Consider the following 55,044-nt stretch of genomic DNA (forward strand, 5'->3'; position numbering starts at 1 on the left):
AATAGGTGTTTAACCACAATGCCTAAAATAATATTAGGCGAAAACATCGTTTAACATACAACTTCCAGTTTATCGGGTAAAGGCATAGGCCAAGCCGCTTTTGGAATAAAGGACAGGCCTCTCCGTTAAAAGGCTTTATGAGGTTGAGAGGAGGCAGCTGCTATGGATGAGCTGATAAAGAAGTATGTGCATCAAAATTGGGATGATATATCCGAGTACCGGGATGAAAAATACTATTTTGTGCAAGCTTCTGATGATGTAGAAAAGATTTTTTCAGAAGTGCAGTACCAATTAGAGGCAGAAATCCCCGAAGAGCTGAAATCGTTTTATAAAAGCTGTGGATGTGGCTTTCTTTGGTTTAACCTGAAACAAAAGAAGGGACTTTACAGAGTCCTCTCGCCGGAAGAAATCTTGGATTTATATTTTGAGCCGGATCAGGAAGAAATTCCGGATGATTTTATCACCTACCGCCAAAATGCCTGGGAGAATCTGGAGAATAACAAGCTTTTGGCCTTTTGCCTCTTTGGGGAAGAGGACAGCCTGCTCTATATCGGCGTTGAAGATGGCGCCATATATTACCTTTCGCCTGCCCGCAAAATAGCAGATTCTCTTTCCAATTTTTTAGAGTTATTAGATCAAGAGGTTGACTATTTTATAAAATGATAGTTACAGGTTAAAAGTGCGGACGAAGTATACTTAAAAAAATTTGAGGTGTTGGACATGAAAAGAACAACTATTAACCATTTTTTAGGTAAAAACACGTGTGAAACGATAGATGATGTGCAGAGAACACTTGACCAATCTGTCGATGGAGTGAATGAGTTTTTTATTAGACAGGAACATACTATGTATCCACATTTAATAGTTTTGATAAATGGATTATACGCATATGTGACCTGTGTTCCAACTGAGGAGGCCGCCGGTACACAAGCCTTTTCAGATGAGTCGGAAACAGATTTAGACCCGGACGGTATCAGTATTTTTTATACAAACACCCCTTCTGAGGAGATAGAGATTTATAACGATTATGTGATTTCTAAAGATTTGGCAGTACAGGTTGTGAAAGAGTTTGTGGAAACTGGAAGGCTGTCAAGCTGCGTTGAGTGGGAGGAGCTGTAAGTAGCTCCTGATGGGGCATAGGCCAAGCCCGCTTTAGAATATCCTTACCTTATAATAGGGGGTGAGGATATGGGGCCATGGCGGCGGGAGCTTGTCCGGTGTATGCGCGGGCCGATGAGACGCCGGAGGCCGGTTTGGACGGGCCCCGGACCTGCGTTGAGAATCCCTCCGGCTGTCCTCACCCTGGCTGTGGCGCTGGTGGTAGCGGGAACTGTGATTGCCCTGTTGGAGGCCAAGCTGCGCCCGGTGGTGGCGGAGCTGGCCGCCGCCCAGGCTCAGAACACCATGACCGCGGTGGTGGAAAACACTGTCTCCGCCGACCTGGCCGCCCGGCAGGTCAGCTATGGCGACTTTGTCGCCATCCAGCGGGATGGGGGAGGGGCCATCACCGCCCTGACCACCGATATGGCAAAAATGAACCTGCTCCGGGCGGAGCTCACTGCCTCCATTCTGGATGCCCTGGAAGAGGTGGACGTATCCATCATTCAGGTTCCTCTGGGAAGCCTCTTCGACCTGGAGCCTCTGTGGGCCAAGGGCCCCACGCTGAAGGTTCAGGCTATGACGGTGGGGACAGTACGGGCGGAGTTCGACAGCCAGCTCACTTCCGCAGGGGTCAATCAGACCCTGCACCGCATCTGGATGGAGGTGGACGTGCCCATAACCCTGCTGCTTCCCGGCGGGGCGGTGGAGACTTCTCTCCACACCCGGCTGTGTGTGGCCGAGACAGTGATCGTGGGGCAGGTGCCCGACACCTATTTACAGGTAGGGGACGGGGCCGTCAAATCATAGAAAAGGACTTATACTAATGAGCTTGACCGAGACACTGTGGTGGTATTTGGAAAATATTTTGGAATATTTTTTCCAGATGCTGCCCTGTATGAGCATCTCCCTGGCGCTTTTTTTCCTGCTGCGGCCCTGGCGGCGCAGACGGCTGGACCGGCTGCGCCTGCACAGCGGCCCGCTGCGGGAAGGGGGACTGCTGCTGTTCGCCATGTTTGCCGCGGGGCTGGCCGCTCTGACCCTCTTCCCGGCCTATTTCTGGACAGCCAGGCACTGGCGGGGGGTGCTGGACGGAACTCTGCCCCTGTTCCCGCCGGTGGACTTCCACATCCAACTTCAAACACTCCAGATGGAGCCCTTTCGAGAGATTTTCCGGGCGGTTCGAGGCCCCTGGGTCATGTTTCTTGTGCTGGCCAACATTGGTATTTTCTCCCCGGTCGGTTTTTTCACGGCCCTGCTCTGGCGGAGGCCCCGGTGGTGGAAGTCCCTGCTGGTGGGCCTCTGCACCTCGTCTGCCATCGAGTTTATCCAGTTTTTCATCGGCCGCAGCACCGACATTGACGACGTAATTCTGAACACCACCGGGGCCCTGGCGGGCTACTGGGTTTTTTGGCTGATGCGGGCATTCTTCCCAAATTTCACCGGAAAATTCCAATGTCAACCAAAAGGAGGGTATTATTATGGATGATTTTGCTGAAATTGAGGCCCTGCGCCGGGAGCTGATCCAGGCGGGCCACGAGTACTACGTGCTGGACAACCCCACCATGTCCGACTACGACTACGACCACAAGCTCCGCCGGCTGGAGGAACTGGAGGCGGCCCACCCGGAGACGGTCACCCCCGATTCCCCCACCCAGCGGGTGGGTGGACAGGCCCTGGAGTCCTTTTCCCAGGTCACCCACCGGGTGCCCCTGGAGTCCCTCCAGGACGTTTTTGACTTTGAAGAGCTGGAGGCCTTCGACCAGCGGGTTCGGAGCGTGGTCCCCAACGCGGAGTATGTGGTGGAGCCGAAGGTAGACGGTCTTTCAGTAGCGCTGGAATATGAGGACGGCCTCTTTGTCCGGGGGGCCACCCGGGGAGACGGACTGGTGGGGGAGGATGTCACCGAGAATCTGCGCACCGTCCGGTCCATCCCTCTGAAAATACCGGACGCCCCGGCCCAACTGATTGTCCGGGGAGAGGTGTACATGCCGAAGAAGGTATTTCATGCCCTGAACGAGGAGCGTGAGCGCAGGGGAGAGGCTCTGTTCGCCAATCCCCGGAATGCTGCCGCCGGCTCCCTGCGTCAGCTGGACTCCAAGATCGCCGCCGCCCGAAAGCTGGATATCGCGGTGTTTAACGTCCAGTATGCTGGGGGAGTGGAGTTTTCCACCCACCTGGAGACACTGGATTTCCTGCGGGACAAGGGATTTAAAGTAATTCCGCATTACAGCTGTTCCCTGGTTGAGGAGACCACCGGGCGCATTACAGAGATCGGAGAAAACCGGGAGAGCTTCCCCTTTGACATTGACGGCGCTGTTGTAAAGCTAAATAACCTGTCAGACCGTGCAGTGCTTGGCTCTACGGCAAAATTCCCCCGCTGGGCGGCCGCCTATAAGTACCCCCCGGAGGTCAAGCCGGCCCAAGTAGTGGACATTGTGGTCCAGGTGGGCCGCACGGGGGTGCTGACCCCCAAGGCAGTGCTCACCCCTGTCCGTCTGGCGGGCACAACCGTTACCAACGCCACTCTCCACAACCAGGATTTTATCTCCGAGAAGGACATCCGCATCGGGGATACCGTGCTGGTGCGCAAGGCTGGGGAGATCATCCCCGAGGTGCTGTCTGTAGTGGAGGAGAGGCGCCCGGAGGGAACAGAGCCCTACTTCCTTCCCAAGACCTGCCCTGTCTGCGGCGCGCCTGTGGAACGGGACGAGGACGGTGCTCATATCCGCTGCATCGGGTCAGAGTGTCCCGCCCAACTGCTGCGCAACCTGGCCCACTTTGCCAGCCGTGACGCTATGGATATTGACGGCCTGGGCGCCGCTGTAGTGGAAAATTTGGTGGGGGCCCAGCTGGTTAAGACTCCTGGGGACCTGTACTTTTTAAAGGAGGAGGATGTGGCCCAGCTGGATCGGATGGGCAAGCGGTCGGCCAAAAAGCTGATAGACGCCCTGGAGAAGTCCAAGGGGCAGGACCTGTCCCGGCTGATTTACGCCTTCGGCATCCGGCAGGTGGGGCAGAAGGCGGGCAAAATCCTGGCGGCCCGGTTCCACACCATGGAGGCCCTCCAGAGCGCCACGCTGGAGGAGCTCACCGCGGTGGACGACATTGGAGAGATCACCGCCCGGAGCATCCTGGACTGGATGGCCAGCCCCCAGAGCCAGCACCTCGTCCAGCGCCTGAGGGAGGCCGGCGTCAACATGACGGCGGCAGAGCAGGGGAGCGACCAGCGCTTCGCCGGCATGACCTTTGTGCTCACCGGCACGCTGGAAAAGTTTACCCGGGACGAGGCCAGCGGGATGATTGAGGCCCGGGGGGGCAAGTCGTCGGGCTCCGTGTCTAAAAAGACCACCTATGTGGTGGCGGGGGAGGCGGCGGGCTCCAAGCTGAGGAAGGCTCAGGAGCTGGGAGTCCCCGTTCTCACAGAGGATGAGTTTCTGGAGCTGCTGAAATAAAAGAGAGAAGGGGAGAGGCGCCATGAAAAAGGGCTATCTCTATATTGCCGTGGCGGTGGTGATGTTCACCTCCTTCGAGGTGGCGCTGAAGTTTATCGCCGGGCAGATCAACCCAATCCAGCTGACTCTGTGCCGGTTTACTATCGGCTTTGGGTTCCTGCTGCCGGTGGCTCTGCGCAGTCTGAAAAAGCGGGGGGAATTTCTGGACGCCGGAAGCATGGCCTATTTCGCTCTGCTGGGGCTGACGGGCATCGCACTGTGTATGCCCATTCTTCAGATGGCGGTGAACTACACCGGCTCCTCGGTGTCGGCGCTGATGTTCAGCTGTAACCCGGTTTTTGTGGCGTTTTTGGCCTTCTTTCTGCTAAAGGAGCCCATTAAACCCCGGCATATCGCCGCTCTGTCCCTGGAGATTATTGGCACAGTGGTGATTATCAGCCCCTGGAACACGAAGCTGAACATGACGGGTGTGCTGCTGGCCCTGCTGTCCACCGTGATGTTTTCTATGTATGGGGTTATGGGCAAGAAAAAGGTGGCCCAGTTTGGCGGGGCGGTGGTCACCTGCTTCAGCTTTCTGTTTGGAAGCCTGATTGTGCTGGCGTTTATCCTGATTTCCCATATCCCGGCGGTGGCGCAGATGTTCCAGGGCATTGGGCTGGACAGCTTCGCCAACATCCCCGTTTTCGCCGGCTACACCCTGGAAAATCTGCCCTATGTCCTCTTTGTGTCAGTGGGCGTGGCAGGAATCGGCTTCTGCGCTTACTTTTTGGCTATGGAGTACCAGCCCGCCAGTGTGGTCTCCCTGGTCTATTTCTTCAAGCCAGCCCTGTCGCCGGTGCTGGCCTGGGCGGTCCACGGGGAGGAGATTTCCCTCAATATGCTCGCCGGCGTGCTGCTCATCGTGGCCGGCTCCCTGTGTGCCATCATCCCGGGAATTATTGAGGCAAAGGGGATAAAAGCTTAATAATTCTCTTGACTTAAAGTACCCTTTATGTGGTATAGTTCCAATACATTACTTAAAAGGAGAGAAATCTATGGAGCGCGCAAAGGTTTATTTCACTGACTTTCACACCCAGGCTTTTGGAGACGGCCTGCCCACCAAGCTGAAAAAGCTGATTAAAAAGGCGGGCATCCAGAATCTGGACCTGGACGGCAAGTTTGTAGCCATTAAGATGCACTTCGGCGAGCTGGGCAACATCAGCTACCTTCGGCCTAACTACGCCCGGGCGGTAGTGGATGTAGTCAAGGAGCTGGGGGGCAAGCCCTTTCTCACCGACTGCAACACCATGTATCCCGGCTCCCGAAAAAATGCCCTGGAGCACCTGGAGTGTGCATGGCAGAATGGCTTTACACCCCTTACAGTGGGCTGTCCCATCCTGATTGGCGATGGCCTGAAGGGCACCGACGACGTGGAGGTCCCGGTGGCGGGCGGCGAGTATGTGAAGCAGGCCAAAATTGGCCGGGCGATTATGGACGCCGACGTATTTATCAGCCTGACCCACTTTAAAGGCCATGAGATGACCGGCTTCGGGGGCACCATCAAGAACATCGGTATGGGCTGCGGCTCTCGGGCGGGGAAAAAGGAGCAGCACGCCAGCGGCAAGCCCAAAATCAGCGCTGACGCCTGCCGGGGCTGCCGGCGCTGCCAGAAGGAGTGCGCCAACAGCGGTTTGGTCTTTGATGAGCAGACCCTAAAAATGCACGTGGATGAGGCCCACTGTGTAGGCTGCGGCCGCTGCCTGGGGGCCTGCAACTTTGACGCCATTTATTTTACCAATGACAATGCCCAGGCGGCTCTGAACTGCCGCATGGCGGAGTACACCAAGGCGGTGGTGGACGGCCGGCCCCAGTTCCACATCTCCCTGATTGTGGACGTGTCCCCCAACTGCGACTGCCACGGGGAGAACGACGTGCCCATTCTGCCCAACATCGGCATGTTCGTCTCCACCGACCCGCTGGCCCTGGACCAGGCCTGCGCGGACGCCTGCCTGGCCGCCGACCCTATCCCAGGCAGTCAGCTGGCCCGGCATCTGGCCGACCCGGAGTTCCACGACCACCACGACCACTTTATCAACTCCACCCCGGAGTCGGAGTGGCGCAGCTGTCTGGAGCACGCCGAGAAGATTGGCCTGGGCTCCCGGGAGTATGAGTTAATTGAGATGTAAAGGGGTGTCCCCCGATGGAATCGTTGGAGGAGAAGGTAAAGCAGGCCCTTGCCCAATGCGGCTGGAACGGTTCCAAGCGCCAGGAGGGGGTTGAAGCTTTGGAGCTGATGGATTTGTTCGGCCTCTACCTGTTTCCCGCCGCCCGTATCTTCGTGGAGCAGTTCGGCGGAATGTGGATGAAGGGTGGGTTTTTGCCGCCAAGGTCAGATAGGAAAAAAACATTGACCTTGATTGGATGGCGAACGCCGGACCATGAGCTTGCATACTGTGAGTCCTGGTTTCTCCCAACCGTGGAAGTGATCCAGCTCCAGCGGAAGGAACTGCTTTTAGCGATTGGCAACGTAGATCACGGAGACCGGTATTGGAGCTCTGAGATTATCTACTGGAGCGAAAACGGGAAGGTCTATGGGGAAACAGAAGGCCAGTTTGAGGAGATCGCCCCCAATTTGTTCGATTTTTTTGCACAGTTCTTCGGATTAAAAGAGGAATACCGGCCCTACTTGGACTGGAATCCGGACAAAAATTATGAGGATTACAACCTGTCTGACAAAATTGAGGCGGAGATGAATCAAGGAACCTATGTCTCTTACGCCCAGAAGCGCTTTGCCAAAAACGGCGGCGTGCCGAATCCTGCCCAGTCCAAGGATGCCTTTACTCAGTGGATGCTCTCCATGGGATAACAGCAAGCCCCTCCGGCCAAGCCGGAGGGGCTGCTCATTTCACTCATCTTTTCCGCTGTTTTCATCAGAAAACGTATTTTTCAGCAGCAGGTCGATCATAAAGACCGACACACAGAACAGCATCATCTGTCCAACGATGAGCCACATCCAGAAGGTGGAATAGTTCTCCTTAAAAAGTACCATCAAAAAGGCGCTGGCCCCGCCGCTGATGATCCCGGTGCGGGCCCACAGCCTGGCGCAGTGGCGGTGGGCCGCCGCCCAGGCCTCAGGGTCCTTCCGGGTCAGCTCTGTGCTGTAGGCCAGGCCCTTGGACTGGTAGGGGGGAGGGGAAATTTTCCACATCAGCCCCACAATCACCATGGCCGCCGGGGCCAGCATGACGACGGCAAAATAAAATGGATACATGATAAAACCTCGCTTTTACTCGGATTTTTCCTCTTTTTTCGGCTTTTTTCGGGCGCCTCCCAGCGGGTTGGCCCTGGCGGCGGCTCGCAGATCGTCGTTGTCCACATGGGTGTAGATCTGGGTGGTATTCAGATGGTCGTGGCCCAGCACCTCCTGGAGGGTGCGCACATCCACGCCGTTTTGCAACATCAGGGTGGCGGCGGTGTGGCGCAGCTTGTGGGAGGAGTACTGGCTGCTGTCCAGCCCAGCGGCGGCCAAGTGCTTCTTCACCAGCTTGTGGACCGCCGCTGTGGAGATGCGCCGGCGGTTTTGCAGGGTGACAAACAGGGCGTTTTGATCTACCAGGGTCAAGGTGTCCCGTTCTGTCATCCAGTCCTCCAGCGCCTGCTGGCAGGCGTCGTTAAGGTACAGCACGCGCTCCTTATTGCCCTTGCCCAGCACCCGCAGCTGGTCTCCTCGAACATCTGTCTTATTTAGTCCCACCAGCTCAGAGATACGCAGGCCGCAGTTGAGAAACAGGGTCAGGATACAGTAATCCCGGCTGGCATTTTTGCCGTCCACATTGTCCAAAAGGTCGATGCTTTCTTCCAGATTCAAGTATTTTGGCAGGGATTTCTTCAAATGAGGAGAGTCCAGGTCCTGGACCGGGTTTGTCTCCAACAGCTTGGCCTTGTTGGTCAGGTACTTGTAAAAAGACCGGATGGTAGCGACCTTGCGGGCCCGGGACGTGTTGTTCAGACCTCGGTCCCGGGACAGATAGTTCATATAGGAATAGATGTCTGTCAGGGTGACATCCCGGACCAGTGAAATGTCCGCATCGGCGATAGAGATATCGTCCAGCGGGGCATCCTTGGAGACCAGATTTTTGCTCTGCTTGAGGAAACGGAAAAAGTTCCGCAGGTCTAAATAGTATTCATCAACCGTTTTCCGGGAGTGTCCCTGGATGGTCTCGTGGTAGACCAGGAAATCCCGCAAAATGGGCGGGGCTTCGGTGTGGTAGTCCATAAACGGCTTGCAGTCCTCAAAATAGGGATTCAGCCTCCACTAAGGTCAACAAAATTTTTATTTTGTTGACCTAATAATGTGAATCATTTTGAGGTACTGCCGTCCCTCCTTTCCTGTCCCTGTTTTGAAGCAGTATAACACGATTCCCAGGCCCGGTCAACAGAGCTGAGAATTGAAAAAGCAATCCGCTTCTGTTCTCGACTTAAAGATCACAATTCTTTTGCTGTCTTGATATTTTTCCAGAAGCTCATGAATCTGCGGCAGCTTCTTTTCGGGAAACTCCATAATCCACTGCTTAAATTCCGGGTCAAATTCTGTTTCAATCCAAGGCATGTCCTCCCGGACCTGACCAACGCGGCTCGCCACACTGGTCAGGCAGACCTCCAGAGGCAGATCCAGCAGAAACACGGTGTCGCAGGCGTTCAGCCTGGCCTCCAGCGTGCGCGGGAAGTTCCCGTCGAGAATCCATTTATCCTGTTTGAGAAGCTCCGCTATCCGTGTGTCGAACGCTTCCCTCGTGACGGTTGTCCGGTCCGGCTTGTGCCACAGTAAATCCAGATGATAGAGCGGAAGTCCGGTTTTGTCCCGCAGTCTTCTCGCAAAGGTGCTCTTCCCCGCCCCGGGGCTGCCAATAATAATGACTTTTTGCATAGTACCTCGCACAATTACATCAGAGTACATTTAAAGTCCTCGTACATCTCAAATACAATTTTTAAAATCTCTTCCAAATCCTCATATGTTCCAAAAACCGGATTTTTGATGCGGTAGTTCACATCAATCAAACGTCTGGAATACGTACTCCAGGGAGCGCCAAGAAGCAGGACGCCGTCCTCTTCCACCACCCAGACCAGTTCAACAATGCCATCCCGCAGGATGATGTGGATATTAAACGTGTATTTTCCGATGTGCTCCTCTTTAATTCTGTAAAATTTTTCTTTGGTGTCAAACCGGGGCAAATATCCTGCCGCCCGGATCATCGCCATCACTTCTTCCCCATCCATATAAATTAAGCGGTCATCCGGCGGTGTTTTGGCAGCGCTGAAGCGGGCGGATAATTTTTCATACCGCTCAACAAAGTTGATTTTCAGCAAGGCAGCTTTTATTTTGGGGTTCAATTCAGCCATTATATTTCACATCCCCAATAGTTTACGGGGCCCAAACCTGGGCCCCGTTTCGTCCCTTACACTAAGCAGTCCAGATATGCACTACCGGCTTTCCGGTCTGCCCTGCATACTGACATAGCTCAATTAAATCCTTCACTGCGGCCACCGCCTCCGGCGGCGGGGATTTGACCTCCGGATCGTATGCTCTCATCGCCTGGAACCACGCCTCTGTCAGCGCATTGGCCTTTTGGAGATCAATGGCGGCTATATACTGCTCCCACTCCTCGGAGACGATGAAAAATCCCCGGTCCTCCGCATCGAAGTAGCAGGTCAGTCCCTCACGAAACGGGACTGCCTTATGGGAGGAAAAGGCGGTCGCACATTCCGACAGAGTTTGCAAATCTCTGGGAATCAGATGCAGGGAAAAATCTGCTTTTCGGGCCATCCGCTGATTTAATGTCTGATAATCCGCCGCTTCCAGAGCATCCAGCATATTTTTTGTGTCATCCGTCTGACTGCCCGCACAGAAAATGAAAGAAAGTCCCATAAAAGCTCCTCCTTATTCCATTACATATGGGCTCGATGGTATACCTTTTTACCCTTTTTCACCATCAGGCCGTCCCCGGACAGGTCGGCGGCGGTATAGCTGACGGTTGCGGCATCCACCTTCTCGCCGTTGACCTCTACCCCGCCCTGCTCCACCAGGCGGCGGGCCTCCTTCTTGGAGGGCGCCAGCTTGCACTTGACCATCAGGTCCAGCACGCCGATGGCGCCGTCGGTGAGGTCGGCCTCGGTGAAAACGGTGGCGGGCACATTGGACATGTCGCCGCCCCCCACGAACAGGGCCTTGGCGGCCTCCTGTGCCTTGACGGCCTCCTCCTCCCCGTGGACCAGCTTGGTCAGCTCAAAGGCCAGGATTTCCTTGGCGGTGTTCAGCTGGCTGCCCTCCCAGCGGTCCATCTCGTCGATCTGCTCCAGAGGCAGGAAGGTTAGCATCCGCAGGCACTTGAGCACGTCCCCGTCGCCCACGTTGCGCCAGTACTGGTAGAACTCGTAGGGAGAGGTCTTGTTGGGGTCCAGCCACACCGCACCCTTGGCGGTCTTGCCCATTTTCTTGCCCTCGGAGTTGAGCAGGAGGGTGATGGTCATGGCGTGGGCGTCCTTGCCCAGCTTGCGGCGGATGAGCTCAGTGCCCCCCAGCATGTTGGACCACTGGTCATCGCCGCCGAACTGCATATTGCAGCCGTAGTGCTGGAACAGGTAGTAGAAGTCGTAGGACTGCATGATCATATAGTTGAACTCCAGGAAGGACAGCCCCTTCTCCATCCGCTGCTTATAGCACTCCGCCCGGAGCATGTTGTTCACCGAGAAGCAGGCGCCCACATCCCGCAGGACCTCAATATAGTTCAGCTTCATCAGCCAATCTGCGTTGTTGATCATCATGGCCTTGCCATCGCCGAACTCAATAAACCGCTCCATCTGCTTCTTGAAGCAGTCGCAGTTGTGGCAGATGGTCTCCTCGGTCATCATGGAGCGCATGTCGGTGCGGCCGGAGGGGTCGCCGATCATGCCGGTGCCCCCGCCGATGAGAGCGATAGGCCGGTTGCCCGCCATCTGAAGACGCTTCATCAGGCACAGGGCCATGAAGTGGCCCACATGGAGGGAGTCGGCAGTGGGATCGAAGCCGATGTAAAACACCGCCTTTCCCTCGTTAATCATTTTGGAAATTTCCTCTTCGTTGGTCACTTGAGCAATGAGTCCGCGGGCCTTCAATTCTTCATAACAGGTCATAATAATTCTCCTTTATTTCGTTTCAGTTGAGACGGCCGACTGCCGGGCCAGAAGCACATTATAAACAACCACACTTACCACCACGATCACCGCACCGATCAGGGCCATCAGGGTGATATCCTCCCCGTAGAAGAGGGATACCAGGACGGGGCTGAGCACCGGCTCAATGCCGGAGACCAGGCTGGCGGTGACGGGCGGGGTGGTTTTCAGGCCCTCGGTCATCAGGATGTAGGCGATAGCCACCTGAAATACGCCCAGAATCACCAGGCTGGTCACAGCGGTGGATGTGAACTCCGTCTCCCGGAGCAGGAAGGGCAGCCCTACCGCCGCGCTGATGACGTCTCCCCAGAATACGGAGGAGATGGCGTCGCTGTTGGGCATGGCCCGGAGAAGGAACACTCCGGCGTAAGCCACACCGGAGAGCAGAGCAATCCAGTTGCCCAGCATCTCCCCTGCCGATATCTTGTCCACAAAGAAAAACAGGATACCCCCCAGCACCGCCACACAGGCGATCAGGTCCAATCTGCCAGGTTTTTTATGAAAGCAGAAAATGGAAAACAGAATTACGAAAATGGGCGCGGTGAACTGGAGCACGATGGCATTGGTGGCGGTGGTCATCTTGTTGGCAATGGCAAACAGGGTGTGGGCGAAGAAAACACACATCGCCCCCAGCAGAATCCAGCGGTTCATCCGGGGCCTGTGGCGGGTAATGATCAGATAACTCCCCACAACCACCGCCGCGATGGCGGTGCGCCCGCCGTTAATGGCAAGTCCACTCCAGGGGATGAACTTGATGCACAGCCCACCGATGCTGTACAGAACAGCGGCAATGAAGACAAACAGTGTCCCCCGTTGACGCGCTGACATGACAATCACTTCCTCATAAAAGGCCCTCCGCCCGAGGCTCGGACAGAGGGCCGCTGTATTGACACACTTTACCACAGTTTTTATAGGTTGTCAACCGGAAATCAACGCAGTCTCAGGTTAAAATCCACATCTGACCGTCCGGCATCGTCATGGAGCTCCCCGGGAAACGGTCGATAATCTCCCCTGTCTCCAGCTTTCGCACAATAATCTCCTCCCGATGCTCCGGGTCCTCTTCCCAGTCGGAAAAATACAGCTTATCTCCGTTTCGGAACCAGAAGGACTCTCTCTCGCCGATTTCAAAGGATATGTTTTCCGGCCACAGGATTTGAAAGGTATCCTCACTCCCCTGCCGCGTCACCATCAGCGGCGCGGCCTTCAGCATCAGGTTGTAGCAGTCCTTCACTGCGGAGAGGGGGATGTCCGTCTGTTCCAAGACGTGCTCCAGAGAGCTGTCAAACTGTAGGACCGAAATCCGTCCGGCGGGAAAATCTGCCATTAAAATCGCGATTCTGCCGTTATGGCAGATGGGACAACGGCCCAAATACTGCCCCCTCTGAGCAATCACCGGCTGGACTGCCCTTCCGTCCGGGTAGTGGACAAAAAGCAGCTTATTCCGGTCTACAGGATGCCCCATCTGGAACAGCTCCTCCGCCTCATACAGGTCGCCGTTTGTATAATCCATCCCCCAATACCACTCATTACTGCCGGCCAGAGGCTCCAAATATGTGATTCCCTGTGTCTCGATCTGTTTCATAAATGGTTCCATTCAAACTGCCTCACATTTCGTTTCGACGGTAAATCAGCTCTGCAAACTGTCCATACTGCTTTACTTCCTCCAGCCGAAAGCGTTTTAATCCCTCCTTCTGGGTAAACAGAGGTATCCCCTCCCCTAACAGCACAGGGGCGACCTGAATAACCAAATGATGCACCATATCCCGCTCCAGCAGCGGGGCCAGAATAGTGTTTCCGCCGATAATCCAGATGTTCTTATCCGGACTTAGTCCCGCCACAAATTCCGCCACATCCCCGCTCACCGGGATAAATCCCTTCTGCGGCAGGCTGGCGGCGTGGGTAAAGACATAGTTTTCCGTGGTGGGGTAGACACTGGCGGCATCCTCCAGCTGGGCGATCTCCTCAAAGGTCCGTTTACCCATGATAGTGACGTCCATTTCGCTGTAAAAACGGTCGCAGTCTGTCTCCTCTGGACTGCCCGTCTCGTGAAGCCAGTTCAGTCCGTGATTTTTGTCGGCCAGATATCCGTCCAGGGTGACGCAGCCGTAGAAAAATACGCTCATTTCTTCTCCTCTCCTTTATTCAAATCCGTGCCACACCGGACTTTCGGGCGGCCTCGGCCACGGCCTGGGCCACGGCGGGACCCACCTGGGGGTCGAAGGCCTGGGGGATGATGTAGTCCTCGGACAGTTCCCCATCAGAGATCAGCCCGGCCAGGGCCTGAGCGGCGGCCAGCTTCATCTCCTCGTTGATGTCGCTGGCCCGGACGTCCAGTGCCCCCCGAAACACGCCGGGGAAGGCCAGCACGTTGTTGATCTGGTTGGGGTAGTCGCTGCGCCCGGTGGACACCACCTTCGCACCACCCGCCTTGGCGTCGCCGGGGAAAATCTCGGGGGTGGGGTTGGCGCAGGCAAAGACGATGGCGTCCTGATTCATGGTTTTGACCATCTCGGTGGTGACGGTGCCCGGAGCGGAGACGCCGATAAACACGTCGGCCCCCACCAGGGCGTCGGCCAGGGAGCCGGCCTTCTTCTCCAGGTTGGTGACCTGTGCCATCTCCTCCTTGATCCAGTTGAGACCCTCCCGGCCGGCGTAGATGGCCCCCTTCCGGTCGCACATGGTGACATTTTTGAACCCGGCGGACAGCAACAGACGGACAATAGAGATGGCGGCGGCTCCCGCCCCGGAGGTGACCACCTTTACCTCCTCCTTCTTTTTGCCCACCACCTTCAGGGCGTTGGTCAGGCCGGCCAGGGTGATAATGGCGGTGCCGTGCTGGTCGTCGTGGAAGATAGGGATGTCGCATTTCTCCTTCAGCTTCCGCTCAATCTCGAAACACCGGGGGGCGGCGATATCCTCCAGGTTGATACCGCCGAAGGAGCCGGAGATGTTGTAGACCGTCTGAACAAACTCGTCCACGTCCTTGGTCTTTACACACAGGGGGAAGGCGTCCACCCCGCCGAAGGTCTTGAACAGCACGCACTTGCCCTCCATCACGGGCATGCCGGCTTCGGGCCCGATGTCCCCCAGGCCCAGGACGGCGGTGCCGTCGGTGATGACGGCCACCAGGTTGTGCCGCCGGGTGAGCTCGTAGCTTTTTGTGATGTCCTCCTGGATGGCCAGACAGGGCTGGGCCACCCCGGGGGTGTAGGCCAGGGACAGGGAGTCCTTGTCGTTGGCGGGTACTGTGGCCACTACCTCAATCTTTCCCTTCCACTCACCATGCAGGCGCAGGCTTTCCTTCGCGTAATCCATAAATATTCTCCCCTTTTTTGAAATCAGTATAGTTTAGGCTGATCTTATTATACTAAACTCTGGAAAAAGCGCAATGGGCACTTTGATTTTCTTCTCTTTCTCGGCTTTTTCCTCACAAATCTACACATTTTTGTCCCGTTTTTATCAGTTTCACCGTTGACGATAACGGGTATTTCTGGTAAAATGACATTTATCTGGCCTTTCAATGTGAATAATTTGTAAACAGGAGGAATTTATGGAACATCATCACAGAGGAGAATGGGGGAGCAATCTGGGCTTCCTTATGGCCGCCGTGGGTTCTGCGGTTGGTCTGGGCAATATCTGGGCCTTCCCCTATAAAATGGGCGCCAGCGGCGGCTTCGCCTTTCTGGTCATCTATCTGATTCTGGCCGCTACCATCGGCTTCAGCATCATGCTGTGCGAGCTGGCCATCGGCCGGCGGGCGGGCCGGAGCGTCCTAGTGAGCTATCAGCAGGCAGGCGGCAAAATGGGCACCTTCCTGGGCTTTTTGGCCATGCTCTCCCCCTTCCTGATCCTCAGCTTCTACACCGTTCTGGGCGCCTACTGCATGGAGTATATGTCCCTGAATCTGGCTGACCTGGCCTTCGGTGTGGCGGCTATGGCGGGTATGTCCGGCGGCGACACCTTCGGCTCTATGCTCACCAATCAGTTCGGCTCCGTGGCCTTCACCTTCCTCTTTATCTGCATCTGCCTCCTCATTATCCGAGGCGGCATTAAAGACGGCATTGAGAAGTTCAACAAGATCGGCATGCCTGCCCTGTTTGTCATGCTGGTCATTGTGATTGTCCGGGCTGTCACCCTGCCCGGGGCCAGCGAGGGCCTGGCCTTCATGTTTGCCCCCAACTTCGCCCCGCTGAAGGAGAACTTCCTCAAGGTACTCTCCACTGCCGGCGGACAGATGTTCTTCTCCCTCTCCCTGGCTATGGGCATCACCGTCACCTACGGCTCCTACCTGAGCAAGAAGGAGAGCTTGGTGAAGAACTCCCTCATTATTATCATCTCTGATACTATTGTGGCTATTATGGCTGGTATGGCCGTTCTGCCCGCTGCGTTCGCCCTGGGCGGCGAAAACGCGGAGAAGGCCGGCCCCAAGCTGCTGTTCATCACCCTCCAGGACGTGTTTAACGCCATGGGCCCCACCGGCCCCATCTTCGGCGTGCTGTTCTATCTGCTGGTCATCCTGGCCGCCATTACCTCCGCTATCGCTCTGCTGGAGGTGCTGGCCACCTTCCTGTCTGACCGAATTGCTCTGAAGGGCCACACGCCCAACCGCGCCAAGCTGGTCACCATCGTCTGCCTTGTGGTCTTTGCCGAGGCTGCTCTGGTAGCCGCCGACGGCCTGGGCTCCAACGGCCTGTGGATTCCCTTCCATGAGACGGGCCGGAATCTGGGCGGCTCCTGGCTGGACTTCATGGACTTCATCTCTGAGGGTGTGGCCATGCCTCTGGGCGCCCTGCTTATGTCCGTCTGGATCGGCTGGTTTGTGGGTCCCAAGCTGGTCCGGGACGAGGTGGAGCTGGAGGGCCACAAGATGGGCTCCGGCCTGTATGCCTTCTTCAACTTCTGCATCAAGTTCATTGTCCCCATTGCCATGGCCTTTGTCCTGTATGGTCAGGTGATGGAGTTTATGAGGATTCCATCCTGAACCCCAAAACTTCGGGGCGCACAGCTGAATTGCTGTGCGCCCCGTTTTTACTTTTTGTGATAGGCCTCCGCCTGTTCCAGCAGCTCCGCCGCACTCTTGCGCAGAACGTCGGTAACGGCTGCCCCGCCGATGAGGCGGGCCAGCTCCTCCACCCTGCCCTGGCGTTCCAGCCAGCCCACCCGGGTATAGGTGCGGCCTGCCTCCTCCCCCTTCTCCACCATGAAGTGTACGTCCGCCATGGCGGCAATCTGGGGCAGGTGGGTGACGCACAGCACCTGCTTGCGCCGGGCCACGTCGGCCATCTTCTCGGCCACTTTCTGGGCCGCCCGGCCGGACACGCCGGTGTCTACCTCGTCGAAGACCAGACTGCCCACGCCGTCGTCCTCGGCCAGCACGTTCTTTAGAGCCAGCATAATCCGGGCCAGCTCGCCGCCGGAGGCCACCTTCTGAATGGGCTTGAGGGCCTCGCCCAGGTTGGCGGACATGAGGAACTGCACCTGGTCCATCCCGGTGTCATCCATGCTGTCCTGGCCCGGGCCAGGGGCAAACTCGGTGACAAACTGCACCTTGGGCATGTCCAGCTGGCGCAGCTCCTCCTGGACCCGCCTCTGGAGACTGTCCGCCGCCTTCCTCCGGGCCTCGGTGAGGGCCTCTCCCCTCTTCCGGGCCACTTTTTTGGCCTTCTCCAGCTCCCTCTCCAGCCGCTGAATGGTGTCGTCGGCGTCCTGGATCTGCTCCAGCTCCCCTTTGCTCTTTTCCAGATAGTCCAGCATATCGGCCACCGTAGGGCCGTATTTCTTTTTCAGCCGGTAGATAACATCCAGCCGGCTCTCCAGCCGGTCTAACTCCTCCGGTGAGAAATCAAACTCGTCGGCGAAATCCCGGAGAATTTCCGCCGCGTCATCGGCGGCGCTGCTCAGGGCGGACAGCTTCTCCGACAGCTCCCCCAGCTGGGGGCTCAGCCTGGCAACCGAGCGGACCGCCCCCTCCGCCTCACTGATGAGGTCGCAGGCCCCCTGGCTGTCATCCCCCCCGGACAGGGCAAAGCGGGCCTCCTGGACCGCCTCCATCAGCTTGCCGGAGCTGCGCAGCAGTGTCTTTCTGGCATCCAGCTCCTCGTCCTCCCCAGGGCGCAACTCCGCCCGCTCCAGCTCCCTGATCTGATACTCCAGGGTGTCCACCCGGCGGGAGCGCTCCGCCTCGTCCATCTCCAGCGCCCCGATCTGTCTGCGCAGTTCGGCCATGGAGCGGTAAGCGGTCTGATATTCCTCCAGCAGAGGGGCCGTCCTGCCAAAGCTGTCCAGATACCCCAGATGACACTCCGGGTCCAGCAGCATCTGGCCGTCGTGCTGGCCGTGGATATTGAGCAGCTGCCTGCCCAGCTCCCGCAGCTGGGCCACCGTCACCAGCCGGCCGTTGACCCGGCACAGGTTCTTCCCGTCCCCGCGAATCTCCCGCTGGAGGAGCAGCTCCTCCTCCTGGGGCCCCAGGCCGTTGTCCTCCAGCCAGGGCAGCGGGGGCAGGTCAGCAAAGACGGCGGTGACAAGAGCCGACTTGGCTCCGGTGCGGATCAGCTCCCGGCTGGTCCGCTCCCCCAAAACAGCGCTGATAGCGTCAATGACAATGGACTTGCCCGCGCCGGTCTCGCCGGTGAGGACGTTGAATCCCCCGCCAAATTGGATGTCCACCGACTCAATAATCGCGATATTTTCGATGTGAAGCAAGGAGAGCATAGCCCCTCCCTCCCGTTCTTTCTATTTCAGAAGTTTATGGACCTCGCTGCAAAATTGCTGGGCAAGGCTGTTATCGTGCATGATCAAAATGCCCGTGTCGTCTCCGGCCAGGGTGCCCACCATGCCGTCAATCTCCATATTGTCCAGGGCGGAGCAGGCAGCGGAGGCCAGGCCGGGCATGGTGCGGACAACCACAATATTCTGGGCCACATCCACCGAGACGACACCTTCCTTAAAAATATTCCGCAACCGGGTATCGGAGGCGGAGGAGAGCTTGCGGTCGGACAGGGTATAGCGATAGCCGCCAGAACCGGTAAGCTCCTTCACCAGCCGCAGCTCCTTGATGTCCCGGGAAATGGTGGCCTGGGTGGTGGTAAAGCCCCGGGCCCGCAGCTCCTCCAGGAGCTGATCCTGCGTGTCGATATCCTTGGCCTGTATGATTTTCAATATCTCGCCTTGCCGGACATTTTTCATGAGCTCAGCCCTCCCAGCTTTTGATTAATAATCTGGTAAAAGCTGCGGTCCGCCAGCCGGACCAGCTGGGTGGCGCGCTCCGCGCGGCAGATCTCCACCCGGTCTCCTCCGGCAAGACGGACGGCCTTTCCGCCATCCACGGACAGGTATAAATATTTGTGGTTGCCTCTGGGAAGCTGGACCGTGACCATCCGCTCCGGCGCCAGCACCATAGCCCGGGCGGCCAGCTGGTGGGCGCAGACCGGAGTGACGATGATGCCCCTGGAGGTGGGCTCCACAATGGGCCCTCCCGCCGACATGGAGTAGGCGGTGGAGCCGGTGGGGGTGGCGATGATAACGCCATCTCCTATAATGGACATGACCTTTACACGGTCTGCCAGCACCTCTACCTCAGCCACACGGGCCATGGAACCCTTGGAAATGACCGCATCGTTGAGGGCGGTGTCCTGGAAGAGGACCTTGTCTCCCCGGAGCACCTTCACATCCAGCATCATCCGCTCCTCCACGGTGTACATCCCATGGGCCAGCGGGGCCAGCAGGGGCAGCTCGCTGCGCTCCAGCTCGGCCATAAAGCCTACGCTGCCCGTGTTCACCCCCAGAATAGGCACTCCGTGAAGGGTGGCGTCCCGGGCCGCGTGGAGGATGGTTCCGTCACCACCGAAGCAGATCAGCAGGTCGGCGGTGGGCAGCTCCTTATCCAGCATGGACAGGGCAAGCTGACGAGGCAGATCCAGCCTGTCCCCTTTTTTGGGCTGAAAGGGCAGGCACAGGGTAGTCTGTGCCCCGGCGTGCTCCAGCACCCGCCTGGCCTCCAGAGCCACTCGCAGTCCTCTGTCCCGGTAAGGGTTGGAGCTGAGAACAATTTTCACGGCTGTTCCTCCTTCTATGCGCTGTGAGACTGCGCCACCAGAGCGCTCAGGTCTCCTTGCCAGGCAGGGCCCGCCCCCGCCTGGAGATGGCCCAGATACTCGATATTACCCTCCGGGCCCTTTATAGGTGAAAAGGTAATATCCTTTACAGAAAAGCCCGCCTGGGCGGCGTGGGTCAGGAAGCGCTCCAGCACCTCCAGATGGGTGGCCGGGTCCCGGACCACCCCTTTTTTGCCCACCTTGTCCTTTCCCGCCTCAAACTGAGGCTTCACCAGGCAGACCGCCTGGCCCCCCTCCCTGATCAGAGGCCGGAGAGCTGGGAGAATCAGACTCAGGGAGATGAAGGACACATCCACGGAGAAGAAATCCAACGGCTCCGGGATCTGTTCCCGGGTGAGATATCGGGCGTTGGTCCGCTCCATGCACACCACCTGGGGGTGGGTGCGCAGCCGCCAATCCAGCTGGTTGTAGCCCACATCCACAGCGTACACCAGCCGGGCCCCGTTCTGGAGCATACAGTCGGTGAAGCCGCCGGTGGAGGCGCCGATGTCGGCGCAGACCCTATCCTTCAGGTCAATTGGCCATAGGGCCATGGCCTTTTCCAGCTTCAGGCCGCCCCGGCTCACATAGCGCAGGGGTTTCTTGGAACGCACTTCCAGGGCGTCGCCCTCCTCCACAGGGCTTCCCGCCTTCAACTGCTTCTGTTCATTGACGTAGACCTCTCCTGCCATAATGAGGGCCTGAGCTTTCTGCCGGCTCTCTGCCAGACCTCGCTCCACCAGCGCTAAATCCAGTCGCTTTTTAACCACAGCCCAACACCTCCAGCGCTTTTCGGGCGATCCCCGCTCCGTTCAGGAACAGGTCCCGTTTCAGCAATGCGGAGGCCCCGTGGGGGACAAAGCCCTCGCCGCAGTTGAGCAGGACGGTCTTGGCGGGCACACCGGCCTGCTCCAGCCGGGCGGCGAGCCGCTGTCCCACACAGCCGCGGGCACTCTGCTCCTCCGCCGCCAGCAGAACCCCTGTTTTCTGGACTGACTGCTCTACCAGCTGGGAATCAAGAGGTGTAATCTGATTCAGCTTTACAACCTCGGCCTGAACGCCCTGGGCCTCCAGTAAGCTGGCCGCCTCCAAAATGTCGTTAATCTCGGTGCCGTAGCCTGCCAGAGTGATGTCACTGCCTGGGCGGAGAACGGCAGACGGCGCCTCTCCGCCGGTTCCGATATACTGTCCCTCGCCGCCTCGGGGATACCGCACCGCCACCGGCCCCTCCGTATGAAACAGAGCTCGGTCCAGCATGACCTCCAGCTCGGCAAAGCTGGAGGGAGACAGCACCGTCATATTGGGGATGGTATCCAAATAGGCGGCGTCAAATACGCCGTGGTGGGTCTCTCCGTCATCACCCACCAACCCGGCCCGGTCCACACACAAAACCACATGGAGATTGTCGATAGCGGCATCGTGGAGCAGCATATCGTAGGCGCGCTGTAAAAAGGTGGAATACACCGCAAATACAGGAATTACGCCCTGCTTGGCCATGCCGGCGGCCATGGAGGCTGCGCAGCCCTCGGCAATTCCCACGTCGAAGAAGCGGTCGGGATATTTCTGGGCAAACTGATCCAGTCCGGTGCCGCTCATCATGGCGGCGGTGATGGCGCAGACCCGCCGGTCCTGTCCGGCCAGCCGGGTCAGGGTCCGGCCAAAGACGGCGGAAAAATGATCTCCTGGCTGCTTTTTTGCCCGGCCGGTGAGGGGATCAAAGGGGGCGACGCCGTGAAAGGCGTCCGGATTCTCCTCCGCGGGGGGAAACCCTTTTCCCTTTACAGTCTTTACGTGGAGAAAGATGGGCTCGTCGATGTCCTTGGCGTATCGCAGCAGCTTGGTCAGCTGGGAGAGGTTGTGTCCGTCCACCGGCCCCAGGTAGCGAAAACCCATGTCCTCAAACATGCTGCAGGGCAGCAGGGTCTGCTTCATCGCCTGCTTCAGCCGATGGGTGACCCGATAGACGGCCCGGCCCAGAGTAGTGGCGTTCATAATTCGGCGGTAGTGCTTTTTCAGGGTGAGATACTGGGGTTTGAGCCGCTGCTTGGCCAGGTGGTCGGCCACAGCGCCTACATTTTGGGTGATAGACATGCCGTTGTCATTGAGAATCACTAAAATTTGCTGTCCGCACTCCCCCGCGTTGGACAGGCCCTCGTAGGCCAGCCCTCCGGTAAGCGCACCGTCGCCCAGCAGGGCGATGACCTTATAGTCCTCCCCCAGCATATCTCGAGCCCGGGTCATACCCAGAGCCACCGCCACCGAGTTGGAGGCGTGTCCGGCGATAAAGGCGTCGTGAACGCTCTCACAGGGCTTGGGAAAGCCAGCAATGCCGCCGTACTGCCGCAGGGTGGACATCTGATCCCGCCGGCCGGTGAGCAGCTTGTGGATGTAGCACTGGTGGCCCACGTCAAAGACCAGCCGGTCCACCGAGGTGTCGAACACTTGGTGGATAGCCACCATCAGCTCCACCGTCCCCAGATTGGAGGCCAGGTGCCCCCCGGTCTGGGAGACGTCCTCTACCAGCTCCCGGCGCAGCTGGGCGCATAAAGCCTCCCCCTCCTGATCCGTAAGGCGGGAGAGGATGGGCTCATATTTTGTTTTCTCAGAGGAAACGGACAAAACAGGATCCCTCCAGGGTTTATTTATTTCGACATGCCATCTGTTCAGCCAGCCAGATGTGGAACCCGGGGCTGTCAAACCCGCTGATGGCCTCGACCGCCTGCCTGGTCAACTCCTCCACCAGGGCGGCGCAGCCCTCCAGGCCCAGAGCGGTGACAAAGGTGCTCTTCCCATTGACCCGGTCGGAGCCCACCGACTTGCCCAGCTCCTCCTTTGAGCTGGTGACGTCCAGCATGTCGTCCCGGACCTGGAAGGCCCGGCCCAGAGCCTGGGCGTAGGCGGACACCAGCTCCAGCTGCTTGACGCTCCCTCCGGCGGCGATGCAGCCCAGCACGGCGGCGGCGGAGATGAGGGCACCGGTTTTCAGACTCTGGAGCAGCTCCAGCTCCTCCAAGCTCAGGGTCCGGCTCTCGCCGGCCATGTCCAGGGCCTGCCCCCCCACCATGCCGGCGGAGCCGGCGGCCTTGGACAGGCACTCCGCCGCCTTCACGATCCGGTCGGCGGGCAGCTTGGCCTTCGTCAGCTGCTCAAAAGCGGCGGTGAGCAGGGCGTCCCCCGCCAGGATGGCGGTTGCCTCACCATAGACCCTGTGGTTGGTGAGCCTGCCCCGGCGCAGGTCGTCGTTGTCCATGGCGGGCAGGTCGTCGTGAATCAATGAGTAGGTGTGTACCATCTCCACCGCGCAGGCAAAGGGCAGGGCCGCCTCGGGGTCCCCGCCGCACAGGCGGCAGGTCTCCAGAGTGAGCACCGGGCGGATGCGCTTGCCTCCGGCCAGCAGGGAGTACTCCATAGCCTCCTGAAGGTTGGCGTGGCGGCGCTCCGCAGAGAAGGCGCTGGCCAGACAGGCCTCAATCATAGCGTGATCCCGGCTCATAACCTCTGTAAAGCCTTTTTCCATGTCATCCATTGCCTCCAAATGGCTCCTCTATGAGTTCGCCGTCCTTTCCGGCGGTAAGGAGGGTGACCTTCTGCTCTGCCTCGTCCAGCTGTTTGGTGCACTCCCGCAGCAGCTTGGCCCCCTCCTCAAAGAGGCTCATGGCCTGCTCCAGAGGGGCGTCCCCCTTCTCCAAAAGGGAGACGATCTCCTCCAGCCGGGCCATGGAGCCCTCAAAATTCAGCTTCTTTTTCGCGGCCATAGGCGCTCTCCTCCTAACGCGTCTTGTAGGGCGACGTCCTGCCCTGCATTTTTTCCTCTACCCGACAGCTTAGTTTTCCGTCCGACAGCGTCAGCGTCAGCTTATCCCCCCTGGCGACGTCATCTGTGGAGAGAACAGCCTTTCCATCCTCCCGCTGGGCGATGGCATATCCCCGGCCCAGCACCTTCAGGGGACTCATGGCATCCAGGGAGGCGGCCAAAGCCTTGAGGCGCTCCCGCTGCCGGGCGACTGTCCATGCCCCGCAGTTGGGCAGACGGCCGGACAGGGCGGTCAGCTGCTCCCGCCGTGCGGCGGTGCTGTGCCGCAGGCCGTGGGCCAGGCGGCTGTTCTGGTAGTCCAGCAGCAGCCGCTTCTCCCTGAAATAGGAGGCCGGGTCGGTCATAGGGCGGCTGTCCGCCAGCCGGTCCAGCGCCTGACGGAACCGGGCCAGCTTAGTAGTCACACTCCCCTCCAGCCGCTCTCTGTCCCCCAGAAGGACGGCATAAATCTCGTTCTGATCCGGAGTAGACAGCTCGGCGGCGTTGGAGGGGGTGGACGCGCGCAGGTCGGCCACAAAGTCGGCGACAGTCACGTCGGGCTCGTGGCCCACAGCGGAGATGACTGGAATCTCCGAGGCGTAGATGGCCCGGGCCACCACCTCCTCGTTGAAGGCCCACAGGTCCTCTATGGAGCCTCCCCCCCGGCCGGTGATAATCAGGTCGGCGGCGTTGTGAAGGTTGGCCCACTGGATGGCGGCGGCGATCTCCTGAGGGGCCTCCACCCCCTGGACCCGAACGGGAACCACCCTGACCTCAGTCAGAGGCCAACGGGCTCCCAAGATGCGGATCATATCCCGCACCGCCGCCCCGGCCGGGGAGGTGATAAGGGCAATTTTTTCCGGAAACTCCGGGATGGGCCTCTTGTGAGCGGGGTCGAAGAGTCCCTCCCGGGCCAGCTTCTCCTTCAGCTGCTCAAAGGCCAGGGCCAGGTCCCCTACCCCCTCGGGAGTGAGGCGGGCACAGTACAGCTGGTACTGCCCGTCCCGGGGAAAGACAGTCACCCGGCCGGCGGCAATCACCTGCATCCCGTTCTCCGGCCGGAAGCGCAAAAACTGGGCGTCGCTGCGGAACATGACACACCGCAGCGCCCCCTCCCCGTCCTTCAGGGTAAAGTAGTGGTGGCCGGAGGGATACATTTTATAGTTGGACAGCTCTCCCCGTACCAGCAGTCGGGACAAAAGGTGGTCCCGGTCCATCATATTTTTCAAATACTGGCCCACCTGACTGGGGGTCAGGATGGCATCCTCCCTCATGGCCGCACCCCCGCTCCCAGTGCCCGCCAGGTGAGGATGGCGGTCCCCATGGCGTTGTCAGTGGAATATTTGGGTTCGGCGAAGATGGCACCGTAGAGGTTGGTCATCCCCGCCCGCAGCTGGGAATTGGAGGCCACCCCGCCGGAGCACAGCACCGGCAGGCCGGGGTAACGCTTCTGGGCCTCCCGGGTGGCCCGCCAGACTATATTGGAGATGGTGTCGATAGTGAAGCGGGCAATATTGGCCGGCTTCTCGCCCTCCGCCGCAAGGGCCTTCACATGGTTCTCCATTCCGGAGAGAGAAAATGTAAGGTCTTTCAGCTTTACCCTTGGCTCATAACAGGTGTCCGCCTGGGCATACAGCTCGTCCAGGGCTTTACCCGCCGGGAATTGTAGTCCCAGCAGGACCCCCGTGCGGTCGATGAGCTGCCCGGCGGCCAGGTCGCTGGTGCCGCCGATGATCTCGGCAGACACTGTAAAGCCTTCTGGCTTTACGAGAAGTAATTCAGTCGTCCCGCCCGACAGGTGCCAGGCCAGGAAGGGGGCGTCCAGCAGGTCCAGCCGCCCGGCGGACCAGGCGGCGGCGGCCAGATGCCCCTGTTGGTGGGAATGGGCAAAAAACGGCACGCCTAACGCGGCGGCAATCCCCCACCCCTGACGCTCTCCCGCCAAAAAGCAGGGCATATAGGAGCCCTCCACCGCCCGTGGGCGGTCAGAGGCCCCCACAGCCTCAAGCTCCGGCCTCTCCCCCATCAGCTGCTCCAGCAGCTCAGGCAGGCGTTTCACGTGCTGAAACAGAGCGTCGCTCTGGCGCAGACCCAGCTCTCCAGGCCGCACATCCAACAGACGGCCCATGTTTTTTCCTGTCTCCCCGTCGAAGAGGGCAGCGGAGGTGGTATAGTTGCTGGTATCCAGTCCCAGAACGGTCATTCCTTCTCCGCCTCCTGGGCGGGCGTCTTTTCCGGCTTGGGCGGGGCGTCGGGGAACTCTGTCCGGACGAAGGTGCCCAAAATACCGTTGACGAAGGAAACCACCTCCGCCGGCTCATATTTCTTTGTAATCTCCACCGCCTCATTGATGGCGGCGGCATTGGGGATGTCAGACATGTAGAGCACCTCATACATAGCGGTACGCATAATGGCTGCCGCCATGCGTGGAATCCGGGCAAAGGCCCAGCCCACTGAGCAGCGGCTGATGTAATCGTCCAGCTCCGGTCCGTGGGAAAACACCCCCTGGACCAGCTCCCGGATATAGGCTTCCTGCTTCTCGTTGGGGAACTGCTCATACAGGGGCAGCTCCTCCGCCAGCTCCTGGAACCGCTCCCGGGTCAGCTCCGCGTTCAGAACCTCCTGGGCGCGGCGGGTGTCAAAGCCCAGGGCGAAAATGATATGTACGGCAATTTCTCTTGCGCTGCTTCTTGTCATAGGTACAGCCTCCTAATGTCGGTCCATAAGCTTCCTACAGTATTATATACATGAATATACAAAAAGAAAAGACCTAAATTGAAAATCTTTTCAAAGGCTGTCATTCTTCAGGCAGGCCCGGCCGATATATAATAAAGCCCGCGCAACCACAGATTTCCTCAATGTAACGGGCTTGCGGTTTACTTTTTGCGCTCCTACTCCCTAGACTGAACGAGGTGAACATAAATGGAGCTGAATCAAAAGCTGTCCCGGCTGCGAAAGGGCAAGGGACTGACACAACTGGAGCTGGCTGAGGCACTGAACGTCTCACGCCAGGCGGTATCGAGATGGGAGGTGGGAACGGCGGTCCCCACGCTGGACAACCTGATCTTCCTGAGCAGGCTGTACGGCGTGCCGCTGGACGATTTGATTCAGAGCGGAGCCCCGGTCCCCACAGCACCGGCGGAGGCGCCGCCGGACATACCGGCTCCCCCGCCGCCAGAGGCCGGCAGGTTCCACATCCCCCTGGTCCCCCTGCTGCTGGCCGTTCTGATTCTGGGCGTCGGGATTTTGATCGGGATCAGCCTCCCCAGGAAGGAGAAGATACCCGAAAGCGGGCCAAACCAGCGGGTCATGGTAGACGGTCCCCAGGGCTGGCTGGAGCGGACGCCCACAGATATCGAGGATGAATTAGAGTGGCTGGAAGCGGCAGTTAAGGATTTGCTGGGAGAAGAAAAAATATCGCCCTAAATAGGGCAGTGAATCGCTAAGGAGGATTTTATGGTAAACGAAGTGACAGATTATCGATGTGTATACAACTCATCAACCGGAACATTGACTCTTGGAAGTCTTGGAACGATCAACTTCTTCGCACTGGTGGAAGAGCTCAAAGGCACAAACATCATGCCAAATGCCGGCCAGCCCATCGTACTGAGGCCGGGGCAGCTTCGCTCGGGCGGTATCGCGTCGGAGTTCCCCTCCGTCTTTAACAGACGGGAGGCCGAACGGAATATGGCCCTGGGCCGGATATTGTGGGAAAAGATTATCACACAGTTCTCGGAGGAAAACTGCGCAAAATAGCGCAAAACAGGGACGCATTTGCGTCCCTGTTTTTTACTGTCAGCCGTAGAAGTTGTGGCCTCCGAAGGTGGTGATCAGCTGCTTGTTCCGGGCGGCCCAGCTGTTTGCCTTGGAATCGAAATACAGCGCACCCCTTGTCTCCTCCACCACGCCGCCGTCCATCACCAGCTTGGCAGCGATGATGCTGGACGGGGAGGGCTCAGTTTTGCGCAGAACGCCGGAGGCGTAGGTACTGAACTGATTCTTCTGGGCCAGGACCTCCTCCACCGTATTGGGGAAGGCGGGGGTGGGATCTGCCACCCGGTTGAGTACCACGTTGCCCACAGCCATCTGCCCCTCCAGAGACTGGTTGCCGCTCTCCCGGTAGATTACCCGGGACAGCCAGAACAGGTCACCCTGGTTGTAGAAGCTGTCACCAGGGACAATGGCCCCGGACCCGCTGGTGACGGTAATTGCCGCAGTGGCTCCATCGTAATCCACACGGGCGTCGAAGGCCTTGGCGGCAGTCCGCAGGGGAACCGACACCTGACCGGCCTCATCCAGCTGGACCTGCTCCGGAATATAGAGATACCTGCCGTTGGCCTCCACATAGAGCTGGCCGACCTTGGCAGTCAGCGAGAGCCTATCCGTGGTGATGGTCATGGTACTGCCGTCCCAATCGCACTTGGCGTAGGGCGTCAGCGCCTGGGCCATAGCGGCCAGAGCCACATAGGTGGTGTTCTGCACATTCCGCTGGTTCAGTGACTGGGGGGCGGGCTGGCCGTTGATGGACAGCGTGCCGGAGGCGGAAACCGGGACAGCCGCCTCTGTGGGGTCGATCCCCGTGGCAGCCTCAACTGCCTGAGTAAACTGTGTGTCGAGTGATTGCGCTTCAGTCTCAAGCGCCGTGTTTGAGAGAACGGCGCTCTCCTCCTCTGCCAAGAGGGCAGCCGCCGGCTGTGTCGGAACCGAGGCGGCGCCCATCAGGAGGAGCAAGGCAAAGGCGCCCAGCATCGCGGAGAATAGCTTGCGTTTCATTGTCTGCACTCCTTTTTTTGCTTGGTTTGATACGCTTTTGTCAGAATTATGACAACCAAAAGCAACTCCCTGTTACTTTTGTAACCACATTGTAACCAATTCGGATTCTCAAAACAAGGGCAAAACTGCCTATAAATAGCAGGTTCAAATTGTATAATTTGTTGGATACTCACAAGAATACCCCTGTTTTTCCGGATTTTTTCCCTTCGCAGCCAATCTGTGACAAGGTTCGAAGGCAAAAAAATTCCGCCTCCGGGCTTTAGGCGCCGTTTGAAAAATGGAAATATGCACAGTGGCGAGGGATTTTTCTGCCAGACAAACACAATTTTTCGCAGGAATACTGGATGTATTTCAAGAAAAATTGGGGCAGTATGGCGGAAAAAGACCCGTCCCTTGGGCGTATTGACATTTTTCAAACAAGCCATAGCCGGGAGGCGGACGCACAGTTAAATTCCTCGATTCAGCGTTTTGCGCAGGCGGATCTTGCCCGCCAGCGCCTGGTCGATCATGTTCAAAAATTTCTCCTTGTCCTCAGGCAGACCGCCCTTTAAGGGCAGATAGTTGGAGGCGTGGTTGCTGGTGAAGTGGAGGGGGGCCACATCCAGGTGCTCGATGAGCAGGCGGCACTCCTCCAGCACGTGGTCGGCGGAGCAGACCTCAAACCGGCCCGCCAGCACGTCCTCCCCCAGGGGGGTGCCCTTGGCGGGGGCGAAGGTCATGGCGGACAGATGCCGGGGCTTCATCTCGTTAATCATTTGGGCGGTGGACAGGATGTGCTCCTCCCAATCGCCCCCCTCCCCGTTTGCGCCGGTCATGCCTAGGATGATGGTGACCCACAGGTCGATGCCCGCCTCCACCAGCCGCTGGCCTGCCAGCAGCATTTGCTGGGCGGTACAGCCCTTGTGGATGAACTGGAGGACCCGGTCGCTGCCGCTCTCCACCCCCAGGTAGGCCCGGGACAGCCCCGCCTCGTGGAGGGTGCGCAGCTCCTCCGGGGTTTTGGACAGGGTGCTCTTGGGGCCGGCGTAGAGGGTCACCTTTTCCAGCTTGGGGAAATTCTCATAGAGCTTGCGGAGGACCTGAAGCAGCTCCTCCGTCTTGATGATGATGGCGTCGCCGTCCATGAGGAATACCCGGCGCAGCTCCGGGCCGTAGTAATCCCGGGCCATGTCGATGTCCTCCAGAATGTCCGCCACCGGACGAATACGGAACTTCTTCTCCTTGTACATCCCGCAGAAGGTACATTGGTTATTGGAGCAGCCGATGGTGCATTGGAGCAGGTAGCTCTTCCACTCCCCTGGCGGCCGGTACAGCAGATCGCTGTCGTAGCGCATATAGTAAGGCTCCTTTCCTTTACAGGTTTTCCACCGGCTGGCCGTCCCGAAAAACCTTCTTGATGTTCTTCTCCGCCTTGCTCCGGGGCAGCATGACCTCGTGCCCGCAGCCCTGGCAGCGCATTTTGAAGTCCATCCCTACCCGTAAGACCAGCCACTCCCCGCTCCCGCAGGGGTGCGGCTTCTTCATCTTTAGAATATCGTTGACGTGGATGTCCATATGCTCCCCTCGCCTACTCCTTCACATCAATTCGCTCAATTTTAAATATTACCGGCCGGGTGCCGTCTGAACAGCAGGCAATCATGGTATTTTCTTCCTTCATCCAGCCCCGCATGATGGAACCGCCCTGCAGCCCGGCATAAATATAGCGGGCGATAGCGTCCCACGCCTCCGAGCAATGGGGCATTTTCGGACCGCCCGCGACGGTATCGGGGTCAGCGGCCGTCTTGACCAGGGTATTCAATCCCCCATGCCAGAAATGGTCCTGTTTCTCGTCCCGCTCAAAGATAAATTCGTCACCCACGTTATAGCAGGGACACATCCCCGAATCTGGGTCGGCGCAGTACTGCTTTTGCAGCTCATGGTATAATTTCTTATCAATAACAGTCACTTTTACCTTATATTTCACGCTGCCGCCTCCTTTAATGGCTAATTACAGCTATTATATAATAGTATTTTCTTTCTTGTCAATGTCTTCCCGCTGTGATAAAATAGCCCCCAATAAAGGAGGCGTTTTCATGTGTGTGACCATTATTCCCGCCTATGAGCATCCCCTGGAGATAGGCAGCTTATTTTCTGAGTATACGCAGGCGTTGATCGCCGGGGAGCCTTCTTTCTCTGGCTACCTCTCTCTGCAAAACTACGAAGAGGAGGTTCGGCACCTGGAGCAGAAATACGGCCCGCCCTGGGGGCGGCTGTATCTGGCCCTCTGTGACGGGGAGCCGGCGGGATGTGTCGGGCTGCGAAGGATGGATGAGCAAAATTGTGAGATGAAGCGGCTCTACGTCCGCCCTCAGTACCGGGACAAGCACATCGGCGGACGGCTGGTTCAGCGGGTCATCGCCGACGCAAGGACCATCGGCTATTCCCACATGCTGCTGGACACCCTCCCCTTTCTGGACAGCGCCATCCGGATGTACCGGGCCTTGGGCTTCTGCGAGATCGAGCGCTATAACGACAATCCCATCGACAGCTGTATCTATATGAAGCTGGACCTTTAACATTCAGGGGCATAGTCCTCCAGAATTTTTAAAATGCTCGTTTGATATATGCTCCCGCCCAGCACGCCGCCGTCCGGGTCGATGCAGACGGTCCGAATGTCCGCTGGGTCCTCCTCATAGGGGTCGGTATAGGCCCTGTCCGCGTCATAGTAGCTGCCCAGATATTTCTTCGCGTTTCCGATGGGAACGATAATATTTCCGTCTGATTGGAAAATTCCCAGCTTTTCAAACTCCGCGGCGATTTCGGCGGTGCGGCGGTTGTACGGGTTTTCGTGCTCCCTGCTGACCACCCAGGCGGGGTGCGCCCGCACACTGACACCAAGCCCGGCCACCGCCCTCGCGAACTCCCTGACCGGCTCCAGCGGGATGGTCTCCTGATGAAAGGCGTCAACAGACAGAAGAATTTCGTTTACCCCGGCCTGCGCCAGTCCTTGAGCCACACAGCTTATTTTTCCGCTGTCCCGGCTGAAAAATCCGTTGGTAATGAGCTGCCGCCCGGCGATCCCTGCCTCCATGGCCGCCGCGTGCGCCGCGTACACCGTCTCCGGATAGAGCAGCGGTTCGCCGCCGAAGGTCATAACCGACGTGATTGGAAAACGGGACGCCACCTCCCGCACCGCCCTGGCCGCAGCTTCCGGGGCAATGCAGGCGCCGGAGCTGCTGTGACTGCCCTCAGAGCAGTGCTTGCAGCGGCCAGTGCAGGCATAGGTCACCACAAATTCAATTCGATTCAGATTTTTCAGATATTTGTTCATAAAAGTACCTGTTCAATTTCCTTTTAAACAATCACTGAAGGCTTTCAGGTCCTTTTTTGTTTCCTCAGAGAGGCAATTATATTCCATATTTTGAATTGCGCCCTCCAGCGCATATAAATGCACCAGACAGACTTGGGGATAAACCTCCTTCAGATAAAAGAACGCCTGTTTAGCCCCCGCCTCAACCAGCTTTTCCGAGGAGTCAATCCCCACAACGGTCAGCTTCCTTGCCATTTCCCGGCCAATGTTCCGCATGGATGTCAGGTCTGACATAATTCCTCCTGATTATAAAACGCAGGCGGGCGCGAATGCGCCCGCCTGCGCTGTTGCTTGCGTTATTTTGCCAGAGCGGCGGTGTCAATGGCAATCATCAGCTCCTCGTTGGTGGGGATGAGCAGCACCTTTACCTTGGAACCGGCGGCAGAGATGACAGTCTCCTTGCCCCGGACATCATTGGCGGCGGCATCCAGCTCCAGGCCCATGTACTCCAGACCCTGACACACCATGGACCGGATGGCCTTGTCGTTCTCGCCCACACCGGCGGTGAAGATGACGGCGTCCACCCCGCCCATGGCGGCGGCGTAGGAGCCCACGTACTTGCGGACCTCGTATGCAAACTTCTTCTGGGCCAGGGCGGCCTTTTCATTGCCCTCGGCGGCGGCGTTCTCCAGGTCCCGGAAATCGGAGCTGACACAGCTCAGGCCCTCCACGCCGGACTTCTTGTTCAGCACGTTGAGCATCTTGTCGATGTCCATGCCGTACTTGTTCATCAGGTACTGGAGGATGCCCGCGTCGATGTCGCCGCAGCGGGTGCCCATAGGCAGACCGGCCAGAGGGGTGAAGCCCATGGAGGTGTCCACGCTCTTACCGCCGTCCACGGCGGCGATGGAGGAGCCGTTGCCCAGGTGGCAGGAGATGAGCTTCAGCTCCTCAATGGGCTTGCCCAGCATTGCGGCGGCCCGCTGAGTGACGTATTTGTGGGAGGTGCCGTGGAAGCCGTAGCGGCGGACCTTGTCCTTCTCGTAGTACTCATAGGGCAGGGCGTACATATAGGCGGCAGGGGGCATGGTTTGGTGGAAGGCGGTATCAAACACGGCTACCATAGGGGTGCCGGGCATGAGGGCCTGGCAGGCCTTGATGCCGATGATATTGGCGGGGTTGTGGAGGGGGGCCAGGGGGTTGCACTCCTCAATGGCGGCCATGACCTCGTCGGTGATGCGGACAGACTTGGCAAACTTCTCGCCGCCATGGACCACCCGATGGCCCACCGCGTCGATCTCCTTCATGGAGCCGATCACGCCGTTCTTGGGGTCTACCAGGGCGTCCAGCACGGCCTTGATGGCCTCATTGTGGGTGGGCATAGCCACGTCGGCCTCCTTGACGGCCTCCTTGCCCTCGGGCTTGTAGGTGAACTTGCCGTCGATGCCGATGCGCTCGCACAGGCCCTTAGCCAGCACCTGCTGAGTCTCGGGATTGAGCAGCTGATACTTTAAAGAGGAGCTGCCAGCGTTGATTACCAAAATATTCATGGGAAACGTCTCCTTCTCAAATCAAATTTGGGTTGCCTCCAGCGGGAGAATGTACTAAAATAGAGACAGCCCCTTTCCTGCCTCTATCATACCGCTTTTTTCCGGTTTGGACAACCACTTTTTTGTTTTCTTTCAGATATTTTTTCATCGGGAGGTCCGCTCTTGAAAACGATCGGAATTGTTGCGGAATACAACCCCTTTCACACCGGACATGCCTGGCAGATCCAGGAGACCAGACGGCTGTTTCGGGAGGAGACTGCGGTGGCAGCCGTTATGAGCGGCAACTGGGTCCAGCGGGGGGAGTGCGCCGTCACCGACAAGTGGACCAGGACAGAGATGGCCCTGGCCGGAGGCGTCGACCTGGTGCTGGAGCTACCGACTGTGTGGGCCACGGCCTCCGCCGAGGGCTTCGCCAAGGGGGCCGTATCTATTTTAACGGCCACGGGAGTGGTAGACGTCCTCTCCTTTGGCAGTGAGTGCGGAGACGCCGCCCCCCTGCGGGAGCTGGCCCAATGCCTCAACAGCCCGGAGTTCTCCGCCGCCCTGCGCCGGGAGCTGGGACCGAAGCGGTCCTTTGCCCAGAGCCGCCGTCAGGCGGCCACAAATCTCCTCAGCGAGGAGACCGCCGCCCTGCTGGATTATCCCAACAACAACCTGGGGGTGGAGTACCTGCGTTTTCTGCCGACGGGGATAGGTGCGGTTACCGTCCCCCGCCAAGGGGCTCACGACGGCGAAACGGCGGGGGAGGTTGCCTCCGCCTCCCTCCTGCGCCGGTGGATTCGGAGTGGAGAGCTGTCAAGTATTTCTCCTTTTCTGCCCTTCCCCTGGAAGGGGGAGGCAGCCGATATGAAGTATCTGGAGCGGGCCCTGACCGCCCGCCTGCGCTCCATGACCCTGGCTGAGGCGGAGGCCCTCCCTGACAGCGGCGACGGCCTGGCCGCCCGCCTGCTGTACGCCGCCCGGCAGACGGCGAAGCTGGAGGAGCTGTATACCCTGACCAAAACCCGAACCTACGCCCACGCCCGGGTGCGGCGGCTGGCCCTTTACGCCCTGCTGGGCCTGAGGCGGGAGGATATCCCTGCCGCTCCCCTCTATATCCGGGTGCTGGGCTTTAACCGCCGGGGACAGGCCCTGCTGAAACGGATGAATAAAACGGCCTCTCTGCCCTTTTTCGCCAAGCCGGCCCACATCCGCCGCTGTTCCCCCGAAGCCCAAGCCCTTTTTGCCCTGGAGGAGCGGTTTACAGACCTGTTTTCTCTCTGTTTTCCCACGCCCCGGCCCTGCGGGCTGGAGTGGATCACAAATCCCGTTCTAATGCTGTAGAGGAGGCCCTATGGAGACCAAAAAAAGAAGTCCCGTTCTAAAGCGAGCCTGGCTCTGGCTGGGCGCCCTCTTTATCCCCCTGGCCCTGGTGATCCTGTTTGAAGCGCTGAAGGGCCGGCAGAGCGTCATGTGCGGCTGGGTATTTGGCGTTATGGCCCCTCTGGAGCAGGCCTTGGGCCGGCTGTGGTCTCTCTTCCCCTTCTCGGTGGCCGAGGCGTTCACCGCCCTGTTTTTGGCGGGCTGCGTCGTCTGGCTGGTCCGGGCAACGGTGCTGGCGGCCCGGCAAAGGGAGCCCATCCCCCTCCTGCGCCGGCTGACGGCCCTGGCCGCCGCCTGGCTGTGGCTGTGGGCAGGACTGTGCTGGCTGTGGAACGCCGCCTACTACGTTCCCTCCTTCGCCCAGCGGGAGGGCCTGGACACAGCCCCCTATTCGGTGGAGGAGCTGGCCGCCGTCACAGAATATTTTGCCCGGCAGGCCGCCGCCCTGTCTACGCAGGTCCCTCGGGACGAGGAGGGACATTTCGCCGCGGAGCTGTCCGACTGCTTTGACCGGGGGCCGGATATTTACCAGAATATCGCCCGGACATTTCCCTCTCTGAACATGAAGGCTGTAAGGGCAAAGCCCTTGCTCTGCTCTCGCCTGCAAAGTATTCTCGGCTTTACTGGGGTCTATTTTCCCTTCACCGGAGAGGCCAATGTAAATGTGGACGCCCCCGCCTGCCTGGTGCCCTCCACTATCGGCCACGAGATGGCCCACCAGCGGATGGTGGCCTCTGAGCTGGAGGCCAACTTCGTGGGCATTGCCGCCTGCACCTCCAGCGGCGACGTGGTATTTCAATACTCCGGCTATCTCATGGGGCTCATCAACCTGTGCAACGCCCTGTATCCCGCCGCTCCGGAGGCCTGGAAGGATATCGCGGGGCGGTGCTTTTCCCCGGAGCTGACCGTTGACTGGAGCGACAACAACTCCTATTGGGCCGCCTTAAAATCCCCTGTGGAGGACGCCGCCGGAGATGTGTATGACTCCTTTCTTAAAAGCAACGACCAGGAGCTGGGAATCCGCTCCTACGGAGCCTGCGTGGATCTGCTGGTCAACTATTACGGCCGGCCTCAGTAAAAAAGCCGCTCAATGAGCGGCTTTTTTCACACAATCAGACCGTATACCAGCCGGGCCAGCAGCAGAACCAGCACCACAAAGAACATGGGGCGGATCACTTTGGCTCCACCCTTCAAGGCCAGTCCGGAGCCCACATAGTGGCCTGCAATGCCGCACAGGGCGGCGGGGATACCCACAGACCACAGCACCTTCCCCGCCAGGGCGAAGGTGCTCAGTGAGGCCAGGTTGCTGGCCAGGTTGGCCGCCTTGGTATTTCCCGAAGCGGTAAGCAGGTCAAACCGGCACAGCCCGGTAAAGGCCAAAATCAGGAAGGTCCCCGCCCCTGGGCCGAAGAAGCCGTCGTAGCCGCCGATTACCAGTCCGATGCCCAGGGCCATGGACATCAGCTGAAGCCGGCTCAGCTCGCCGGAGCGGTCCTCCTGGCCGAAATCCCGCTTCAACAGCAGAAAGACAGCCATGACCGGCACCACCGCCAGCATAACGTAGTAGAGCACCTGCTCCGGCACAATCAGGTTGAGCCGGGCTCCCGCCCAGGCGCCCGCCAATGCGCCCGCTGCTCCGGCGGCGGCGCTTGGAATATGTACGTCCCCCCGTTTCAAAAACCGTACAGTGGACAGGAAGGTTCCGAAGGTACTGCTGCACTTGTTGGTCCCTGACGCCAGATGGGCGGGCAGGCCCGCCAGCAAATAAGCCGGCAGGGTAATCAGCCCGCCTCCCCCGGCCACCGCGTCAATCACGCCGCCTAAAAACACCAGCGGACAGACAATCAGCCAGATATGTATTAATTCTTCCAATTTCCTCTCCCCTTTTGTTCCTTTTCTTGAAAGAAAAGGAACCGAAAAGAACTTTGCGAAAAACTTCGTTTTTCCTTCTGGTTTTACTTACCATCATGGGTTTCTACAGGCTCTCTCCCTTGATCTCCTCCCAGTACCGCCTGGCTGCCTGTTCGGTTTTGTTGTCGCCATACTGGTAGTAGCGGGTTCCCACCAGCTCGTCGGGCAGATACTGCTGCGCCACCCAGTGGCGCGGGAAGCTGTGAGGATACTTATAGCCCTGATCCCGCTCCTGGCCGGCGGAGTCAGCGTGAACATTTTGCAGCTCCCGTGGGATGCTGCCCGTGCGGCCCGCCCGGACGTCGGCCAGGGCAGCGTCGATAGCCATGCAGGCGGTGTTGGACTTGGGGGCGGTAGCCAGGAGGATCACCGCCTCAGCCAGCGGCAGCTTGGCCTCCGGCAGGCCCAGCTGGAGCGCGTTGTCCACACAGGCCTTGACGATAGGAACCGCCATGGGGTAGGCCAGGCCGATGTCCTCGCTGGCGGAGCACAGGATGCGCCGGATGGCGGTAATCAGGTCCCCCGCCTCCAGCAGCCGGGCCAGGTAGTGGAGGGCGGCATCCGGGTCAGAGCCCCGCAGCGATTTCATCAGGGCGGAGGCGATGTCGAAGTGGGCGTCCCCCTCCCGGTCGTAGCGCATGGCGGACTTCTGGGCCGCCGTCTGGGCGTCGTCCAAGGTGACAAGGAGTTTTCCTTGCTCCCGCCTGGCGGCAGTGAGAAGCAGCTCGATGGCGTTCATGGCCTTGCGCACGTCCCCGCCGCAGGCGGAGGCGATATGCTCCCGAACCCCATCCTCACACCGGACCTCCGCCCCCAGGCGCTGTGACATAATGGACAGCCCTCGGTCGATGGCGGGGAGTACATCCGCTGCGGTGATTTGCTTAAATTCAAATACGCTGGCCCGGGACAGCACCGCCCCGAAAACGGCAAAAAAGGGGTTCTCGGTGGTGGAGGCGATGAGGGTGATGCGGCCGTCCTCCATAAACTCCAGAAGGGACTGCTGCTGCTTTTTGTTAAAATACTGGATCTCGTCCAGATAGAGCAGGACGCCCTCCGGGGCGAGCAGGGTGCCGATATCCGCCATAATGTCCTTGATGTCAGAGATGGAGGCGGTGGTGGCGTTGAGCCGGTGGAGGGGCCGGTTGGTCCGCTGGGCGATGATGTTGGCTACTGTGGTCTTGCCCGTCCCGGATGGGCCGTAGAAAATCAGGTTGGGGACGTTGCCCCCCTCCACGATCCGGCGGAGCAAACCGTTTTTCCCTAAAATATGAGCCTGACCCACCACCTCGTCCAGAGCTTGAGGGCGTATTTCGTCCGCTAAAGGGCGATATGCCATAGCCTGTCACACCTTTCCTGATCGTTCTTTTCCCAGCGCCCCGGTATAGCCCTTCAGCGCCTTCCGCCGCCGCCGCCAGTCGGGCATGAGGGCGTCCATTTGGGCATAAAACCCCGGGCCGTGGTCGTGGTGAAGAAAGTGGACCAACTCATGGAGGGCCACATAATCCCTTAACTCCTCCGGGCACCGGGCCAGGGCGGTGTTCAGGGTGATGTACCCCTGGGCCCAGTGACAGTTGCCCCACTGGCTTTTCAACGCCCGCAGCCGCAGGGGCGGAAGGATCACTCCCAGGGGCTCCACCAGGGGGTAGACCCGGGCCAGGGCCTCGCCCAAAAGCCGGGCGCAGTCCTCCCGGGACGCGGGCGGCAGGGGCTCGGCCTGCCGGTCCTCCCAGCGGCGGAGCGCGTCCAGAATCCAGCCGCTCCTGCTCCGGACAAAGTCGTCCGCCTGCCGGACAGAACAGCGCCGGGGGATGGAGACCGCCACCTCTCCCCCGGGCCCGACACGCAGATTCAGATTTTTCACCGTTTTACGGGTCAGCGTATAGGTCAGCACCCCGTGGGGCGTGTCCACCAGGCGCCGCTGAGGCTGAGCTACCATTTGTTCTCCACTTCCTCGGCAAAGCCCAAAAAGTCCTTGACAAACACCTCGGTGCCGTCATCCAGAATGGCCAGGCCGGTGAACCTGCCAAAAATCTGGTGCTGGTCCGACTTGACGACCCCCGCGGCACTGGCGCTGGCGGAGCGGTCCAGGACGGGGTCGAAGCGCATCTCAAACCGGCCGTCGTCGCTGGTAAACTCCCACTGCTCCATATAACGGCGCCTGCGGCGGCGTCCGGGGATGCGGAAGCGGACTTTGGACAGCTTGTGGGCCTTGCCGTTATAAAACAGCATATTCTCAGTGGCGGCGGAGGTGTCTCCAAAGCCGCAGCCCAGGTTGAAGCCGAAGGGAATCCCCTCCGCCAGCCCGGAGGCGGAGGCCCAGTACCAGGTGTTGTGATAGGTCCACACACCCCGGCCCCAGTCCAGCACGCCGAAGGAGTCGGCGGGGTCCAGCATGTACTCGTCCTCCCCCACCGTCACCTTTCCGGAAGCCCGCAGGCAGTTGATCTTCTGGTTAAAGTAGAAGTGTCCCGGCTTGTCGAAGGGGGTGCAGATGACCATGGACTCCTCCGGTTCGTCGGTGAGCTCAATATAGGCGTCTAAGCACTCATTTCCCCGAAAGCTGTCCATGTGGGCGTAGAGTACCCGCCTGTCCTCCTCCCGCCGGAACAGCAGAGAGTAGCCCTTGCCCCCGGAGGCGCTGTCCCCCTCCAGCGTGCTTTTGGGCATGCCGGTACTCCCCATGGGCATCAGCCGCATGGGGCTCCTGGTAATCTGGGTGTTCTCCCAGAAATCTATCAGGGAGATGGAGTCCAGCCCCATATAGCTGTTGTCCGCGATGGTCAGGGCCAGGGCGAACTGGCCGTTCATCACGCAGTAGTAGTCCCATTCCTTGATGCGCAGGGCGGAGGCTCTGATGTGATTCCGGTTGTAGACCGGCAGCAGCTTTTTGGCAAAGCCTGGCTCTCTCAGGTTGCCCTGCTCGTCCAGCAGCGGCCCCGCCGCGGTAATCTCGTGCTGTTCCATGGCCGTCCGCCTCCTTTCGTTCCCGCTCATTATACTGTAAAATCCAAATTCCTGCAATCATTTTCTTAAAATGACTGCGCAAAAACCGGGCGGAGTTTTCCGCCCGGTTTTCAGCCCTGTACCTAGGGCTTTTGCCGCTTCTCCTCAATCATCTCATACAGGCACCCCAGCGCATCGGAGAGGCCCCCGATCCGGTCAATCAGCCCCAGCTCCACCGCCTCCTCGCCGTAGATGATGCTGCCCACGTCGGCGGCCAGCTCTCCCGTCTGGAGCATCAGCTTTGTAAAGGCTTCACGCTTTACTCCGCTGTTGGCAGTGACAAACTGCAAGATCCGCTCCTGAATGCGCTCGAAATAGTAGAAGGTCTGGGGCACGCCGATGACCAGGCCGTTGAGCCGCACCGGGTGGATGGTCATGGCGGCCGATGGAGCGATGAAGGACTTTTTTGCCGACACCGCCAGGGGGACTCCGATGGAGTGACTGCCCCCCAGCACCAGAGAGACGGTGGGCTTGGACATGGAGGCGATTACCTCAGAGATGGCCAGCCCGGCCTCCACATCTCCCCCGCCGTTGTTCAGAAGAATGAGCAGGCCGTCGATGTCCTGACCGCCCTCGATGGCGGCCAGCAGGGGCAGGACATGCTCATACTTGGTGCTCTTGCTGGTGGGGGGAAGCAGCTGGTGGCCCTCGATCTGACCCACGATGGTCAGCACATAGACAGTGCCCCGGTCTGTTCGGATGATTGAGGAGCCCAGGTCTTCAATGGGGCTTTCACTGACTTGCTCCTCTATACGCTCTTCGTCCATAAGACAGCGCCTCCTCTGCTGTAGGGGCGGGTATCACCCGCCCGTTCTGCGACACACGTCAAAAATCCTTCGGGCGGTTGATATCCGCTCCTATATGGCTAGGATACGCAGAACCGCGGATTTTAGCCGCTCTACTTTTCGTAGGTTGCCTTTTTCATCCCTTTGCGCTAGACTTGGAGCAACGAAAGGAGCGAAGCAAATTGGACAATACGCAATTTGGAGCCTTTATTGCTCAGCTGCGGAAGGAGCTGGGCCTGACCCAGAAGGAGCTGGCCGACAAGCTGAACGTCACCGACAAGGCCGTTTCAAAGTGGGAGACGGGCAAGGGATTCCCAGACATGAAGCTGCTGGAGCCCCTGGCCCAGGCGCTGGGGGTGTCTCTTCTGGAGCTGATGCAGGGCAGGCGCCAGGAGGCGGACACCCTCACCGTGGCCGAGGCGGACGCGGCGGTGTCCCAGGCCCTGGGGCAGTCGGAGCGGGCCGTCACCCGGCGGTACTTACGGCTGTTCCGGTGGTTTTTGACCGGCGGCTGTCTCCTCAGCCTGTTGTGGCTGTTCACCACCTTTTTCAGCTCTGTGTGGGCGGAGCTTGTCAAGGGAATCTACCTGTCACCCGCTGCGACCAGCATCATCGGCGGGGCTGACGGCCCCACCGCTATCCTGACCGCCACCGCCACTCTCAACCCACTGGAAACCTTTTTTGCCCTGGGCGTCCCCCTTCTTCTATTGACCGTGTTTGTCGTTCTGGCTGTCAAGGTCTGGCGGCTGGAGAAGAAGCTGAAATAACCGCAAAAAGCCCCGGACCGCTGGTCCGGGGCCTCTGCTTCTATTCACTTTAGCTCTCAGGAGCGCCCGCCATACGGTCTACGATCTTTTTGCCCAGCTCTTTCCCCGACCGGGAATTTTCCACGAACATCTGTAACATGACGCCGTCCTCCACAAAATACACCTGAATGATTTCATCACCCTTGATGAAATACGCCTTACGTCCCTCCGCATATTCATAGACCTCATCCGCCCTGGTGTTCTCCACACCGTAGCCGTACATCTCCTGGGTGTGCCCCTCCAGCAGGAACATGCCGTTCATCTGGGCCTCTCCGTCCCCTGTACTCACTGTCATGCAGAGGTGGCCGGTGCGCCAGCGGTTGGAGATGGAAAGCGCAATATCGGTCATTTGAAGCTCCTCCGCCCCGGGCAAGGTCATCCCGGTGGCCCGGGTAAAGCTGTCGGCATCCCGGAACACACGATCCTGATCAACAATCCCGGTGGGATATTCGGCCAGGAAGCCCTCCAGATCGAAAGCCACTGGCGTCAGCTTGTCCAGCGCCACCTTTCGGTCCCCCAGCCACAAGCCAAAGGTCTCCCCCAGCACGCCGCTGGCCATCGCCGTGCAGGACAGGGCCAGCGCAATCAGCGCCGCGGCCAGTACGATGTATCTCTTTTTTATGGTTTTCATGGTAATCATCTTCCTTTCCGCCTGCGGCTCTGACGCCGCGGCCAGTAATCTTTGCAGCAGTTCCTCTTTTTCCTCCCCGCTGAGAAGAATCCTGTCATATGCGGAGCAGATCTCCCTATTTTTCATCCAAATCACCGCCTAACATCTGTTTTAGCTGTTTCCTGGCCCGAGCGAGACGGGTACGGACCGTAGCCTGCGGACAGTGCAGAAGCGAGGCGGTCTCTTTGACGCTGTAGCCCTCGTAATAGTACAGATAGACCGCCGCTTTGTAGTGCTCAGGCAGAGCCAGAACCGCCTCAAGGACCTGGGTATCCCGTCCGGGCGCAGTCAGCTTCAGGTGGTCCTCTAAAGGCTCGTCCCGGCGCCAGGCCCGCTTCAGCGCATCCTTGCACAGGTTGGAGGCGGTGACGATCAGCCACGCCTTTTCGTGCTCCTCTGACCGGAAGGGCTTATTCCAGAAATACGCGCGCAGAAAGGCCTCCTGCACCATGTCCTCCGTATCCGCCCTGTTCTTCAGAAAGGAGTAGCAGACCCGCCAGACCGTGTCCACATGGCGGTGATACAGCGCAGTGAGCTCCTGGTCCGTACGCAACAAAGAGTCCACCTTTCGATCACCGTCCTTTCACTTTAGATACGACCCAAACCAGAAGAATGTTTCATACCCAGGGAATTTTTTTATAAAAACAGCGGAGGCCGCTCTTCTGCGGACTCCGCTGTGCGCTTATCCCAGCTTTAAACTTCCTCAAAAATCGCCTTCATGCCCTTGAAGGTCATATAGCAGTCCAGCTTGCCCACTGTCTCGAAGGGGGCGTGCATGGATAAGACCGGCACCCCGGCGTCCAGGGTGTCGATGTTCCGCTCGGCCATATAGGCGGCCACGGTGCCGCCTCCGCCAGCGTCCACCTTGCCCAGCTCGGCCATCTGCCAGACCACGTTGGCGCTGTCCAGCACCCGGCGCACCCGGGCCACCACCTCGGCGGAGGCATCGGAGGCCCCGGACTTGCCCCGGGCCCCGGTATACTTGCACAGGCCCATGCCATAATTCACAAAGGCACTGTTGCGCTTCTCGTACACATCGGCAAAGTTGGGGTCGTAGGCCGCTGTCACGTCGGCAGACAGGCAGAAGGACTTCTCATAGCAGGCCCGCAGGGAGACGCTCTGGGCCTGACACAGGTCCTCCATGAAGGTGTCGAAGGCGGCGGACTTCATGCCGGTAACACCCTCGGAGCCGATCTCCTCCTTGTCGGCCAGCATACACACGGCGGTGTACTCCGGGTCGCTGAGCTGGAGGAGAGCGGCCAGGGCGGCGTAGGCGCACACCCGGTCGTCATGGCCATAGGCACCGATGAGGGATCGGTCGAAGCCGATGTCGCTTGCTTGAAAGGCAGGGACGGCGCACAGCTCGGCGGAAATGAAGTCTGCCTCGGTGATGCCGTATTTCCGGTTGAGCAGCTCCAGGGCGGCCAGCTTCACCCGGTCCTTGCCCTCGTCGTCGGCCAGGGGGCGGCTGCCCACCAGAATGTTCAGATTTTCCGCCGGAATGGCCTCCCCTAAAGGTTTCTTGGACTGCTCCACTCCCAGATGGGGCAGCAGGTCGTCGATGGTGAACAGGGGGTCGCCCTCCCCGTCGCCGATGGACACCCGGACGGTCTGACCGCTTTTCAGGGCGATCACCCCGTGGAGCTCCAGGGGGATGGTCACCCACTGGTATTTGCGGATGCCGCCGTAGTAGTGGGTCTTGAGGTAGGCCAGCTCCTCCGCCTCATAGAGGGGGTTCTGCTTCAGGTCCAGCCGGGGGGAGTCGATGTGGGCCGCACCGATGTGGGCCCCCTCGGACAGCGGCTTCTTGCCGATAACCGCAAGGGTGACCGCCTTGCCCCGGTTCACCCGGTAGACCTTGTCCCCCGGGTTCAGCGCGTCCCCGCGGGCGTAGGGCCGGAAGCCGGCCTTCTCCGCCAGAGCGACGGCCCGGTCCACGCACTCCCGCTCGGTCTTGCCCGCGTCCAGGAACTGCTTGTAGCCGGTGCAGTAGGCCTCCATGGCCTCCAGTTCGCCGGGGACCAGCCGGTCGTAGCCGTTTTTCTTGTCATAGAGCAGCGCCTTGCGCAGCTGCTCGCCTCGGGTCTGTTCTTTCATTTCCTCGCTCATGAAAATAACCTCCTAGTCGTATTTTGGGGCTTATCCCATTTGCAGGGTCTCCTCCCACAGGAAAAATTCTTCCAGCTTCTCCACCGCCCGCCGGGGGTCTCGGGTCATCTCCTCCCCCAGCGTCTCCGGTCCCTCCTCCCTCCAGCGGTAGAGGTGGACCCGAAAGGCGGCGGTGCGCATGTCCTCGCCGGACCAGTCCTCCAGGTCCAGGCAGAGCGCAGGCTCCTTGCTGACAAACATCGCAATATCCCGTTCCCAGTGGAACTGCGGGCGTTCCCTCTCTGGGGCCAGAAATTTTGCCAAAAAGTCCGGCTGAAGGTAGTCGCAGTCAAAGGTGTTCCAGGCCGCCTCCCACCCCGCTGGAATTTTTAATGGGACAAAATCCACCGGCACAGGAGGCCGGGACGGCTCCAGCTGCCGGAAATGGCGGGTGCCCAGGCACTGCCGCTCCGCCTCCCACAAACCGGCAATCCAAGTCCGATCCTCTTCCCGCCAGCAGCTCGGGCTGGACATAGCCTGGAACAGAGACAGCTTTTCCGGCAAAGCCTCCAGCGCCTGGACGCAGCACGCCGCCAGCTGCCGGCGCTCCCCAATTTTAGGCGACACCGTGAGGGTCAGGCAGCATCCCGCCTTCTCCCGTCGAAGGCAGAGAGACAGATCGTAGTCCTGATACCGATGCCAGCTTTTTTGCTCCCGGTGCTGAAAGCCAAGCTCCAAGCCCTCTGCCTGGTCATTTTTCCATACCGTCCAGCTGGTGTGCAGGGGAATTGAAAAAAGTTCCATTATAGGAGTTCCTCCAACAAAACCCGCGCCTTCTGAGAAAATTCTTCCGCACTGGAACAGTCGTTAATCAGAGTATAGTCACAGTTCTCAATAAAATACGCGTCCGGCTTCTGGGCCTTCACCCGAGCCCAGGCGTAGTCCTCGGAAATACCCTCCCGGGCCATAATGCGGCGTACCCGCACCTCGGGCGGGGCCAGGACGGCCACGGTCAGTTTACATAATTCTTTTATTGGGCACTCCAGCAGGGCGATGGCGTCGATGGCCGCCAGGGCTCTCCCCTGCTTTTGGTATTCCTCCGCCAGCACCTTTGTCCGGGCCACCACCGCCTCCCAGGCAATGGCATTGAGCTTCTCCAGCCGTTCAGGGGCGTGAAAAACCACCGCCCCCAGCTTCTTCCGGTCGATGGGCCCGGTATCATCCCAGAGCGGGCCAAACTCCTGCTCCAGCTTATTCTGTAAAGCGGAATCACTTTTCAGTAATTCGTGGTAGACGGCATCGCAGTCGATGACTCCGCCCCCCAGCTTTTCCACCTCCCGGAGCAAGGTGGTCTTGCCCGCCCCGGTGGGGCCGGTGATACCCAGAATAGTCATTTTTGTCGCTCCTTCGGACGTTGCGGGCCTATCAGTAATAGTCTTTCACACCCCGCATTTGAAGCCGCCGTGTCAGCTTCCGGGCCTGGACCCGGTTCCAAAACGGAACAAACAGGGAGAGCAGCGGAACGCTGCCGTCCTGTTCCAGCTCATCTGTCTGGGACAGCCTGGCCCCCCGGCAGTACCACAGGCACTGGAGTAGGTACAGCATCCCGATCCCCAGCAGCAGGCCCTTCACCCCGCCGTAGTCCAGCAGACCGTTCCGGGTAGAGATGAGACCTCCCACAATCAAAGACAGCAGCAGACCAGCGGTGGACATAAAGAGGACCGCGCCGGCCATCAGCGCCAGCCAGACCGCAGTGATCACACCCAGCGTGCTCCCATGCTCCAGCAGGGCCTCCGCTTTGTCCAGCGGGGCATCCAATTTCTCCTCCCGCAGGAGCACATCCCCCGCCAGCAGGAGCTGGGAAAACACCCACACCCAGACCACCGGCGCAGCCCTGTCCGAAATATAGTTATCCCAGAGCAGCAACTCCCCGCGGCTGCACAGGAGGGGGAGCATCAAGGCGGCCAAAAGCCTGGCCCCGCTCCCCCGCAGGCTGATCCGCCCAGTCAGGTCCAAGGCCAGCAGAATCAGGCATACCCCTGGAACAGCCCAGGCCCAGAGTCCGGGCCGCTGTATTTTGTTTAGATCTATCTCCAAAAACGTGGAAAAGATTGCGGCAACAGTGTGGGCCGCGGCGTAGGGAATCCAAAACAGGTTGCCCCAGTTCATACCATCCACCCCTTTCTGCCCTTCCAACATAACGGAAGCAACGGAAAAATGCAAGGGATTTCAGACAGTCGGTCATTTTTGGGAGATAGTCGGTCAAATCTGGATAATATGGAAGCCCGCAGCCTTGTTCAGCCGGTTGGACACAGCCAAGCCTATGCCGCCGTCATCGGGACATTGGGCCCAGATTCTTTTCACATCGGTACGGTCCATGGCCCGCAGGGCATCAAAAAGCCGCCTGGCCTGCTCGCCCTTGTCGCCAGCCGGGCCCAAAGACAGGATAGGGCCCTCCTCCTCTGCAAACAGAGGCAGGAACTCCTCAAAGCAGATTACCCCATCCCAGCGGGTGTGGGACAGACGGTTCAGAATGTAAGCGGCGCTCTGCGCCGCCTCCCCTTTTATGGCGGTAACGGGGGCCTTGGGCGCGTAGTGGCGGTACTTCATCCCCGGAGCCCGGGGCTTCTCCCCCTCCCCCATCTTCCGGGTGACAGCAGGGTCCACCGCTACCTCCCCCAGTACCTCCCGGAGTTGCTCCAGGGTAATACCACCGGGGCGCAGCAGCCGGGGCGGGTCGCAGGTCAGGTCGATAATGGTGGACTCCACCCCCACCGTGCAGGGACCTCCGTCCAGAATAGCCGGTATCTTCCCCTCCATATCCTCCAGCATGTGCCGGGCGGTGGTGGGACTGGGCCGGCCCGAGGTATTCCCCGAGGGGGCGGCGACGGGGGTCTGGGCCAGCCGGATGACGCCGCGACACAGGGGATGGGCGGGACAGCGCATCCCCACCGTGTCCAGCCCGGCGGTGACCACGTCGGGAATCACCCGGGGCCCGAAGTGGGTACAGGAGCACACCGGGCCATTTTTCAGCTCCTCCAGCTCCTGGGAGGTGCGTTTTTTGCATCGGAGGACCATGGTCAGCGGCCCAGGCCAGAACCGCCCCGCCAGTCGGTAGGCCGTGTCCGGAATGTCCTCGCAGTACCGCTCCAGCCAGGACGCCTCCGGGATGTGGAGGATCAGCGGGTTATCCTGGGGCCGGCCCTTGGCCTGAAAGATGGCCCGGACCGCCACAGGGTTCAGTCCGTCCGCTCCCAGGCCATAGACCGTCTCGGTGGGGATGCCCAGCAGGCCGCCCCCCCGGATGATCTCCGCCGCCTGGGAGAACTGGCTTTCACTCAGAAGTTGTGTTTTCATCTCAAAATCAGCTCCGCCAGCTCCTCCGGGGTCTGGACCAGATGGTCCGCCCCCTCCGCCTCCAGCTCCTGGCGGGTACGAAAGCCCCACAGTACCCCGCAGCTGACAAGTCCGCCGTTTTTGGCGGTGCGGATGTCCACATTGCTGTCCCCCACAAAGAGGGTATCCCCGGGCGCGGCCCCCATCTCCCCCATCAGCCTGTGGAGCAGGGTGGGGTCGGGCTTGGTGGGCACGCCGTCAACCGCCCCCTGGGCGTAGGCGAACACACCGGGAAAATAGCCCTCAATGATGCCGGGCACGATGGCATGCGCCTTGTTGGACAGGACAGCCAGCGTCAGCCCGGTCCCCTTCAGCCGCTCCAGCAGCTCCCGGATGCCGGGATAGGGGGCGGTTTTGTCCTCCTTGTGGGCACTGTAGTAGGGCATGAACTCGTCCAAAACGGCCCGAATCCCCTCCGGAGTCCGCTGGCTCTCCGGGGAGAAGCGTTCGGCCAGCCTGGTCATGCCGTTGCCCACGAAATATTTGAACTCCTCCACCGTGTGGGTGGGCCAGCCGTGGTTCCGGCACACCCAGTTGCCAGCGTCCGCCAGATCGTCGATGGTGTTCAGAAGGGTGCCGTCCAGGTCGAAAATGACATTTTTAAACATGCTGTTCTCCTTTATGTAGGGCGTGACCACTGGGCACGCCGTCTCAATCACACGGCGGGCCGGGTCGTCCCACCCTACACGCCCCTACTCGTAAATTCCGATCTCCATGCAGCCGATTTCTACTGTGGTGTCCCTGGGGAACTCTGTCCGCTGGAGGTAGGCCTTCACCGCCACCTGAGCGTGCTTGGGGTTGACCCGTTCCTCCTCCAGGTCCAGGTCGATGCGCCCAGCCTCGCCGCCGCAGACCGAGCCCACGTCCTCCAGCACCTCGTTCAGCTCCCCAACCACATCGTGCAGGTCCTTCCCCTCAGGGAGAGCTTTGTAATGAATATACATTTCCATTTTACTTTTCTCCTTTTGATATCATTGTCGGGGCGGCTGCAGGCCGCCCTCATCCCTGCTCCTTCAGCAGCTCCGCCTGGTGGTCGGCGGCCAGAGCGTCGATAATCTCGTCCAGAGCCCCGTCCATCACCTGGTCGATTTTGTACAGCGTCAGGCCGACGCGGTGGTCGGTAACCCGCCCCTGAGGAAAATTGTAGGTGCGGATACGCTCGTTGCGCATCCCGGAGCCCACCTGACTGCGCCGCCGCGCGGTGTACTCGCTGGAAATTTTCTCCTGCTCTGTCTCATACAGCCGGGAGGCCAGCAGCCGCATGGCCTTGTCACGGTTCTGAAACTGGCTTCTCTCCTGCTGGCACTCCACCACGGTGCCGGTAGGCCTGTGGATCAGCCGCACGGCGGAGGAGGTCTTGTTCACATGCTGGCCCCCCGCCCCGGAGGAGCGGAACACCTGCATCTCGATGTCCGCCGGATTGAGCTGGACGTCCGCCGTCTCCATCTCGGGCAGGACAGCCACCGTCACCGTGGAGGTGTGGACCCGGCCCCCGGATTCCGTCTCGGGCACCCGCTGGACCCGGTGAACGCCGCTTTCAAACTTGAACCGGGACCAGGCCCCGTCTCCCTCTACTGTAAAGACGATCTCCTTTACGCCGCCCAGCTCGGTCTCGCTGGCGGAATCCACCTCCACGTGCCACCCCTTGGACTCGGCAAACATGGAGTACATCCGGAACAGGGAGTGGGCGAACAGGGCGGCCTCCTCCCCGCCCACTCCGGCGCGGATCTCCACAATGACATTTTTGCTGTCGTTGGGGTCCTTGGGCAGGAGCAGAATTTGCAGTTCCCGCTCCAGCCGGGGCAGCTCGTCCAGCGCAGCCTGATACTCCTCCTGGGCCAGCTCCCTCATCTCCGGGTCGGCCATCAGCTCCTCCGCCTGATCCCGGGCGTCCAGGGCCTTCCGATAGGCCCGGAAGGCGTCCACCAGGGGCTGGAGCTCCGCCTGCTCCTTATTCAGACGGGCCACCAGCTCTGGGTCGGCATAGGTCTCCGACGCCCCCAGCCGGGCCTCAATCTGGGAGTATTTTGCCTCAATGGCGTTGAGCTTATCAAACATGGAATCACCTGTCCAACACAAAAGATTTCACCAGGGCGATGGGCTCCCGGATGTACATTTTCAGCCGCGTGGGGACGTGGCTGGAGGGGGCGGACAGAACGGAGATGTTCTCAAATCCGACCCGTCCGGCCAGCATTTTCGCACGGGCCAGGTGGAAGCCGTTGGAAACAATAATGACGCCGTCCTTGAGGGCATACCCTGCCTCCTCAAGATGCCTGGCAGAGTAGGTCAGATTCTGCCATGTATTGACAGAAAGGGTCTCCTGAATGATATTTTCCCGGGCAAAGCCGTGCTCCACCAAGTAGTCCACCATGCCCTGGGCCTCGGTAGTGGGCTCGTTCTCCCCCTGGCCGCCGGAGACCACCACAGTGATGTCCGGGTGGTCCTCCAGGTATTCCAGCGCCTTGTCCAACCGGTCCCGAAGCATGATGGACGGCCCCCAGTCGTGGAGCTGGCAGCCCAGGATCACCATGGCCTTGGGGTCGCCCTTCACATCGTCCCGGGCGCCGGACAGCACCTGCCCCAGCAGAATGGCGAAGCATAGACAGCCCGCCGCCGCCAGGACCACCAGTGCTTTAAGCAGCCAATGGCGTCTGCGCCCCTTATAGCTGACGATCTCGATCTTTGATTTCTGATCGCTCATCCCCGTGCCTCCTCCAGGTCCGCCGCCAGCCCTTCCCAGACAGCATACAGATGGGCAAGCTCATCCTCCAGGGCCTCCCGCTGCGCATAGAGCTCCTGGAGCTTCAAATAATCTGCCGACGCCTCCTGAATGGCCTGCTCCAGGTCATACATCCGCTCCTCAGCGGCCCCCACCGCCCGCTCGGCGGCGTTGACCTGCTTCTCCAGCTCCTTGGTGCCGCCGGGGCGCTTGGGTTTGTCCTTTTTCTCAGGCGGTTCGGCCTTTGAGGACGGCGCGCCGGGGTCGTCGCGCCCCACAGCCAGCTTTCCCCTCTCCTTGGCGGACAGGTACTCCTGATAGGTGCCCTTGAAGTCGGTGATTTTCCCGTTTTCCAGCATCCAGATGCGGGTGGCGAAGCGGTCGATAAAGTAGCGGTCGTGGGAGACGAAGAGCAGATTGCCCTCGTAGTCCTCCACCGCCTCCTCAATCCACTCCCGGCTCTGGATGTCCAGGTGGTTGGTGGGCTCGTCCAAAATGAGGAGGTTGATCTTGCTGTCCATGAGCATACACAGCCGCAGACGGGACTGCTCCCCGCCGGACAGGGCGGACACCGGCTTAAATACATCCTCCCCCCGGAACTTGAAGGAGGCCAGCCGGTTCCGGGCGGTCTGGGCGGTGCAGTCCAGGTCATAGAGCATGGTATCCACCAGGGTGCGCTCCGGGTGGTCAAAGTGAATAATCTGTGGCAGGTAACCCACCTTTACAGTTGGCCCCTTCCTAAGCTTTCCGCCGTCTGGCTCCTCCTCACCCATGATAATTTTGATGAGGGTGGACTTGCCAGCGCCGTTGTCACCCAGCAGGGCGATGCGCTCGCCCCCCTCCACCTCCAGGCTGACCCCCTCGAACAGCTTCCGCTCTCCGAAGGACTTATCCAGGTTCTTGATGGACAGCACCTCGTCCCCCCGGAACTCCCTCTCTCCGAAGCGGACCTCCATTTTCCGGTCCTTTTTGGGCTTGTCGGTGGTGCGGATGCGCTCAATGCGCTTCTCCATGGACTGGGCCCGCTTGAAAATCTTGTCGTTGCCCGAGTAGGCCCAGATGCGCAGCTGCTCCGCCGCCTTCTCCAGCTGCTGTATCTTGGCCTGCTCCTTTTCGTACTGTTTCAGCTTCTCCTCGTACCGCCGCTCCTTCTCCACGGCGTAGAAGCTGTAGTTTCCCGAATAGAACTCCGCCTTCCCCTCCTGGATTTCCACCACCCGCCGGACCACCTTGTCCAAAAAGTAGCGGTCGTGGGAGACGGCCAGGACAGTGCCCTTGAATTTTTCCAGGTAGCCCTCCAGCCACTCGGTGGCCCGCAGGTCCAGGTGGTTGGTAGGCTCGTCCAGCAGGAGGATATCGGTGTCCTCCAGGATAAGCCGGGCCAGGTTGACCCGGGTCTTTTCCCCGCCGGACAGCTTGTCGAAGAGCTGCTCCCGCATGGCCTGAGGGATGGACAGGCCGTTGCACACCTTGTTTTTGCTGGTGTCTGTCTCATAGCCTCCCCCGGCCTGAAAGGCAGCGGACAGCTTGTCGTATCGAGACAGTAAAGCGGAATCACTTTCCCCCTCCGCCATCTGCTGGGACAGCCGGGTCATCTCCTCCTCCATCCGCCGGAGGGGGGCGAAGGCATCGTCCAGCACGTCCTCCACGGTGTAACCCGCCGGGAAAACGGGAATCTGGGAGATGAGGCCCAGCCGCTTGTCCGGCGCGATGACCACATCTCCCTCGTCGGCATGGACTGCCCCCGTGAGGATGCGCAGGAGGGTGGTCTTGCCGCAGCCGTTGGGCCCCAGCAGGCCTACCCGCTCCCCCGCGTCCACCTGAAAGGTCAGTCCGTCCAATATTTTCTTTCCGACCTCGAACTCCTTTACGACGCCGGATACCGATATATCTATCATTGCTCGGGTCCTCGCTTGTAAAATCTTTCGTCCCCCGCAGGGAAAGCCTCCCTTCGCAAAAGGGAGGTGGCATTTGCGGAGCAAATGACGGAGGGTTTTCCTTTCCTGAAATGTATCTGCCTTTGCTTAGGAGAAAAACCCTAGTCAGCTTCGCTGACAGCCCCCTTCACAAGGGGGCCTTTGGGTGCCCTCTAGGGCGTGTCCGTCCGCCCGGTCAAATAATCGAGGCTGACGTCAAAAAAGTCGGCCATCCTGATTAGTGTCGTCATCTGTGCTTCCCGTTTTCCATACTCATAATCCTGATAGACACGGGAGGAGACACCAATCTCTTTTGCTAATGCAACCTGAGATACTTTTTTGCTCTTTCGGAGATGGTGTAAACGTTCCGAAAATACAGACATTTTTTCACCGTCCCTCTTGACACGTTGAAATTCACGTGTTATTATAAAACTATGTTAAAATTATCGCAATATAATTTGAGGAGGAAATTTCATGGAATCCTTATTTGAGGTGCTCTACCAATACGCCGTGGAAAACTGCTGCACCACGCTCTCTCCGGAGGACCGGGAGGAACAGGAGCGGTGTGATGACATGCTGTGTCATGCCATGGAGCAGCTGACCACCCAGGGGTGCGGCGATCTGGCCCGGCAAGTGGAGGACGGCGCGAAGTCCCTGGCCTGGCTGGGCCAGCGCAGCCTGTTCCGGGCGGGGCTGGCCATTGGGCTGGAATTGAACCGGCTGTAACGCTACGCCTCTTCTGTCAGCTCCAACAGCTTGGCGGTGAGCTCCTCCAGCTTCATCCCCCGGGAGGCCTTCACCAGAATGGTGCTGTCCGGGCGGATCACCCGGGGCAGGACGCCCTTGGCCTCCTCCCGGGTATTGCAGTGGATGACCTGGGAGACGCCGCTGTCCCGGGCGCCCTGGGCAATATGTTCGGCCAGCTGTCCCACCGCCAGCAGGCAGTCGATATGAGCCGTGCCCAGGCACTCCCCCACGCCGCTGTGGAGGGCGGGCGCGAAGGGCCCCAGCTCCAGCATATCCCCCAAAATGGCCGTCTTATAGCTGCCCTGACTGTCCGCCAGCACGCTGACGGCCGCCCGCATGGACTGGGGGTTGGCGTTGTAGGTGTCGTCCAGAATGGTGATGCCCTCTCCCCGGTGGAGGATATTCATCCGCATCCGGGTGGGGACGAACTGGCCGATGCCCTCCTCAATCTGGTCGGGAGTCAGGCCAAACCGCTCCCCTACCGCCACGGCGATGAGGGTGGGGTAGATCATGTGCTCCCCCAGGGCGGGAATCTTTACTTCCCGGTCCATACGGGGGGTGGTCAGACGGCAGTGGATATGGCTGACGCCGTCGCCTCCGGTGACCTGGGCCCGGAAGTCACAGCCCTCCCCCTGACCGCAGTAGACGGCCGGGACGGGAGTTTTGCCCCTCAGGCTGTTCAGCAGGGGGTCGTCCCCGTTGAGGACCACCAGACCGTCCCTCCTGATGTGGGGCAGCATCTCACATTTGGCCTTCAGGATATTCTCCCGGCTGCCCAGACGCTCGATATGGGCGTCTCCAATGTTGGTAATCACCCCTACGTCGGGCCTGACAGCTCCGGCCAGGTAGTCGATCTCCCCGGGACGGTCCATGCCCATCTCCAGCACGGCGATCTGGTGGCTGGCGTCCAGCTCCAGCAGGGTCAGGGGCAGGCCGATGGTGTTGTTGTGGTTGCCCTCAGTTTTGAGCACCTTGTATTTGGTGCCCAGCACAGCGGCCAGCATATCCTTAGCGGTAGTCTTGCCCACACTGCCCGTCACCCCCACAAAGGGGATGTCGAACCGGCCCCGATACCAGGCGGCCAGATCCCGCAGCGCACGCTGGGGGTTCTCCACCTTAACGTAAAACTTTCCCGGCAGGTAGCTGTCCCGCTCCCCGGCGGTGAGGCAGCCCGCCGCCCCCGCCTCCAGGGCGGGGCCGATATAGGCGTGGCCGTCGAAGCGCTCCCCCGCCAGGGGGATGAACAGGGCTCCGGGGTGGATGGACCGGCTGTCCGTGTCCACGCCGGTAATGGGGGCGTTTGGGTCGTCAAAGCTGCCCAGCAGCGTCCCGTGCACCGCCTCCAGCAGCTGGCCCAGTGTGATGGTCTCCATTTACCGTCCCTCCTTGCGGGCCTCCAGGGATTTCTGGATGATGGTATCGCAGAGCTTTCCGTAGTCAATGCCCGCCGCCGCCGCCTCCTGCGGCACCAGGCTGGTGGGAGTCATACCGGGCAGGGTGTTGATCTCCAGGAAATACGGGGTGCCGTCCGGCGTGACGATGAAATCCGCCCGGGCGTAGACCGACAGGCCGATGGTCTCAAACACTGTGAGGGCCGCCTCTCCCAGCGCCTTCTCCCAGTTGTCCGGGATGCGGGCGGGGCACACCTCGTGGGCCGCGCCGGGCTGATACTTGTTGGCGTAGTCGTAGAAGCCGGTCTTGGGGATGATCTCGATGGATGGCAGAGCCCTGCCGTCCAGCACCGCCACCTGGATCTCCCGGCCCTGAATATATTCCTCAATGACGGTCCGGCCTCCCAGCTTGGCGTTCTCAGCCAGGGCCGTCAGCAGCTCCGCCTTGTTTTTGGCGATGTAGACCCCGATGGAGGAGCCGCTGGCAATGGGCTTTACCACCACAGGGGGCTTGATCCGCCCGGCCAGCTCCTCCACATTCTCCTCTGTGACGGTGACCGTCTCCCATCTCGGCGTCTTGACCTTTCCAGCCACCAGCCGCTTGGTCATGTCCTTATCCATGGCCACGGCGGAGCCCAGACAGCCCGAGCCGGTGTATGGCACCCCCAGCAGGTCCAGGGCGGCCTGGATGCGGCCGTCCTCCCCGCAGGCGCCGTGAAGAGCCAGATAGACAATATCCGCGTCCTTGCACATCTCAAAGACGCCCTGCCCAACGGCGGAGGGGTCCTGATTCCCCCGGCGGGCGCGCACCGCCTCCAGGTCCGGGGCCTCCCGGGCCACCCGCTTATAGGACTCCGGAATGGGCGCCACATACAGATTATTTCCGTTCAGCGCACCATCCAGGCCGTAAAAGAGGTCCATCATGGCCGCCTGATGGCCCCGATTGCGCAGGGCCTCACACACCATGGCTCCTGAGGACAGAGAAACGTTGCGTTCCGGGCTCAGCCC

The 55,044-nt window shown here is 59.6% G+C and carries 63 protein-coding genes (1 of these 63 only partly in view); 16 read left to right on the forward strand and 47 right to left on the reverse strand.

The annotated features are described in order from the left end of the window. The first annotated feature begins 162 nt into the window (after positions 1–162). The 8 genes from D1641_RS04890 to D1641_RS04925 all read left to right on the forward strand — a co-directional run bounded on the left by D1641_RS04890 (position 163) and on the right by D1641_RS04925 (position 7,398). The gene (locus D1641_RS04890) at positions 163–663 is read left to right on the forward strand and encodes an SMI1/KNR4 family protein (protein WP_160663281.1); all 501 of its coding nucleotides are present in this window, start codon (positions 163–165) and stop codon (positions 661–663) included. A gap of 57 nt (positions 664–720) precedes the next feature. Next, complete coding sequence (locus D1641_RS04895; RefSeq protein WP_160663282.1) at positions 721–1,119, forward strand: Imm1 family immunity protein; 399 nt, start codon at positions 721–723, stop codon at positions 1,117–1,119. 69 nt (positions 1,120–1,188) lie between these two features. Continuing rightward, positions 1,189–1,908 carry a sporulation protein YunB gene (gene yunB, locus D1641_RS04900; RefSeq protein WP_160663283.1) on the forward strand — a complete coding sequence of 240 codons (720 nt, stop codon included), beginning with the start codon at positions 1,189–1,191 and terminating at the stop codon, positions 1,906–1,908. 16 nt (positions 1,909–1,924) lie between these two features. Then, the gene (locus D1641_RS04905; RefSeq protein ID WP_160663284.1) at positions 1,925–2,587 is read left to right on the forward strand and encodes a VanZ family protein; all 663 of its coding nucleotides are present in this window, start codon (positions 1,925–1,927) and stop codon (positions 2,585–2,587) included. Next, positions 2,580–4,553, forward strand: a complete 1,974-nt coding sequence (gene ligA / locus D1641_RS04910) for an NAD-dependent DNA ligase LigA (protein WP_160663285.1) — start codon at positions 2,580–2,582, stop codon at positions 4,551–4,553. The genes D1641_RS04905 and ligA overlap by 8 nt, the downstream gene beginning before the upstream one ends. A gap of 22 nt (positions 4,554–4,575) precedes the next feature. Next, a complete protein-coding gene (locus D1641_RS04915) occupies positions 4,576–5,517 on the forward strand; it encodes a DMT family transporter (RefSeq protein ID WP_160663286.1) in 942 nt (313 codons plus the stop codon). Between the two features lie 70 nt (positions 5,518–5,587). Further along, entirely contained in the window at positions 5,588–6,718 is a 1,131-nt protein-coding gene (locus D1641_RS04920; protein ID WP_160663287.1) for a DUF362 domain-containing protein, read from the forward strand. A gap of 14 nt (positions 6,719–6,732) precedes the next feature. Continuing rightward, entirely contained in the window at positions 6,733–7,398 is a 666-nt protein-coding gene (locus D1641_RS04925; protein WP_160663288.1) for an SUKH-3 domain-containing protein, read from the forward strand. Positions 7,399–7,437: 39 nt separating this feature from the next. On the opposite strand, the gene D1641_RS04930 is transcribed toward D1641_RS04925, so the two are convergent. From D1641_RS04930 to D1641_RS04975, 10 genes are all read right to left on the reverse strand, one after another. Further along, positions 7,438–7,803, reverse strand: coding sequence for an SdpI family protein (locus D1641_RS04930; protein WP_160663289.1), 366 nt, complete (start codon positions 7,801–7,803; stop codon positions 7,438–7,440). A 15-nt stretch (positions 7,804–7,818) separates the two neighbouring features. Further along, positions 7,819–8,808: a tyrosine recombinase XerC gene (locus D1641_RS04935; protein WP_160663290.1), complete on the reverse strand. Its 990-nt coding sequence runs from the start codon at positions 8,806–8,808 to the stop codon at positions 7,819–7,821. Positions 8,809–8,964: 156 nt separating this feature from the next. Continuing rightward, the gene (locus tag D1641_RS04940) at positions 8,965–9,459 is read right to left on the reverse strand and encodes an adenylate kinase (protein WP_160663291.1); all 495 of its coding nucleotides are present in this window, start codon (positions 9,457–9,459) and stop codon (positions 8,965–8,967) included. Positions 9,460–9,473: 14 nt separating this feature from the next. Next, positions 9,474–9,932: a hypothetical protein gene (locus tag D1641_RS04945; RefSeq protein ID WP_160663292.1), complete on the reverse strand. Its 459-nt coding sequence runs from the start codon at positions 9,930–9,932 to the stop codon at positions 9,474–9,476. A 61-nt stretch (positions 9,933–9,993) separates the two neighbouring features. Next, positions 9,994–10,458 (reverse strand): hypothetical protein, encoded by a 465-nt coding sequence (locus D1641_RS04950; RefSeq protein ID WP_160663293.1) that lies wholly within the window; start codon positions 10,456–10,458, stop codon positions 9,994–9,996. Positions 10,459–10,478: 20 nt separating this feature from the next. Further along, positions 10,479–11,702, reverse strand: a complete 1,224-nt coding sequence (gene tyrS / locus D1641_RS04955; protein ID WP_160663294.1) for a tyrosine--tRNA ligase — start codon at positions 11,700–11,702, stop codon at positions 10,479–10,481. A 12-nt stretch (positions 11,703–11,714) separates the two neighbouring features. Beyond that, the gene (locus D1641_RS04960; protein ID WP_160663295.1) at positions 11,715–12,569 is read right to left on the reverse strand and encodes an EamA family transporter; all 855 of its coding nucleotides are present in this window, start codon (positions 12,567–12,569) and stop codon (positions 11,715–11,717) included. 112 nt (positions 12,570–12,681) lie between these two features. After that, positions 12,682–13,335 (reverse strand): hypothetical protein, encoded by a 654-nt coding sequence (locus tag D1641_RS04965; protein ID WP_243149261.1) that lies wholly within the window; start codon positions 13,333–13,335, stop codon positions 12,682–12,684. Between the two features lie 10 nt (positions 13,336–13,345). Continuing rightward, positions 13,346–13,864: a dihydrofolate reductase family protein gene (locus D1641_RS04970; protein ID WP_160663296.1), complete on the reverse strand. Its 519-nt coding sequence runs from the start codon at positions 13,862–13,864 to the stop codon at positions 13,346–13,348. 19 nt (positions 13,865–13,883) lie between these two features. Continuing rightward, a complete protein-coding gene (locus D1641_RS04975) occupies positions 13,884–15,056 on the reverse strand; it encodes a malic enzyme-like NAD(P)-binding protein (protein WP_160663297.1) in 1,173 nt (390 codons plus the stop codon). Between the two features lie 235 nt (positions 15,057–15,291). On the opposite strand from D1641_RS04975, the gene D1641_RS04980 reads away from it, so the two are divergent. After that, on the forward strand, positions 15,292–16,722 hold the full coding sequence (locus D1641_RS04980; RefSeq protein WP_160663298.1) for a sodium-dependent transporter: 1,431 nt from the start codon (positions 15,292–15,294) through the stop codon (positions 16,720–16,722). A 47-nt stretch (positions 16,723–16,769) separates the two neighbouring features. Here D1641_RS04980 and recN read toward each other — a convergent pair whose 3' ends face one another. From recN to nusB, 10 genes are read right to left on the reverse strand one after another with little or no spacing between them, the layout of a single operon-like run. Next, complete coding sequence (recN, locus tag D1641_RS04985) at positions 16,770–18,455, reverse strand: DNA repair protein RecN (RefSeq protein WP_160663299.1); 1,686 nt, start codon at positions 18,453–18,455, stop codon at positions 16,770–16,772. Positions 18,456–18,476: 21 nt separating this feature from the next. Next, complete coding sequence (gene argR / locus D1641_RS04990; protein WP_160663300.1) at positions 18,477–18,929, reverse strand: arginine repressor; 453 nt, start codon at positions 18,927–18,929, stop codon at positions 18,477–18,479. After that, positions 18,926–19,798, reverse strand: a complete 873-nt coding sequence (locus tag D1641_RS04995) for an NAD(+)/NADH kinase (protein WP_160663301.1) — start codon at positions 19,796–19,798, stop codon at positions 18,926–18,928. The genes argR and D1641_RS04995 overlap by 4 nt, the downstream gene beginning before the upstream one ends. Positions 19,799–19,812: 14 nt before the next feature. Further along, positions 19,813–20,607, reverse strand: a complete 795-nt coding sequence (locus tag D1641_RS05000) for a TlyA family RNA methyltransferase (protein ID WP_160663302.1) — start codon at positions 20,605–20,607, stop codon at positions 19,813–19,815. Continuing rightward, positions 20,600–22,456: a 1-deoxy-D-xylulose-5-phosphate synthase gene (dxs, locus tag D1641_RS05005; protein WP_160663303.1), complete on the reverse strand. Its 1,857-nt coding sequence runs from the start codon at positions 22,454–22,456 to the stop codon at positions 20,600–20,602. Before dxs ends, D1641_RS05000 begins: the two co-directional genes overlap by 8 nt. A gap of 19 nt (positions 22,457–22,475) precedes the next feature. Beyond that, positions 22,476–23,363, reverse strand: a complete 888-nt coding sequence (locus tag D1641_RS05010) for a polyprenyl synthetase family protein (RefSeq protein WP_243149262.1) — start codon at positions 23,361–23,363, stop codon at positions 22,476–22,478. Continuing rightward, the gene (locus D1641_RS05015; RefSeq protein ID WP_160663304.1) at positions 23,356–23,592 is read right to left on the reverse strand and encodes an exodeoxyribonuclease VII small subunit; all 237 of its coding nucleotides are present in this window, start codon (positions 23,590–23,592) and stop codon (positions 23,356–23,358) included. Before D1641_RS05015 ends, D1641_RS05010 begins: the two co-directional genes overlap by 8 nt. A gap of 13 nt (positions 23,593–23,605) precedes the next feature. Beyond that, positions 23,606–24,904, reverse strand: a complete 1,299-nt coding sequence (xseA, locus tag D1641_RS05020; protein ID WP_160663305.1) for an exodeoxyribonuclease VII large subunit — start codon at positions 24,902–24,904, stop codon at positions 23,606–23,608. Beyond that, the gene (locus D1641_RS05025) at positions 24,901–25,833 is read right to left on the reverse strand and encodes a DNA-binding protein (protein WP_160663306.1); all 933 of its coding nucleotides are present in this window, start codon (positions 25,831–25,833) and stop codon (positions 24,901–24,903) included. The genes xseA and D1641_RS05025 overlap by 4 nt, the downstream gene beginning before the upstream one ends. Further along, positions 25,830–26,327 (reverse strand): transcription antitermination factor NusB, encoded by a 498-nt coding sequence (nusB, locus tag D1641_RS05030; protein WP_160663307.1) that lies wholly within the window; start codon positions 26,325–26,327, stop codon positions 25,830–25,832. The genes D1641_RS05025 and nusB overlap by 4 nt, the downstream gene beginning before the upstream one ends. Positions 26,328–26,552: 225 nt before the next feature. Between nusB and D1641_RS05035 the strand changes: the two genes are divergently transcribed. Next, positions 26,553–27,056: a helix-turn-helix transcriptional regulator gene (locus tag D1641_RS05035; RefSeq protein WP_160663308.1), complete on the forward strand. Its 504-nt coding sequence runs from the start codon at positions 26,553–26,555 to the stop codon at positions 27,054–27,056. A 30-nt stretch (positions 27,057–27,086) separates the two neighbouring features. Continuing rightward, positions 27,087–27,386 (forward strand): hypothetical protein, encoded by a 300-nt coding sequence (locus tag D1641_RS05040; RefSeq protein ID WP_160663310.1) that lies wholly within the window; start codon positions 27,087–27,089, stop codon positions 27,384–27,386. A gap of 39 nt (positions 27,387–27,425) precedes the next feature. On the opposite strand, the gene D1641_RS05045 is transcribed toward D1641_RS05040, so the two are convergent. From D1641_RS05045 to D1641_RS05060, 4 genes are all read right to left on the reverse strand, one after another. Further along, positions 27,426–28,403, reverse strand: a complete 978-nt coding sequence (locus D1641_RS05045; RefSeq protein WP_160663312.1) for a cell wall hydrolase — start codon at positions 28,401–28,403, stop codon at positions 27,426–27,428. Positions 28,404–28,849: 446 nt separating this feature from the next. Next, positions 28,850–29,737, reverse strand: a complete 888-nt coding sequence (locus D1641_RS05050; RefSeq protein ID WP_160663314.1) for a radical SAM protein — start codon at positions 29,735–29,737, stop codon at positions 28,850–28,852. A 19-nt stretch (positions 29,738–29,756) separates the two neighbouring features. Beyond that, positions 29,757–29,957 (reverse strand): DUF951 domain-containing protein, encoded by a 201-nt coding sequence (locus tag D1641_RS05055; RefSeq protein WP_160663316.1) that lies wholly within the window; start codon positions 29,955–29,957, stop codon positions 29,757–29,759. 13 nt (positions 29,958–29,970) lie between these two features. After that, a complete protein-coding gene (locus tag D1641_RS05060; protein ID WP_160663318.1) occupies positions 29,971–30,366 on the reverse strand; it encodes a TIGR04076 family protein in 396 nt (131 codons plus the stop codon). 109 nt (positions 30,367–30,475) lie between these two features. On the opposite strand from D1641_RS05060, the gene D1641_RS05065 reads away from it, so the two are divergent. After that, entirely contained in the window at positions 30,476–30,958 is a 483-nt protein-coding gene (locus D1641_RS05065; protein ID WP_160663320.1) for a GNAT family N-acetyltransferase, read from the forward strand. Here the strand turns inward: D1641_RS05065 and D1641_RS05070 are convergent. The 3 genes from D1641_RS05070 to D1641_RS05080 form a co-directional block, all read right to left on the reverse strand. Next, positions 30,955–31,713, reverse strand: a complete 759-nt coding sequence (locus D1641_RS05070; protein WP_160663322.1) for a radical SAM protein — start codon at positions 31,711–31,713, stop codon at positions 30,955–30,957. The two genes, D1641_RS05065 and D1641_RS05070, sit on opposite strands and share 4 nt — an antisense overlap. A 12-nt stretch (positions 31,714–31,725) precedes the next feature. Continuing rightward, positions 31,726–31,986, reverse strand: a complete 261-nt coding sequence (locus D1641_RS05075) for a TfoX/Sxy family DNA transformation protein (RefSeq protein WP_160663324.1) — start codon at positions 31,984–31,986, stop codon at positions 31,726–31,728. A 62-nt stretch (positions 31,987–32,048) separates the two neighbouring features. Then, complete coding sequence (locus D1641_RS05080; protein ID WP_160663326.1) at positions 32,049–33,242, reverse strand: acetate kinase; 1,194 nt, start codon at positions 33,240–33,242, stop codon at positions 32,049–32,051. A gap of 162 nt (positions 33,243–33,404) precedes the next feature. Between D1641_RS05080 and D1641_RS05085 the strand changes: the two genes are divergently transcribed. Further along, a complete protein-coding gene (locus tag D1641_RS05085; protein ID WP_160663328.1) occupies positions 33,405–34,565 on the forward strand; it encodes a nucleotidyltransferase family protein in 1,161 nt (386 codons plus the stop codon). A 10-nt stretch (positions 34,566–34,575) separates the two neighbouring features. Continuing rightward, a complete protein-coding gene (locus D1641_RS05090; protein ID WP_160663330.1) occupies positions 34,576–35,682 on the forward strand; it encodes a DUF3810 domain-containing protein in 1,107 nt (368 codons plus the stop codon). Between the two features lie 26 nt (positions 35,683–35,708). On the opposite strand, the gene D1641_RS05095 is transcribed toward D1641_RS05090, so the two are convergent. The 5 genes from D1641_RS05095 to D1641_RS05115 form a co-directional block, all read right to left on the reverse strand. Beyond that, entirely contained in the window at positions 35,709–36,476 is a 768-nt protein-coding gene (locus D1641_RS05095; RefSeq protein ID WP_201757245.1) for a TSUP family transporter, read from the reverse strand. 103 nt (positions 36,477–36,579) lie between these two features. Next, on the reverse strand, positions 36,580–37,851 hold the full coding sequence (locus D1641_RS05100) for a replication-associated recombination protein A (RefSeq protein WP_160663332.1): 1,272 nt from the start codon (positions 37,849–37,851) through the stop codon (positions 36,580–36,582). A gap of 6 nt (positions 37,852–37,857) precedes the next feature. Further along, the gene (locus tag D1641_RS05105) at positions 37,858–38,451 is read right to left on the reverse strand and encodes a YgjP-like metallopeptidase domain-containing protein (protein WP_160663334.1); all 594 of its coding nucleotides are present in this window, start codon (positions 38,449–38,451) and stop codon (positions 37,858–37,860) included. Then, positions 38,445–39,479, reverse strand: coding sequence for a DUF2804 domain-containing protein (locus D1641_RS05110; RefSeq protein ID WP_243149264.1), 1,035 nt, complete (start codon positions 39,477–39,479; stop codon positions 38,445–38,447). The genes D1641_RS05105 and D1641_RS05110 overlap by 7 nt, the downstream gene beginning before the upstream one ends. Positions 39,480–39,601: 122 nt before the next feature. Next, positions 39,602–40,285 carry an ATP-dependent Clp protease proteolytic subunit gene (locus tag D1641_RS05115; RefSeq protein ID WP_160663338.1) on the reverse strand — a complete coding sequence of 228 codons (684 nt, stop codon included), beginning with the start codon at positions 40,283–40,285 and terminating at the stop codon, positions 39,602–39,604. 200 nt (positions 40,286–40,485) lie between these two features. On the opposite strand from D1641_RS05115, the gene D1641_RS05120 reads away from it, so the two are divergent. Next, a complete protein-coding gene (locus D1641_RS05120) occupies positions 40,486–41,070 on the forward strand; it encodes a helix-turn-helix transcriptional regulator (protein WP_160663340.1) in 585 nt (194 codons plus the stop codon). Positions 41,071–41,119: 49 nt separating this feature from the next. Here D1641_RS05120 and D1641_RS05125 read toward each other — a convergent pair whose 3' ends face one another. From D1641_RS05125 to D1641_RS05185, 13 genes are all read right to left on the reverse strand, one after another. Then, positions 41,120–41,866, reverse strand: coding sequence for a hypothetical protein (locus D1641_RS05125; RefSeq protein ID WP_160663342.1), 747 nt, complete (start codon positions 41,864–41,866; stop codon positions 41,120–41,122). Continuing rightward, positions 41,856–42,332 carry an RNA polymerase sigma factor gene (locus D1641_RS05130; RefSeq protein WP_243149265.1) on the reverse strand — a complete coding sequence of 159 codons (477 nt, stop codon included), beginning with the start codon at positions 42,330–42,332 and terminating at the stop codon, positions 41,856–41,858. Before D1641_RS05130 ends, D1641_RS05125 begins: the two co-directional genes overlap by 11 nt. Before the next feature lie 140 nt (positions 42,333–42,472). Continuing rightward, entirely contained in the window at positions 42,473–43,888 is a 1,416-nt protein-coding gene (locus tag D1641_RS05135) for an aminopeptidase (protein WP_243149266.1), read from the reverse strand. 30 nt (positions 43,889–43,918) lie between these two features. Beyond that, positions 43,919–44,671 carry a hypothetical protein gene (locus D1641_RS05140; RefSeq protein ID WP_160663346.1) on the reverse strand — a complete coding sequence of 251 codons (753 nt, stop codon included), beginning with the start codon at positions 44,669–44,671 and terminating at the stop codon, positions 43,919–43,921. Then, positions 44,671–45,261: a dephospho-CoA kinase gene (gene coaE, locus D1641_RS05145; RefSeq protein ID WP_160663348.1), complete on the reverse strand. Its 591-nt coding sequence runs from the start codon at positions 45,259–45,261 to the stop codon at positions 44,671–44,673. The genes D1641_RS05140 and coaE overlap by 1 nt, the downstream gene beginning before the upstream one ends. Before the next feature lie 31 nt (positions 45,262–45,292). Beyond that, positions 45,293–46,036, reverse strand: coding sequence for a hypothetical protein (locus D1641_RS05150; RefSeq protein WP_160663350.1), 744 nt, complete (start codon positions 46,034–46,036; stop codon positions 45,293–45,295). A gap of 93 nt (positions 46,037–46,129) precedes the next feature. Then, complete coding sequence (locus D1641_RS05155; RefSeq protein WP_160663352.1) at positions 46,130–47,224, reverse strand: L-threonylcarbamoyladenylate synthase; 1,095 nt, start codon at positions 47,222–47,224, stop codon at positions 46,130–46,132. Continuing rightward, on the reverse strand, positions 47,221–47,871 hold the full coding sequence (locus D1641_RS05160; protein WP_160663354.1) for an HAD family hydrolase: 651 nt from the start codon (positions 47,869–47,871) through the stop codon (positions 47,221–47,223). The genes D1641_RS05155 and D1641_RS05160 overlap by 4 nt, the downstream gene beginning before the upstream one ends. Positions 47,872–47,955: 84 nt before the next feature. Then, positions 47,956–48,213, reverse strand: a complete 258-nt coding sequence (locus D1641_RS05165; protein WP_160663356.1) for a hypothetical protein — start codon at positions 48,211–48,213, stop codon at positions 47,956–47,958. Positions 48,214–48,262: 49 nt separating this feature from the next. Next, a complete protein-coding gene (prfA, locus tag D1641_RS05170) occupies positions 48,263–49,321 on the reverse strand; it encodes a peptide chain release factor 1 (protein WP_160663358.1) in 1,059 nt (352 codons plus the stop codon). 4 nt (positions 49,322–49,325) lie between these two features. After that, a complete protein-coding gene (locus D1641_RS05175) occupies positions 49,326–49,964 on the reverse strand; it encodes a YdcF family protein (protein ID WP_160663360.1) in 639 nt (212 codons plus the stop codon). Further along, positions 49,961–51,880 carry a ribosomal protection-like ABC-F family protein gene (abc-f, locus tag D1641_RS05180; protein ID WP_160663362.1) on the reverse strand — a complete coding sequence of 640 codons (1,920 nt, stop codon included), beginning with the start codon at positions 51,878–51,880 and terminating at the stop codon, positions 49,961–49,963. The genes D1641_RS05175 and abc-f overlap by 4 nt, the downstream gene beginning before the upstream one ends. A gap of 191 nt (positions 51,881–52,071) precedes the next feature. Continuing rightward, complete coding sequence (locus tag D1641_RS05185; RefSeq protein WP_160663364.1) at positions 52,072–52,281, reverse strand: helix-turn-helix transcriptional regulator; 210 nt, start codon at positions 52,279–52,281, stop codon at positions 52,072–52,074. 91 nt (positions 52,282–52,372) lie between these two features. On the opposite strand from D1641_RS05185, the gene D1641_RS05190 reads away from it, so the two are divergent. Then, on the forward strand, positions 52,373–52,624 hold the full coding sequence (locus tag D1641_RS05190) for a hypothetical protein (protein ID WP_160663366.1): 252 nt from the start codon (positions 52,373–52,375) through the stop codon (positions 52,622–52,624). Between the two features lie 2 nt (positions 52,625–52,626). Here the strand turns inward: D1641_RS05190 and murF are convergent, their stop codons facing one another. Then, positions 52,627–54,018, reverse strand: a complete 1,392-nt coding sequence (gene murF / locus D1641_RS05195; protein WP_160663368.1) for a UDP-N-acetylmuramoyl-tripeptide--D-alanyl-D-alanine ligase — start codon at positions 54,016–54,018, stop codon at positions 52,627–52,629. Further along, positions 54,019–55,044 carry the 3' portion of a D-alanine--D-alanine ligase gene (locus D1641_RS05200; protein WP_160663370.1) on the reverse strand. Its footprint extends 24 nt past the window's final position, so 1,026 of the gene's 1,050 nt are visible here — the last part of the coding sequence; the start codon falls outside the window, past its right edge — the gene reads right to left on this strand; its stop codon occupies positions 54,019–54,021.

This window comes from Colidextribacter sp. OB.20, from assembly GCF_009911595.1.
In the GTDB taxonomy this organism is placed as follows: domain Bacteria; phylum Bacillota; class Clostridia; order Oscillospirales; family Oscillospiraceae; genus Lawsonibacter.

Coding starts and splice junctions, on each gene's coding strand:
- D1641_RS05190 (WP_160663366.1), top strand. CDS start 52,373: ATGGAATCCTTATTTGAGGTGCTCTACCAATACGCCGTGGAAAACTGC.
- nusB (WP_160663307.1), bottom strand. CDS start 26,327: ATGACAAGAAGCAGCGCAAGAGAAATTGCCGTACATATCATTTTCGCC.
- argR (WP_160663300.1), bottom strand. CDS start 18,929: ATGAAAAATGTCCGGCAAGGCGAGATATTGAAAATCATACAGGCCAAG.
- D1641_RS05025 (WP_160663306.1), bottom strand. CDS start 25,833: ATGACCGTTCTGGGACTGGATACCAGCAACTATACCACCTCCGCTGCC.
- D1641_RS05065 (WP_160663320.1), top strand. CDS start 30,476: ATGTGTGTGACCATTATTCCCGCCTATGAGCATCCCCTGGAGATAGGC.
- D1641_RS04960 (WP_160663295.1), bottom strand. CDS start 12,569: ATGTCAGCGCGTCAACGGGGGACACTGTTTGTCTTCATTGCCGCTGTT.
- tyrS (WP_160663294.1), bottom strand. CDS start 11,702: ATGACCTGTTATGAAGAATTGAAGGCCCGCGGACTCATTGCTCAAGTG.
- abc-f (WP_160663362.1), bottom strand. CDS start 51,880: ATGATAGATATATCGGTATCCGGCGTCGTAAAGGAGTTCGAGGTCGGA.
- D1641_RS05010 (WP_243149262.1), bottom strand. CDS start 23,363: ATGGATGACATGGAAAAAGGCTTTACAGAGGTTATGAGCCGGGATCAC.
- D1641_RS05125 (WP_160663342.1), bottom strand. CDS start 41,866: ATGAAAAATAGGGAGATCTGCTCCGCATATGACAGGATTCTTCTCAGC.
- D1641_RS04890 (WP_160663281.1), top strand. CDS start 163: ATGGATGAGCTGATAAAGAAGTATGTGCATCAAAATTGGGATGATATA.
- D1641_RS05155 (WP_160663352.1), bottom strand. CDS start 47,224: ATGAAAACACAACTTCTGAGTGAAAGCCAGTTCTCCCAGGCGGCGGAG.
- D1641_RS04970 (WP_160663296.1), bottom strand. CDS start 13,864: ATGAGCGTATTTTTCTACGGCTGCGTCACCCTGGACGGATATCTGGCC.
- prfA (WP_160663358.1), bottom strand. CDS start 49,321: ATGTTTGATAAGCTCAACGCCATTGAGGCAAAATACTCCCAGATTGAG.
- D1641_RS05105 (WP_160663334.1), bottom strand. CDS start 38,451: ATGGTAGCTCAGCCTCAGCGGCGCCTGGTGGACACGCCCCACGGGGTG.
- D1641_RS05075 (WP_160663324.1), bottom strand. CDS start 31,986: ATGTCAGACCTGACATCCATGCGGAACATTGGCCGGGAAATGGCAAGG.
- D1641_RS05040 (WP_160663310.1), top strand. CDS start 27,087: ATGGTAAACGAAGTGACAGATTATCGATGTGTATACAACTCATCAACC.
- murF (WP_160663368.1), bottom strand. CDS start 54,018: ATGGAGACCATCACACTGGGCCAGCTGCTGGAGGCGGTGCACGGGACG.
- D1641_RS05165 (WP_160663356.1), bottom strand. CDS start 48,213: ATGGAAATGTATATTCATTACAAAGCTCTCCCTGAGGGGAAGGACCTG.
- D1641_RS04945 (WP_160663292.1), bottom strand. CDS start 9,932: ATGGCTGAATTGAACCCCAAAATAAAAGCTGCCTTGCTGAAAATCAAC.
- D1641_RS04905 (WP_160663284.1), top strand. CDS start 1,925: ATGAGCTTGACCGAGACACTGTGGTGGTATTTGGAAAATATTTTGGAA.
- D1641_RS04980 (WP_160663298.1), top strand. CDS start 15,292: ATGGAACATCATCACAGAGGAGAATGGGGGAGCAATCTGGGCTTCCTT.
- D1641_RS05050 (WP_160663314.1), bottom strand. CDS start 29,737: ATGCGCTACGACAGCGATCTGCTGTACCGGCCGCCAGGGGAGTGGAAG.
- D1641_RS05135 (WP_243149266.1), bottom strand. CDS start 43,888: ATGAGCGAGGAAATGAAAGAACAGACCCGAGGCGAGCAGCTGCGCAAG.
- D1641_RS04920 (WP_160663287.1), top strand. CDS start 5,588: ATGGAGCGCGCAAAGGTTTATTTCACTGACTTTCACACCCAGGCTTTT.
- ligA (WP_160663285.1), top strand. CDS start 2,580: ATGGATGATTTTGCTGAAATTGAGGCCCTGCGCCGGGAGCTGATCCAG.
- D1641_RS04915 (WP_160663286.1), top strand. CDS start 4,576: ATGAAAAAGGGCTATCTCTATATTGCCGTGGCGGTGGTGATGTTCACC.
- D1641_RS05045 (WP_160663312.1), bottom strand. CDS start 28,403: ATGAAACGCAAGCTATTCTCCGCGATGCTGGGCGCCTTTGCCTTGCTC.
- D1641_RS04950 (WP_160663293.1), bottom strand. CDS start 10,458: ATGGGACTTTCTTTCATTTTCTGTGCGGGCAGTCAGACGGATGACACA.
- D1641_RS05070 (WP_160663322.1), bottom strand. CDS start 31,713: ATGAACAAATATCTGAAAAATCTGAATCGAATTGAATTTGTGGTGACC.
- D1641_RS05175 (WP_160663360.1), bottom strand. CDS start 49,964: ATGAGCGATCAGAAATCAAAGATCGAGATCGTCAGCTATAAGGGGCGC.
- xseA (WP_160663305.1), bottom strand. CDS start 24,904: ATGAGGGAGGATGCCATCCTGACCCCCAGTCAGGTGGGCCAGTATTTG.
- D1641_RS05150 (WP_160663350.1), bottom strand. CDS start 46,036: ATGAACTGGGGCAACCTGTTTTGGATTCCCTACGCCGCGGCCCACACT.
- D1641_RS04925 (WP_160663288.1), top strand. CDS start 6,733: ATGGAATCGTTGGAGGAGAAGGTAAAGCAGGCCCTTGCCCAATGCGGC.
- recN (WP_160663299.1), bottom strand. CDS start 18,455: ATGCTCTCCTTGCTTCACATCGAAAATATCGCGATTATTGAGTCGGTG.
- D1641_RS05115 (WP_160663338.1), bottom strand. CDS start 40,285: ATGGACGAAGAGCGTATAGAGGAGCAAGTCAGTGAAAGCCCCATTGAA.
- D1641_RS04965 (WP_243149261.1), bottom strand. CDS start 13,335: ATGGAACCATTTATGAAACAGATCGAGACACAGGGAATCACATATTTG.
- D1641_RS05015 (WP_160663304.1), bottom strand. CDS start 23,592: ATGGCCGCGAAAAAGAAGCTGAATTTTGAGGGCTCCATGGCCCGGCTG.
- D1641_RS05035 (WP_160663308.1), top strand. CDS start 26,553: ATGGAGCTGAATCAAAAGCTGTCCCGGCTGCGAAAGGGCAAGGGACTG.
- D1641_RS05160 (WP_160663354.1), bottom strand. CDS start 47,871: ATGTTTAAAAATGTCATTTTCGACCTGGACGGCACCCTTCTGAACACC.
- D1641_RS04895 (WP_160663282.1), top strand. CDS start 721: ATGAAAAGAACAACTATTAACCATTTTTTAGGTAAAAACACGTGTGAA.
- D1641_RS05090 (WP_160663330.1), top strand. CDS start 34,576: ATGGAGACCAAAAAAAGAAGTCCCGTTCTAAAGCGAGCCTGGCTCTGG.
- coaE (WP_160663348.1), bottom strand. CDS start 45,261: ATGACTATTCTGGGTATCACCGGCCCCACCGGGGCGGGCAAGACCACC.
- D1641_RS05080 (WP_160663326.1), bottom strand. CDS start 33,242: ATGAATATTTTGGTAATCAACGCTGGCAGCTCCTCTTTAAAGTATCAG.
- D1641_RS05100 (WP_160663332.1), bottom strand. CDS start 37,851: ATGGCATATCGCCCTTTAGCGGACGAAATACGCCCTCAAGCTCTGGAC.
- D1641_RS05055 (WP_160663316.1), bottom strand. CDS start 29,957: ATGGACATCCACGTCAACGATATTCTAAAGATGAAGAAGCCGCACCCC.
- D1641_RS04940 (WP_160663291.1), bottom strand. CDS start 9,459: ATGCAAAAAGTCATTATTATTGGCAGCCCCGGGGCGGGGAAGAGCACC.
- D1641_RS05185 (WP_160663364.1), bottom strand. CDS start 52,281: ATGTCTGTATTTTCGGAACGTTTACACCATCTCCGAAAGAGCAAAAAA.
- D1641_RS05140 (WP_160663346.1), bottom strand. CDS start 44,671: ATGGAACTTTTTTCAATTCCCCTGCACACCAGCTGGACGGTATGGAAA.
- D1641_RS05110 (WP_243149264.1), bottom strand. CDS start 39,479: ATGGAACAGCACGAGATTACCGCGGCGGGGCCGCTGCTGGACGAGCAG.
- D1641_RS04930 (WP_160663289.1), bottom strand. CDS start 7,803: ATGTATCCATTTTATTTTGCCGTCGTCATGCTGGCCCCGGCGGCCATG.
- D1641_RS04975 (WP_160663297.1), bottom strand. CDS start 15,056: ATGGATTACGCGAAGGAAAGCCTGCGCCTGCATGGTGAGTGGAAGGGA.
- yunB (WP_160663283.1), top strand. CDS start 1,189: ATGGGGCCATGGCGGCGGGAGCTTGTCCGGTGTATGCGCGGGCCGATG.
- D1641_RS04935 (WP_160663290.1), bottom strand. CDS start 8,808: ATGGACTACCACACCGAAGCCCCGCCCATTTTGCGGGATTTCCTGGTC.